This is a genomic window from Vibrio mediterranei (assembly GCF_013364395.1).
In the GTDB taxonomy this organism is placed as follows: Bacteria; Pseudomonadota; Gammaproteobacteria; order Enterobacterales; family Vibrionaceae; genus Vibrio; species Vibrio mediterranei.
This window is the reverse complement of the sequence record NZ_JABXGK010000001.1, coordinates 342565-400235: the sequence shown is the minus strand read 5'-3', so window position 1 is coordinate 400235 and position 57671 is coordinate 342565. Positions and strand designations below refer to the sequence as shown.

The 57671-nt window shown below is 44.8% G+C and carries 49 protein-coding genes and 1 pseudogene (2 of these 50 only partly in view); 17 read left to right on the top strand and 33 right to left on the bottom strand.

From position 1 onward, the window contains the following. From HOP38_RS02015 to HOP38_RS02000, 4 genes are all read right to left on the bottom strand, one after another. Positions 1–26, bottom strand: partial view of a phosphatase PAP2 family protein gene (locus HOP38_RS02015; protein ID WP_038229191.1) — the 5' portion only. It extends 508 nt beyond the left edge of the window; 26 of the gene's 534 nt are visible here — the first part of the coding sequence; it begins with the start codon at positions 24–26; the stop codon falls past the left edge of the window. Between the two features lie 160 nt (positions 27–186). Beyond that, positions 187–3288: an efflux RND transporter permease subunit gene (locus HOP38_RS02010; protein WP_124940640.1), complete on the bottom strand. Its 3102-nt coding sequence runs from the start codon at positions 3286–3288 to the stop codon at positions 187–189. Further along, a complete protein-coding gene (locus HOP38_RS02005; RefSeq protein ID WP_006074852.1) occupies positions 3285–4586 on the bottom strand; it encodes an efflux RND transporter periplasmic adaptor subunit in 1302 nt (433 codons plus the stop codon). Before HOP38_RS02005 ends, HOP38_RS02010 begins: the two co-directional genes overlap by 4 nt. Before the next feature lie 15 nt (positions 4587–4601). Next, complete coding sequence (locus HOP38_RS02000; RefSeq protein ID WP_198557320.1) at positions 4602–5258, bottom strand: TetR/AcrR family transcriptional regulator; 657 nt, start codon at positions 5256–5258, stop codon at positions 4602–4604. 404 nt (positions 5259–5662) lie between these two features. Between HOP38_RS02000 and leuA the strand changes: the two genes are divergently transcribed. From leuA to HOP38_RS01975, 5 genes are all read left to right on the top strand, one after another. Further along, positions 5663–7210: a 2-isopropylmalate synthase gene (leuA, locus tag HOP38_RS01995; protein ID WP_006074850.1), complete on the top strand. Its 1548-nt coding sequence runs from the start codon at positions 5663–5665 to the stop codon at positions 7208–7210. A gap of 120 nt (positions 7211–7330) precedes the next feature. Then, positions 7331–8419, top strand: coding sequence for a 3-isopropylmalate dehydrogenase (gene leuB, locus HOP38_RS01990; RefSeq protein WP_124940638.1), 1089 nt, complete (start codon positions 7331–7333; stop codon positions 8417–8419). 60 nt (positions 8420–8479) lie between these two features. Then, the gene (leuC, locus tag HOP38_RS01985) at positions 8480–9880 is read left to right on the top strand and encodes a 3-isopropylmalate dehydratase large subunit (protein WP_124940637.1); all 1401 of its coding nucleotides are present in this window, start codon (positions 8480–8482) and stop codon (positions 9878–9880) included. A gap of 13 nt (positions 9881–9893) precedes the next feature. Then, positions 9894–10496: a 3-isopropylmalate dehydratase small subunit gene (gene leuD, locus HOP38_RS01980; RefSeq protein ID WP_198557319.1), complete on the top strand. Its 603-nt coding sequence runs from the start codon at positions 9894–9896 to the stop codon at positions 10494–10496. 117 nt (positions 10497–10613) lie between these two features. Next, positions 10614–11405 carry a DUF547 domain-containing protein gene (locus HOP38_RS01975; RefSeq protein WP_198557318.1) on the top strand — a complete coding sequence of 264 codons (792 nt, stop codon included), beginning with the start codon at positions 10614–10616 and terminating at the stop codon, positions 11403–11405. A gap of 40 nt (positions 11406–11445) precedes the next feature. Here HOP38_RS01975 and HOP38_RS01970 read toward each other — a convergent pair whose 3' ends face one another. After that, positions 11446–11988, bottom strand: coding sequence for a DUF924 family protein (locus tag HOP38_RS01970; protein WP_198557317.1), 543 nt, complete (start codon positions 11986–11988; stop codon positions 11446–11448). Next, on the bottom strand, positions 11988–12836 hold the full coding sequence (gene djlA / locus HOP38_RS01965) for a co-chaperone DjlA (RefSeq protein ID WP_038229178.1): 849 nt from the start codon (positions 12834–12836) through the stop codon (positions 11988–11990). Before djlA ends, HOP38_RS01970 begins: the two co-directional genes overlap by 1 nt. A gap of 159 nt (positions 12837–12995) precedes the next feature. Between djlA and lptD the strand changes: the two genes are divergently transcribed. From lptD to HOP38_RS01935, 6 genes are all read left to right on the top strand, one after another. Then, on the top strand, positions 12996–15314 hold the full coding sequence (gene lptD / locus HOP38_RS01960) for an LPS assembly protein LptD (protein ID WP_198557316.1): 2319 nt from the start codon (positions 12996–12998) through the stop codon (positions 15312–15314). Positions 15315–15387: 73 nt separating this feature from the next. Further along, complete coding sequence (gene surA, locus HOP38_RS01955) at positions 15388–16692, top strand: peptidylprolyl isomerase SurA (RefSeq protein WP_038223090.1); 1305 nt, start codon at positions 15388–15390, stop codon at positions 16690–16692. Further along, positions 16682–17668: a 4-hydroxythreonine-4-phosphate dehydrogenase PdxA gene (gene pdxA / locus HOP38_RS01950; protein WP_198557315.1), complete on the top strand. Its 987-nt coding sequence runs from the start codon at positions 16682–16684 to the stop codon at positions 17666–17668. The genes surA and pdxA overlap by 11 nt, the downstream gene beginning before the upstream one ends. Further along, entirely contained in the window at positions 17665–18471 is an 807-nt protein-coding gene (gene rsmA, locus HOP38_RS01945) for a 16S rRNA (adenine(1518)-N(6)/adenine(1519)-N(6))-dimethyltransferase RsmA (protein WP_006074840.1), read from the top strand. Before pdxA ends, rsmA begins: the two co-directional genes overlap by 4 nt. Before the next feature lie 89 nt (positions 18472–18560). Beyond that, positions 18561–18941, top strand: coding sequence for a Co2+/Mg2+ efflux protein ApaG (gene apaG / locus HOP38_RS01940; RefSeq protein ID WP_006074838.1), 381 nt, complete (start codon positions 18561–18563; stop codon positions 18939–18941). An 8-nt stretch (positions 18942–18949) separates the two neighbouring features. Further along, positions 18950–19756: a symmetrical bis(5'-nucleosyl)-tetraphosphatase gene (locus HOP38_RS01935; protein ID WP_198557314.1), complete on the top strand. Its 807-nt coding sequence runs from the start codon at positions 18950–18952 to the stop codon at positions 19754–19756. Between the two features lie 46 nt (positions 19757–19802). Here HOP38_RS01935 and folA read toward each other — a convergent pair whose 3' ends face one another. From folA to rplU, 7 genes and pseudogenes are all read right to left on the bottom strand, one after another. Further along, positions 19803–20282 carry a type 3 dihydrofolate reductase gene (folA, locus tag HOP38_RS01930; protein ID WP_107306321.1) on the bottom strand — a complete coding sequence of 160 codons (480 nt, stop codon included), beginning with the start codon at positions 20280–20282 and terminating at the stop codon, positions 19803–19805. Positions 20283–20301: 19 nt separating this feature from the next. Further along, positions 20302–20774, bottom strand: a pseudogene (locus HOP38_RS01925) (threonine/serine exporter family protein). Then, positions 20774–21541, bottom strand: a complete 768-nt coding sequence (locus HOP38_RS01920; RefSeq protein WP_031493074.1) for a threonine/serine exporter family protein — start codon at positions 21539–21541, stop codon at positions 20774–20776. Before HOP38_RS01920 ends, HOP38_RS01925 begins: the two are co-directional and overlap by 1 nt. A gap of 109 nt (positions 21542–21650) precedes the next feature. After that, positions 21651–22706 carry an FUSC family protein gene (locus HOP38_RS01915; protein ID WP_006074833.1) on the bottom strand — a complete coding sequence of 352 codons (1056 nt, stop codon included), beginning with the start codon at positions 22704–22706 and terminating at the stop codon, positions 21651–21653. A 139-nt stretch (positions 22707–22845) separates the two neighbouring features. Continuing rightward, positions 22846–24012: an Obg family GTPase CgtA gene (cgtA, locus tag HOP38_RS01910; protein WP_038229165.1), complete on the bottom strand. Its 1167-nt coding sequence runs from the start codon at positions 24010–24012 to the stop codon at positions 22846–22848. A gap of 268 nt (positions 24013–24280) precedes the next feature. Then, positions 24281–24538, bottom strand: a complete 258-nt coding sequence (gene rpmA / locus HOP38_RS01905) for a 50S ribosomal protein L27 (protein WP_004409945.1) — start codon at positions 24536–24538, stop codon at positions 24281–24283. 21 nt (positions 24539–24559) lie between these two features. After that, positions 24560–24871 carry a 50S ribosomal protein L21 gene (gene rplU / locus HOP38_RS01900; protein WP_006074830.1) on the bottom strand — a complete coding sequence of 104 codons (312 nt, stop codon included), beginning with the start codon at positions 24869–24871 and terminating at the stop codon, positions 24560–24562. A gap of 272 nt (positions 24872–25143) precedes the next feature. Here rplU and ispB point away from each other — a divergent pair, with 272 nt between their 5' ends. Next, positions 25144–26115, top strand: a complete 972-nt coding sequence (gene ispB, locus HOP38_RS01895; RefSeq protein ID WP_031496914.1) for an octaprenyl diphosphate synthase — start codon at positions 25144–25146, stop codon at positions 26113–26115. A 55-nt stretch (positions 26116–26170) separates the two neighbouring features. Here the strand turns inward: ispB and HOP38_RS01890 are convergent, their stop codons facing one another. Together HOP38_RS01890 and mdh are read right to left on the bottom strand one after the other, a co-directional pair. After that, positions 26171–26362, bottom strand: coding sequence for a hypothetical protein (locus HOP38_RS01890; protein ID WP_031496916.1), 192 nt, complete (start codon positions 26360–26362; stop codon positions 26171–26173). Between the two features lie 105 nt (positions 26363–26467). Further along, on the bottom strand, positions 26468–27403 hold the full coding sequence (gene mdh, locus HOP38_RS01885) for a malate dehydrogenase (protein ID WP_038229161.1): 936 nt from the start codon (positions 27401–27403) through the stop codon (positions 26468–26470). A 338-nt stretch (positions 27404–27741) separates the two neighbouring features. Here mdh and argR point away from each other — a divergent pair, with 338 nt between their 5' ends. From argR to HOP38_RS01865, 4 genes are all read left to right on the top strand, one after another. Beyond that, the gene (argR, locus tag HOP38_RS01880; RefSeq protein ID WP_006072881.1) at positions 27742–28212 is read left to right on the top strand and encodes a transcriptional regulator ArgR; all 471 of its coding nucleotides are present in this window, start codon (positions 27742–27744) and stop codon (positions 28210–28212) included. A 334-nt stretch (positions 28213–28546) separates the two neighbouring features. Next, positions 28547–29515, top strand: a complete 969-nt coding sequence (locus HOP38_RS01875) for a TAXI family TRAP transporter solute-binding subunit (RefSeq protein WP_006072880.1) — start codon at positions 28547–28549, stop codon at positions 29513–29515. Positions 29516–29769: 254 nt separating this feature from the next. Beyond that, positions 29770–32349, top strand: a complete 2580-nt coding sequence (locus HOP38_RS01870) for a TRAP transporter permease (RefSeq protein WP_006072879.1) — start codon at positions 29770–29772, stop codon at positions 32347–32349. Between the two features lie 125 nt (positions 32350–32474). Then, positions 32475–32915 carry a universal stress protein gene (locus HOP38_RS01865; protein ID WP_006072878.1) on the top strand — a complete coding sequence of 147 codons (441 nt, stop codon included), beginning with the start codon at positions 32475–32477 and terminating at the stop codon, positions 32913–32915. A gap of 35 nt (positions 32916–32950) precedes the next feature. On the opposite strand, the gene HOP38_RS01860 is transcribed toward HOP38_RS01865, so the two are convergent. From HOP38_RS01860 to rapA, 3 genes are read right to left on the bottom strand one after another with little or no spacing between them, the layout of a single operon-like run. Then, positions 32951–33913 carry a D-2-hydroxyacid dehydrogenase gene (locus HOP38_RS01860; RefSeq protein WP_198557313.1) on the bottom strand — a complete coding sequence of 321 codons (963 nt, stop codon included), beginning with the start codon at positions 33911–33913 and terminating at the stop codon, positions 32951–32953. A gap of 32 nt (positions 33914–33945) precedes the next feature. Then, entirely contained in the window at positions 33946–34683 is a 738-nt protein-coding gene (gene rluA, locus HOP38_RS01855) for a bifunctional tRNA pseudouridine(32) synthase/23S rRNA pseudouridine(746) synthase RluA (RefSeq protein ID WP_038229155.1), read from the bottom strand. A gap of 59 nt (positions 34684–34742) precedes the next feature. Continuing rightward, a complete protein-coding gene (rapA, locus tag HOP38_RS01850) occupies positions 34743–37652 on the bottom strand; it encodes an RNA polymerase-associated protein RapA (RefSeq protein ID WP_198557312.1) in 2910 nt (969 codons plus the stop codon). Positions 37653–38143: 491 nt separating this feature from the next. Here rapA and HOP38_RS01845 point away from each other — a divergent pair, with 491 nt between their 5' ends. Further along, positions 38144–39520, top strand: a complete 1377-nt coding sequence (locus tag HOP38_RS01845; protein ID WP_198557311.1) for a PhoH family protein — start codon at positions 38144–38146, stop codon at positions 39518–39520. A gap of 64 nt (positions 39521–39584) precedes the next feature. Here the strand turns inward: HOP38_RS01845 and tldD are convergent, their stop codons facing one another. From tldD to HOP38_RS01770, 15 genes are all read right to left on the bottom strand, one after another. Then, positions 39585–41024 carry a metalloprotease TldD gene (gene tldD, locus HOP38_RS01840; RefSeq protein ID WP_006071021.1) on the bottom strand — a complete coding sequence of 480 codons (1440 nt, stop codon included), beginning with the start codon at positions 41022–41024 and terminating at the stop codon, positions 39585–39587. 26 nt (positions 41025–41050) lie between these two features. After that, entirely contained in the window at positions 41051–41875 is an 825-nt protein-coding gene (locus tag HOP38_RS01835) for a carbon-nitrogen hydrolase family protein (protein ID WP_006071019.1), read from the bottom strand. Between the two features lie 4 nt (positions 41876–41879). Next, positions 41880–45773 (bottom strand): YhdP family protein, encoded by a 3894-nt coding sequence (locus HOP38_RS01830; RefSeq protein WP_198557310.1) that lies wholly within the window; start codon positions 45771–45773, stop codon positions 41880–41882. A gap of 10 nt (positions 45774–45783) precedes the next feature. Continuing rightward, positions 45784–47253 (bottom strand): ribonuclease G, encoded by a 1470-nt coding sequence (rng, locus tag HOP38_RS01825; protein WP_006071014.1) that lies wholly within the window; start codon positions 47251–47253, stop codon positions 45784–45786. Positions 47254–47271: 18 nt separating this feature from the next. Then, complete coding sequence (locus HOP38_RS01820; RefSeq protein WP_031493050.1) at positions 47272–47841, bottom strand: Maf family protein; 570 nt, start codon at positions 47839–47841, stop codon at positions 47272–47274. A gap of 4 nt (positions 47842–47845) precedes the next feature. After that, positions 47846–48334 carry a rod shape-determining protein MreD gene (gene mreD / locus HOP38_RS01815; protein WP_006071011.1) on the bottom strand — a complete coding sequence of 163 codons (489 nt, stop codon included), beginning with the start codon at positions 48332–48334 and terminating at the stop codon, positions 47846–47848. A gap of 17 nt (positions 48335–48351) precedes the next feature. Further along, positions 48352–49215 carry a rod shape-determining protein MreC gene (gene mreC / locus HOP38_RS01810; protein WP_006071010.1) on the bottom strand — a complete coding sequence of 288 codons (864 nt, stop codon included), beginning with the start codon at positions 49213–49215 and terminating at the stop codon, positions 48352–48354. 61 nt (positions 49216–49276) lie between these two features. Then, positions 49277–50320 carry a rod shape-determining protein gene (locus HOP38_RS01805; RefSeq protein WP_006071009.1) on the bottom strand — a complete coding sequence of 348 codons (1044 nt, stop codon included), beginning with the start codon at positions 50318–50320 and terminating at the stop codon, positions 49277–49279. Between the two features lie 151 nt (positions 50321–50471). Further along, positions 50472–54446, bottom strand: coding sequence for a DUF6701 domain-containing protein (locus HOP38_RS01800; RefSeq protein ID WP_198557309.1), 3975 nt, complete (start codon positions 54444–54446; stop codon positions 50472–50474). Continuing rightward, positions 54443–54916, bottom strand: coding sequence for a hypothetical protein (locus HOP38_RS01795; protein ID WP_198557308.1), 474 nt, complete (start codon positions 54914–54916; stop codon positions 54443–54445). The genes HOP38_RS01800 and HOP38_RS01795 overlap by 4 nt, the downstream gene beginning before the upstream one ends. Next, positions 54906–55634, bottom strand: a complete 729-nt coding sequence (locus tag HOP38_RS01790) for a PulJ/GspJ family protein (RefSeq protein ID WP_006071005.1) — start codon at positions 55632–55634, stop codon at positions 54906–54908. Before HOP38_RS01790 ends, HOP38_RS01795 begins: the two co-directional genes overlap by 11 nt. After that, positions 55634–56212, bottom strand: a complete 579-nt coding sequence (locus HOP38_RS01785; protein ID WP_006071004.1) for a type IV pilus modification PilV family protein — start codon at positions 56210–56212, stop codon at positions 55634–55636. The genes HOP38_RS01790 and HOP38_RS01785 overlap by 1 nt, the downstream gene beginning before the upstream one ends. Continuing rightward, positions 56202–56675, bottom strand: a complete 474-nt coding sequence (locus HOP38_RS26125) for a prepilin-type N-terminal cleavage/methylation domain-containing protein (RefSeq protein ID WP_198557307.1) — start codon at positions 56673–56675, stop codon at positions 56202–56204. The genes HOP38_RS01785 and HOP38_RS26125 overlap by 11 nt, the downstream gene beginning before the upstream one ends. 147 nt (positions 56676–56822) lie before the next feature. Beyond that, positions 56823–57299: a type II secretion system protein gene (locus tag HOP38_RS01775; protein ID WP_006071001.1), complete on the bottom strand. Its 477-nt coding sequence runs from the start codon at positions 57297–57299 to the stop codon at positions 56823–56825. A 17-nt stretch (positions 57300–57316) separates the two neighbouring features. Continuing rightward, positions 57317–57671 carry the 3' portion of a prepilin-type N-terminal cleavage/methylation domain-containing protein gene (locus HOP38_RS01770; RefSeq protein ID WP_423250085.1) on the bottom strand. Its footprint extends 182 nt past the window's final position, so the window shows 355 of its 537 coding nt (coding positions 183–537); the start codon falls outside the window, past its right edge; its stop codon occupies positions 57317–57319.

Genomic DNA, 57671 nt, shown 5'->3' with positions numbered 1-57671 from the left:
CGCGCAATTGGCTCAATGGTTCTCATAACTCACTCCTTGTGATAACGAGTAACTCATGATCAAAAAGTAGTCAGCAACAATGACAATTAGGTGACGATTTATTGGAGAAATGATGAAAGTTAGTGGCTGAGGAACTCAGCTCACTAACTTGTAGAATGGAAGTAAGGAATATTATGTTTACGCGAATTAGATTTCTTCGTGTTTGTGGACCAATCCCCAGTCAGCCAATATGGCGTACGCCGATGGAATCATAAATAACACCAAGGCTGTCGAAGCAAAAATACCAAACACAATCGAAATAACGAGCGGCTGAATAACCTGAGCTTGCAAGCTGGTCTCGGTAAGTAGAGGCAATAAACCTGCCGCCGTAGTCATTGAGGTTAAGAACACCGCACGAAAACGTTCACGGCTCGCTTTAACCACAGAGTCATGCACTGAATCGCCTTCATCCACATGGTGACGTATGTACTGCACCAAGAGAATCGAGTCATTCACTACAATACCGGCTAGCGACACAAATCCCATAATACTTGGCATACTCATTGAGTGTCCTAACAACAAGTGTCCCCATACCACACCAATAAAGGCTAAAGGAATCGCCAACATAACTACAAAAGGTTCAAGGTAACTTCTGAACTGATAACTCAGAATGGTGAATACGCCAAACAATCCTAATAGGAACCCCTTGGCCATTGACGCCCCAGTTTCTGCACTGTCTTTGGTTTCCCCTTCGAAGTCGAATCTCAATCCTGGGTATTCCTGCTGTAGTTTGCTGACTTCTTCAGCGCGGAACTGGCTGATAATATCGGTCGAGCTAGCTTTAGATGCGTCAACGTCACCAAATACGCTCACGGTTCTCAAACCATCAACGCGTTGGATACGCACATAGTTACGCTGAAAGTCTAACGTCGCGACAGAAGCCAGAGGAACTTGTGAACCGTCCGCCAGGAAAATCGGGAAATTAGCCAGCTGCTGGATATCCCCAATATCTTGCTTGTTGAGTTTCACCTCAATTTTAATGTTCTCCACCCCTACCTGAATTTCATCGGCAGTTTGACCAAAAAACGCGGCTCGAAGCTGGCTAGCAATCAGCTGACCATTAACACCAAAGCTCTCGGCACCTGGGCGTAATTTGACCAGAATTTCTTCTTTACCTAAACGCATATCGTCCAAGACACCACTGACACCATCAAACTCATTCAAGTATTGCTGTATCTCAACGGACGCCGCTTTTAGCATGTCTAGGTCATCATGCTTAATGCGAATTTCCAATGCACGGCCACCCGGCCCCATTGTCGGTTGCTTGAAAACTAATGAGATCGGATCAGCAAGCTCTCCCACATCTTCTCTCCAAGCCGCAATAAAATCATCGATCAAGGTATTTCGCTGCTCAGCACTGAGCAAATCCAGTCTCACAGTAGCAATATGTGGCCCTGATTCGTTAGCATCACGGTTGGTATTGAACTGACTAGTAATTTGTTTTACCAGTGGTTCGCCACCTTCCATTTCGTCGCTCCACTGCTTATTGAGTTTTTCAGCCGACGCTACAATTTTATCAACAACACGCTCTGTTTGAGACAAGGAAGCTCCTGGTGGCAGGATGATCCTCGCTTCAGCAATATCGCCATCTAATGAAGGGAATGGGTGGAACTTCACTACTCCACCAGCGATTAAGCTCACCGAGATAAGTAACATCGCAAAGACACTGCCCATAAAGGCATAGCGGTAGGAAACAACTTTGTCGACCGCATTCACTAATGTTGTATTGCGAAAATGCTCAAAGCGCTCGAGTAATACGCGTTTGAACTTTACGGGAGGCTTATCTTTATTATGTTTATGCAACGAGTGAGACAAGTGATTCGGCAAAATCAAAAATGCTTCAACCAGACTAAGCGACAACACCAAAATCAACACTTGTGGCACAGCACGCAGCACCGCCCCCATTTCTCCTTGCAGGAAGAGCAAGCTGCCGAAAATACACACGGTAGTCAAAAACGAGGAGATAACACCGGGTAGGACTTTCTTCACTCCATTGATGACCGCATCATCGATACTCTGTCCTCGATCAAGGTGAGATTGAATCGACTCTGCGATAACGATAGCATCATCCATCATGATACCGATGGCCATTAATAGCCCAACTAGCGACATGATATTGATCGACAGCCCGAGGTTAGCCATCAAGAAAAGACCACCAAGAAATGCCACCGGTAAGCCAGCGGCAACCCAAAACGAATAACGGAAACTAAAGAATAACCACATCGTCGCAAAGACTAATAAGATCCCCTGCCAGCCATTTTTGACCATCATGGTCAGACGATCCCAAAGTACCGATGACATATCGTTGGTCATTTCTAACGTCACGCCTTCTGGTGCGATAAGTCGCTGTGCATCCACAAATTTGGTGACCTGCTCTTTTACACGCAGTGCATCATCTTCTTTGTTTTTACTGATCTTCAGCACTGCAGAAGGCTTACCGTTGAACAGTACCTTTTGCTCATCAAGCTCAAAGCGGTCGGTAATGGTCGCTACATCTTTCAGGCGAATAAGTGCACCGCTGGGACTTGAACCGACAACAATAGACTCCAACTCTTGCGGGGTTACTCGTCGTTCATCAAAACGAATTAAGAAATTTTTGTCTTCAGTTTCAACATTACCACTCGGTAACTTGATGTTCTGATTACCAATTTGTACCGCGATATCACTGATACTGAGCCCCATTTGGCGCATGATTTGAGTGTTCAACTCCACACGATATTGGTGATCCGAGAAACCGCTCACATCAACAAGTGACACACCATAATCCAGCTTTAGAGTGCGCTTAAGCTGCTCGGCGTATGCCTTTAACTCTGGCCAACTGGTGTCCGCTGTAATAGCAACGTCTACCACAGGCTCATTCCAATCCAGCTCTTGAACTACTGGAGATTCAATCTCGTCAGGAAAATCGTTGATAGCATTAATTTGAGTTTGCACATCCACCAGCATACGGCCGATGTCTGCTCGCTCATTGAGTTTAAGCGTTAAACGCGCAGAACCTTCAATCGCTTCACATTTGGTTTCTTCAATATTTGATAGGCCATCGACGGCATCTTCCATTCGTACGCAGAGACTCTCTTCCACTTCCTGTGGCGATGCCCCCGGATAAGTGATAGCTGCCATAATATAAGGCGGATCAAACTCCGGGAAGGTTTCACGTTTTATGGTCGACAACGACGAGATACCCAATATCAACAATGCTAACATCAGCAAATTGGCAGCAGTTGGGTGCTTAGAGAAAAATCGAATCATTGGCTTGCCTCGTCGATGCTCTCTCTGACTAACATTCCTTCAATAGCGGGCAAAATATCGTTCAGAATCACTTTTTCACCTTGCTGTAGGTCACCAGTGATGATCACTTGATTATCCCTACGGTAAGAGACTTGTACCGAACGCATTTCAAGGCGATTTTCATCGTTCATCAAATAGATTTTATCGCCGTGCAAAGCGCGTTCAGGCACGAGCCAAGATGGCTGTTTCTGTCCTTCAATGGTTGCTTTTACAAACATCCCATTGACCAGCACTGGCGTACCCGCAAGGCCGTTGTTGCTTGGTAATTGAGAAACTTCCAGAATCACACCTGCTGTCGCTTGGTTGGCATCAACGGTTTCGCTGACACGTGCCACTTTAGCTGGCCACGTTGCCGTAAGGTTTCCGCTACTCAATTCCACAGTGGCTTGCAGCTTATCTAATTCAACATTACCACTTTGGCTCTCATCCCAATTCAGGGTATTCGACAACAGCTGCAAATCGTGAATCGACAACTGCGCTTCTACTTCCATCACATCGTTTAGGTGTGCTGTAACCATGGTTTGCTGCAAGTTCACTACTTGGTTTAACTCAGCATCCACTTCAGAAACACGCATCGTAACGGGCAAAACAATACGAGTCTTTTCCAATGAGCGCTTCGCTTCATCTACTTTCGCTTGGTTCACTTTCACCAAAGCTTGGGAGACACCTCTTTCATCCGGCATCAACGCCAATTGGTTTTCAATATCTTGAACCAACTTTTTCTGCGACAGCATATTTTGTTTTTGAGTATCGACATCAGACTGAGACGTTAAGCCACGCTTATTGAGGTCCACACGACGCTGGTATTCGTTTTCCGCGAGTTGTAAGCGGTTTATCTCAATAGATAGCGTTTGTTTCAGGTTCGCCTCTTCTTGGTCTAAACGAGCCAATTGAGTTTCGCTTGATTTAAGGTCGGCAATCGCCTGTGATAATTTGAGTTCGTAATCTAAAGGGTCAATACGAAGAATTTCCGTTCCCGCCGCTACCACGGTGCCTTTTTCTAAATTTGGATGCTTGTAAACAACCGCTCCTGTCACCTCAGCGATGGCCTTCCACTCAACTTTCGGTTCAGCTCGACCAAAGCCAATTGCGATAGGCGCTGACATCTGCGGTGCTAGAGTCATGGTATCCACGACTCTTGAACGATCTCCAGCGGGTTTCGTTGGCACATCGGGTCTCAGGTTTATTGCTGCAATGAGCGCAATTACACCAACTGCAAAGGCAGGAAAAAACAACAGCTTTTTATTTTTAGACGTCATAAGGTCACATTCTGATTAGTCGTTAGTAGGGTCGCGTAACAGCGCACGTGATAGCAATGAGATGTTGTGTTCGAGCAACTCATCTAGAAAGACTTCATTCAGTTCGATTCCGTGTAGTTGCAACATGGCAGGTGGCGCGACAAACGGAAACACCATGAGTGATATGAACGATACTTTACAAAGCTTCGGATCAATATCATCACGTAAATATCCTGCCTGTTGCAGTCGACCAAACATCAGGTCATGGTCTGGGCGAGCAAGATCAACAAACACTTTTTCAAACAGTCGTCTCTGTGTCGCCGAGGGAGGCATATGCATGATTTGAGCGACTAAACGCGGGAACTGTGGAACTTTGTTCATTTCGTGATAATAAATACGCATAAAATCAAACAAGTTACGATGATCGCCTTTCATAAAAACTTCATCCATTTTGTTTTTCATCGGGGCGATGGTCTCACGAACCATGGTTTCGAAGAGCCCCTCTTTGTTGCCAAAGTAGTAACGAATCATCGCAATATTGACGCCCGCTCGTTGCGCAATCAGGCGAGTCGATACCTTATCGTATGGCATGACAACAAACAGTTCACGAGCATGCTCTAGCAGCTTTTGTCGCGCGTCAGTTTGCTTTCTAGGGCGGCCTACCTTTCTCTTCTCTTGTTCCACAGGCTGCATAATTTAACCTTAATTATTAATCACAAGATTAATTATAGGACTGATACCTTTGCTTTATGCAGAACAATAATTCATCACAATTTAATCATTTGATTAATTTACTATTGAAAACGCTGAGACTGCAGTGCTCACTGATCCGATATCCAAGAAAAATCAGATTAACCCTTGACGCATGAGCTTGAGTGCGGTACTAATCTTGTAACTTAATTTTGTGGAATGCATAACAGTGTCATTACGTTTTTCTCTACTCCTGAACCTCCTCCTTATCGTGAAAACATCGCGCGGGTAGGTTGTGGACGAAAAACACCACTAAGAATTCTAAAAAAACCCGCTTAGACAAGCGGGTTTTTTTATATCGATTGAACTGGACGTAAACGATTAACCTGTACAAAGAGGAAGCAACTATGAAAGATCAGGTGATAATATTCGACACCACATTGCGTGACGGCGAGCAAGCACTTTCAGCAAGTCTGACAGTTAAAGAGAAACTGCAAATTGCTTATGCGCTCGAGCGTCTAGGTGTTGATGTTATTGAAGCTGGCTTCCCTATCTCCTCTCCAGGTGACTTTGAGTCAGTACAAACCATCGCTAAACACATCAAAAACAGTCGAGTTTGTGCATTGTCGCGCGCAGTGGCTAAAGATATTGATGCCGCCGCTGAAGCGTTAAAAGTCGCAGAAGCATTCCGTATTCACACGTTCATCTCTACCTCAACGGTTCACGTTCAAGATAAATTGCGTCGTAGTTATGACGATGTAGTCGAGATGGGCGTAAAAGCGGTGAAACATGCACGTAACTATACCGACGACGTTGAGTTCTCTTGTGAAGATGCAGGACGCACACCAATCGACAATCTTTGCCGTATGGTCGAAGCCGCTATTGACGCTGGCGCAAGTACTATCAATATTCCAGACACGGTAGGCTACACGGTTCCAAACGAATTCGGTGGTATCATCCAAACCCTTTTCAATCGCGTTCCTAACATCGACAAAGCGATTATTTCGGTGCACTGCCATGATGACTTAGGCATGTCTGTGGCGAACTCTATCGCAGCAGTCCAAGCAGGTGCTCGCCAAATTGAAGGCACCATCAATGGTATCGGTGAGCGCGCAGGTAACTGCTCTCTAGAAGAAATTGCGATGATTATTAAAACGCGCCAAGAGCTTCTAGGTGTTCATACTGGCCTGCAACATCAAGAAATCCATCGCACCAGTAAACTGGTTTCCCAGCTATGCAACATGCCAATTCAAGACAACAAAGCCATTGTTGGTGCGAATGCATTTAGCCACTCTTCAGGCATTCACCAAGACGGTATGTTGAAGAACAAAAATACCTACGAGATCATGACACCGGAATCCATTGGCCTAAAAGACAAAGCATTGAACCTAACGAGTCGTTCTGGTCGAGCTGCTGTTAAGAGTCATATGGATGCGATGGGTTACAACGAGAATGAATACAATCTAGACACGCTATATGAGGATTTCTTGAAGCTAGCGGATCGTAAAGGTCAGGTCTTTGATTACGATTTAGAAGCATTAATGCACTTTGCGAACTTGCGTGCCGAAGACGACTTCTTTAAGTTGAACTATCTAAGCGTTCAATCTGGTAGCATCATGGCAACGACAAGCATCAAGATTCAATGTGGTGATGAAGAGAAATGCGAGGCGGCCGTCGGTAACGGCCCAGTTGATGCGCTTTATCAATGTATCTATCGCGTGACGGGTTACGACATTGTTCTAGATAAGTTTGATTTGACTGCAAAAGGTGAAGGCGAAGATGGTTTGGGCCAAGCCGATATTATTGCTAACTACAAGGGTCGCAAATATCACGGGACTGGTGTCTCAACGGATATCGTTGAAGCTTCTGGTCAAGCCCTACTTCATGTTATCAATAGTATTCATCGCGCTGATCAGATTGAAGAGATGAAGCAGAAAAAAGTAGAGGCGGTCTAAGGTAAGCGTTCATTCCCAAGACCACAGGAAAATTTAGCCCCTTGCTGTTGTTGTCCAGACAATAGTTTTCAAGGGGCTTAAGAAATATAAGCAAATACAACATTTAAGGAAATTAGCCCCATGGCAGGTACTTACAAGATTGCAGTTCTACCAGGTGATGGTATTGGCCCAGAAGTTATGGCTCAAGCACATAAAGTGTTGGATGCGATTTCAGAGAAGCACAGCATTACACTAGAACGTGAAGAATACGATGTAGGTGGTATCGCCATCGATAATCACGGTTGCCCTCTTCCAGAGAGCACAGTGAAAGGCTGTGAAGAATCAAACGCAATCCTATTCGGTTCAGTTGGAGGTCCCAAGTGGGAGCACCTTCCACCCAATGACCAGCCAGAACGTGGCGCCCTTCTACCACTTCGCAAACACTTCCAACTATTCTGTAATTTACGTCCAGCGCAAATTCACGCTGGTCTAGAAGACTTTTCACCTCTTCGTGCTGATATTTCAGCAAAAGGCTTCGATATTGTAGTGGTTCGTGAGTTAACAGGTGGCATCTACTTTGGTCAGCCAAAAGGTCGTGAAGGTGAAGGCCCGACAGAAAAAGCGTTTGATACTGAGGTCTACCACCGTTTTGAAATTGAACGCATTGCCAAGATTGCCTTTGAGTCCGCACGTCTTCGCAACAAAAACGTTTACTCCATCGATAAAGCGAATGTTTTACAAAGCTCTATCCTATGGCGTGAAGTCGTTGAAGAAGTAGCAAAAGAGTACCCAGATGTCACTCTAAACCACATGTACATCGATAACGCAACCATGCAATTAATCAAAGATCCGGCTCAGTTTGACATCATGCTTTGCTCTAACATCTTTGGTGACATCATTTCTGATGAGTGTGCGATGATCACAGGTTCTATGGGCATGTTGCCATCAGCAAGTCTTAATGAAAGTCAATTCGGTCTCTACGAGCCAGCTGGCGGCAGTGCACCAGACATCGCTGGTAAAAACATTGCTAACCCAGTAGCACAAATTCTTTCTGCTGCGCTAATGCTTCGTTACAGCTTAGGTGAAGAGGCCGCAGCGCAAGACATCGAAGCCGCAGTTAGTAAGGCACTATCTGCAGGCGAGTTAACGGCGGATCTAGCAGGCGATAAGCCAGCACTTAGCACCTCTGAGATGGGTGACAAGATCGCAAGTTACGTATTGAACTCATAATTACAACATCGCCTTCGCTGCGCCTATAGGGGCGTGGCGGAAGAAGCAAGGAATTTAGCAATGTCAAAAACACTATACGAAAAAGTCTACGATGCACACGTCGCCGTAGAAGCGGAGGGTGAAAACCCAATCCTATATATCGATCGTCACTTGGTTCATGAAGTAACATCTCCTCAAGCATTTGATGGTCTGCGCGAAAAAGGTCGCCAAGTGCGCCAAGTAGGTAAGACTTTCGCGACGATGGACCACAACGTTTCGACAACGACCAAAGACATCAACGCCTCTGGTGAAATGGCACGTATCCAGATGGAAACGCTATCCAAGAACTGCGAAGAATTCGGGGTGACACTTTACGATATCAATCATAAATACCAAGGTATTGTTCATGTTATGGGCCCAGAGCTTGGTATTACGCTACCAGCGATGACCATTGTTTGTGGTGATTCGCATACGGCTACTCACGGTGCATTTGGTTCATTGGCATTTGGCATTGGTACCTCAGAAGTAGAACACGTCCTAGCGACTCAGACACTAAAACAATCTCGCGCTAAAGCGATGAAGATTGAAGTCAAAGGTAAAGTGGCTCCCGGTGTAACGGCAAAAGATATCGTCCTAGCCATTATCGGTGAAACTACAGCAGCAGGTGGTACGGGTTACGTCGTTGAGTTCTGTGGTGAAGCGATTACTGACCTTTCTATGGAAGGTCGTATGACGGTATGTAACATGGCTATCGAACTCGGTGCGAAAGCAGGTCTTATCGCTCCTGATGAGACGACGTTTGAGTATCTAAAAGGCCGTAAGTTCGCTCCTCAAGGCGCTGACTGGGATGCTGCCGTTGAATACTGGAAAACCTTTAAAACCGATGACGATGCTAAGTTTGACGCTGTCGTTACACTAAACGGTGCCGATATTAAACCTCAGGTTACTTGGGGCACCAACCCTGGCCAAGTTATTGCCGTTGACCAACCTATTCCATCACCGGAAAGCTTTGCTGATCCAGTAGAAAAAGCATCTGCAGAAAAAGCGCTGGCTTATATGGGTCTAGAAGCGGGTAAATCACTTAAAGACTACCCAGTAGACAAAGTATTTGTAGGTTCTTGTACTAACTCTCGTATCGAAGATATGCGTGCTGCAGCCGCTGTTGCTAAAGGTCGTAAAGTCGCAGATCATGTGCAAGCTTTGATTGTCCCTGGCTCAGAGCAGGTAAAAGCTCAGGCTGAAGCGGAAGGCTTAGACTCTATCTTTAAAGAAGCGGGCTTTGAATGGCGCTTGCCAGGCTGCTCAATGTGTCTGGCGATGAACAATGACCGCCTAGGCCCACAGGAGCGCTGTGCCTCTACCAGTAACCGTAACTTTGAAGGTCGTCAAGGCCGTGACGGTCGCACACACCTAGTGAGTCCTGCAATGGCAGCCGCAGCGGCTATCGCAGGTCATTTTGTTGATATCAGAGAGCTAGACTAAGAAGGAAACCCACATGTCAGGATTTAAACAACACACCGGCTTAGTCGTGCCTTTAGATGCAGCGAATGTCGATACCGACGCCATCATCCCTAAGCAGTTTTTACAGAAAGTAACTCGCACTGGTTTTGGTAAACACCTATTCCACGACTGGCGCTTCTTGGACGACGCAGGCGAGCAAGACAATCCAGAGTTTGTTATGAATGCTCCTCGCTATCAAGGCGCTAGCATCTTACTTGCTCGTGAAAACTTTGGCTGTGGCTCTTCGCGTGAACACGCTCCCTGGGCACTGGCTGATTACGGCATCCAAGTTATGATCGCTCCAAGCTTTGCTGATATCTTCTATGGCAACTCTATCAACAACCAAATGGTACCAGTTCGGTTAACGGAGCAAGAGGTGGATGAACTGTTCCAATACGTCGAAGCAAACGAAGGTGCCGAGATAACTGTCGACCTAGAAGCAATGAGAGTAACTGCTAACGGTAAGTCTTACAGCTTTGAGATTGACGAATTCCGTCGCCACTGCCTATTAAACGGTCTAGACAACATTGGTCTAACGTTGCAGCACGAAGACAAAATTGCAGCGTATGAAGCCAACATTCCTAGCTTCCTAAAATAAGAGTCAAAACGAATTGATAAATCCCAGCCAAGTGCTGGGATTTTTTTCACTCAATTGAAATAACTTGGCATCTTTACAGGTCTGATGGATTAGCCTTACATAAAATGGATCGTTGCTATGGTCAAAACACTGCTTAAAGCACTCACGGCTTCTCTCTTATTGTTTAGTTTTACTGCGTTTTCCGCGCCGAAATCTGAGCTTTGGACTTACTGGAATTCAAGTAATGAAGCAAACCTTCAAAACGTGTCACACCAAAGTTGGCAAGCCTTTCTTGATAAGTATTTGGTAGTAGAAGGTGATAACACCTTGGTACGTTACGTTCGAGTTTCTCCAAACGATAAGCAGCAATTAAAAAGTTATTTGTCGGAACTCGCAGCCATCGACCCAAGAACACTGAATAAAGCGGAGCAATACGCTTACTGGGTGAACCTCTACAATGCGATTACCGTTGACCTAATTTTGGATAATTACCCAGTAAAATCGATTACAAAGCTGGGTGGTTTATTTAGCTTTGGACCTTGGGGAGATGATGTCATTACAATTACAGGTCAGACACTGACGCTTAATGATATTGAGCATAGAATCCTTCGTCCTATTTGGAATGACCCAAGAACCCATTACGCCGTTAACTGCGCCAGTTTAGGGTGTCCAAACCTGCAACCTCAAGCATTCACATCAAGCAATACAGAAGCGTTACTGGAACAGGCGGCAAGCACTTTTATCAACTCAAATAAAGGCGTAAACATCAAAGGTGACAAGGCAACACTTTCGTCGATTTACGACTGGTTTGCTGAGGACTTCAAAGCTCAAGGTGGCGTCATTGCTCATATGGCAAAATACAGCCCTAAGCTAACAGGGTTTGCGGGTAAAATTGACTACGATTACGATTGGGCTTTAAACAAAAAATAGTATTAGGGTCCAGGCTTGCTTGCCTAGACCTTACTACACTTCAAAAACTAGAGCCGGGCTGGGTAAGAAATTCCAGCTCTTCCTCACTAGATTGTCGCCCTAAAATCTTATTCCGATGTGGGTAGCGGCCAAATCGCTCGATAATCACTTTGTGGCGATATTCAAAATCCAGGTTATTTTCAAGACCGCTTTGTTTAAACAAGCGCACAGCCTCTTCATGAACAACCAAAGATTCGCTATGCATATAAGGCATGTATAAGAAGCTACGTTGCTCTTCACTTAGCTTCATATCTTCGCCTAATGCTACCGCTTCTTGGGCGAGTACCAACGCCATTGGGTCGGACAAAAATGACTGAGGCTTACCACGATATAAATTCCGAGAAAACTGGTCTAATACTATGATTTCAGCTAGGCGTCCTTGTGGGCTTTGACGCCACGTATACAGTTCACCGAGCGCGGCTTTATTATGCAGCGCCAAAAAGCGCTGCTCTATAAGGCTATCTAGTGCCTCATCGCCTGAGAACCAATCTGCAGGCGTTAATTCACCAAACCAAAAGTCCAGTACATCCTTGTCTGTCTGCATTATTTAAATCCCTTCACCTTCTTAATTAAATCATAGGCATTTTGAATCTCTTGAGATTTTTCTTTTGCCATATTCATCATTTCAGGTGGCAAACCTTTAGCCATCAGTTTATCTGGATGATGCTCATTCATCAGTTTACGATAAGCTCGTTTGAGTGTTTTCGCATCGGCATCTTCAGACACACCAAGCACATCATACGCATCAGAAAGCTGCGACGCACTGCTCGCTTGCTGCCAACTTCCTGATTGTTGACCACCTTGATAGTGACCACCACCGAAATTACCACCTTGTTGGAATCGGAACGCCGCTTCTTGCATTCGTAATCGCTGCTCTAACTGCTGAGCTGAAAAGCCAAGTCCTTGTGCAATCCGGTGCAACACTTCTCGTTCAGCAGGGTGAACACTTCCGTCAGCAAAGGCTGCTGAAATTTGCAATTCCAAAAAGAACTGAAGCAGATCATGACGACCGCCCGACGAAATACGGACCTTATCAAGAATACGTTCTAACGGAAAATCCGCCGACTTCCCTTCGCGGAACGCTTCTTGAGCTGCTCTTTTTTGCTCACTATTAAGGTTCATACGATCCATCATAATGGTCGCTAGTTGAATCTCTTCTTTAGTGACTTGTCCTTTCGCTTTGGCAACATGCCCCATCACAGCATAGGCAGAGGTGAGAAATTCTTCTTGTCGTTTAGCTTGATCTGCACCGCCAAATCCACCTCGTGCAAAACCACCTTGATTTAATCGTCTCGCTTTATCGAACTGGTGCCCAATGAATAAACCGAACAGCGCACCTAACGGTCCGCCAAATAACATGCCGAAAAATACGCCTAAAATTTTACCTATCATGTGATTTATGTGCTCTTTATTTATGAATTTTTGCGCTGATTCGCAGTCTACTAGTGTCGTTAAGGTCAATTTCCTTTATGATAGAGACCGTCTTATAAACGATTCAATATCAATCGAATTCAACTGAATGAATCAAGTTAAACAGGATAGTACAACTCGATGTCACGTTTTTCCCGCACATATCTAGCGGCCTCAATAGGTGCTGCGCTGCTAGCGTCTTACGCACATGCCGAAGAAACATCGAAAAATAGTGGGCAAACTATGCCACCAGCAGAGCAGTGCTCTGTTGATACTGCACAAAGTTCCGATTCCAATCAAGAGCCAATCAATATAGAAGCGGACTCTTTGGAAGCGATCAGTGGACAACGCGCGACATATAAAGGCGATGTAGTGGTAGTTCAAGGCAATAAAACCATCACCGCAGATAATGTCACACTTCATCAAAAAGAAAATATCGTTGTCGCTGAAGGTAACGTGGTAATGAATGATGGTGAGATCCGAGCAGTCTCTGACAAAGCCACAAACAACCTCAATAAAGATGAAATTACTCTTGAGAACACGCAATATCAATTTTTGTGTACCCCAGGCCGTGGCGATGCAGTATTTGTTTCCAAGACTGGTAAAAAGCTATATGAGATTGAAGATGGCTCGATTACTTCATGCCCAGAAGGAGACAACTCATGGCGTTTCTTAGCTTCTGGTATTGATATTGATCCAGACGAGGAAGTCGCAACACTTTATAATTCAAGAGTTGAAGTTCAGAACGTCCCTATCTTTTATTTGCCATATATGCAGATGCCTATTGGTGACAGACGCAAAACCGGCGTGTTACGACCATCTGCATCACTTGGTTCTAAGAATGGTTTTGAGTTTGCACTACCTGTTTACTGGAACCTAGCTGAAAACTACGATTTGCTTACTACTTTCAATTATATGCAAAACCGTGGGTTACAACTTAAAGGTGATTTTAGATACTTAACTTCAAATAGTACTGGTCGACTGCAAGCTGAAGTTTTAGGTAAAGATAAGAAGTTCGAGGATAAGGGCGCTCGCTGGGCGAGTCAATTCACGAACAATACTACATTCAACTCCAATTGGGGGCTGAAGGTCGATTACTCTCAAGTCAGTGACATCGATTATTTTACAGACATGGACTCGAGTCTAGGTAATCGCTCAGATGGTCAACTATTACAAGAAGGTGACGTTACCTATCGAAATGCCAATTGGGATACTGCTCTTAGAGTTCGAGATTTCCAAATTTTGGTTGAAAATAGCCAACCTTACCAACTAGCGCCTCAATTTGAAGCTAACTATTACCTACCTAATTTCTATAAGGGATTAGACTTTGACGTGGTTAGTCATATTTCACATTTCACAATAAATGATGAAAACAAGCCGGAAGCCACCCGTGTTCATATTGAGCCTGGACTAACTCTGCCTCTCGCCACGACGTGGGGGACATGGACAACAGAAGCTCGCTATTTATCTACCTATTACGATCAAGACATACGTAAACCGGTTCTTGATAATAATGGCAACGTCAGGCCTTTAGAAGAAACGGTTTTTCGTAATATTCCACAATTTAGAACACATGCAGGCTTGGTTTTAGAGCGAGATACATCCTTCATTAGTGGTTACACTCAAACCTTGGAGCCTCAAGCTCAGTACCTCTATGTACCACAAGTCGATCAAAGTGGCATTTACGAATATGACACGACACTATTGCAAACTGACTACTATGGTCTGTTCCGTTCGAGAAAATACAGTGGTGTGGATAAAATAGCCGCCGCTAATCAAGTAAGTTATGGCGCAACTAGCCGCTTTTTTGATTCGGGAAATAGAGAGCGACTGGCAGTATCGTTTGGTCAAATTTACTATTTAGACTCTGAAACAAAACAATCAAATTCACCATCTGATGATACCTCATCAAACTACTCCGCTTGGGCTATCGAAACGGATTTCAACTACAATGATCGTGTGTTCTATCGTGGCGGTATTCAATACGACATTGATAGTTCTCAAGTTTCATTGGGCAATAGTGCAATTGAATATCGTGTCGGTGGAGACTTTATTCAAGCCAACTATCGATATGTGACCAAAGAGTACATAGAGAATACGGTTAGTCTGAATGATATTGACTCAATAACTAAAAAAGGCATCTCTCAGATTGGCTTATTAGGCGGCTATCGTGTAAACCAGAATTGGGTACTCCAAGGACAGTATTTTTACGATACGACCGAAAATACCTCAATGGAATGGCTGGCTCAAATTCAATATGAGTCTGATTGTTGGTATCTCGGATTTGATCTAAGTAAACAACTTAGATCGTGGGAAAATGGTATAGGTAATGATCCCGTATTTGAGCAAAATATACGAGTCAACTTTGGGATCACAGGCTTAGGCGGAAGCACTGCGCCACCACCATCACCTACAGGAAACGCGCTAGGATACAGCCGACCATTTACCCTGAATAACTGATCGTTAGACTGAAATTAGGAACTTTATCAACTTCACAGACTCTTAGTCTGTGAAGTTTTCACTAGGAATATCGATGAAATTTATAAGCAAACTCCTTTCAACATGTCTTTTGTCGGTTATGGCTTTACATGCCATTGCCGAGCCCGTTGAGCTTGATCGCGTTCGTGTTATCGTCAACGATGGCGTTATCCTACAAAGTGATATTGATTCTGCCACTAAGACTCTTACTGCCAACGCTCGTAAGAATGACCAAGAGCTACCTTCTGCAGATATTATCCAAGAGCAAATCCTCGATAAACTGATCTTAGAAAAGCTGCAATTACAAGAAGCTGATCGCATTGGTGTTCGTATCGATGATAACCGACTAGAAAGCACGCTTAACGATATTGCTAAAAACAACAATCAAACCATCGAGCAACTTCGCCAAACCGTACGTGAAGAAGGACTAACGTGGGAAGCATTTCGTGAACAAATTCGTGATGAAATCGCCGCCAGTGAAGCTCGTAACGCTATGGTAAGACAACGAATCAACATTCTACCAGCTGAAGTCGATAACCTCGCAGAGCTGCTTGCTAAAGAAAGCGACGCCACTGTGACCTATAAGATTCGTCACATTCAATTGCGCTTTAATGATGGCGAAGATAAAAGCGTTCAAGAGCAGCAAGCGAAGGATCTAGTTGCACGCCTAAAATCGGGTGAAGATTTTGCCACTATGGCATATACCTACTCAAAAGGTCCGAAAGCGCTAGAAGGCGGTGATTGGGGCTGGATGCGTAAAGAAGAGATGCCAACCATCTTTGCTGACCAAATTAAGATGCAAACTAAAGGCACTATTATTGGTCCATTCCGCAGCGGTGTTGGTTTTCACATCTTAAAAATTGAAGACGTTAAAGGCTTAGAGACGGTGTCTGTTACTGAAGTAAACGCACGACACATTCTTATCAAACCTACGGTTATTTTAAGTGATGAAGGGGTTCAAAGAGAGCTCAACAATATCATCGCTAAAGTTCAATCTGGTGAATCTACCTTTGCTGAAATGGCCGAGCAATATAGCCAAGACCCTGGCTCAGCCGTCCAAGGCGGCGAACTGGGTTACCAAACACCAGAACTATACGTTCCGGAGTTCAAGCATCAGGTTGAAACCTTACCTATTGGCCAAATCAGTAAACCATTTAAAACCGTACACGGTTGGCACATCGTCGAAGTTCTAGATCGTAGAGATGTCGACAAGACAGGCTCAGCCATGCAGAACCGCGCATACCGCATCTTGTTCAATCGTAAGTTCAATGAAGAAGCTTCGGCCTGGATTCAAGAACTTCGCGCCAGTGCATTCGTAGAAATGGTGAACGATGATGAGGAAGATAACAATGCCAACTAAGCGTATTGTTGTTACCGCCGGAGAGCCTGCAGGTATAGGCCCCGATCTCGCGGTTGCTCTCTCACAGCGAGACTGGCCACATCAAGTTGTTGTCTGTGCTGATAAGACCTTAATTGCCGAGCGTGCACAGCAGCTTGGCATTGAGATCGACCTACTCGATTATGATCCGACGGTTTATGATTCACATTGCAAAGGCCGCTTGGTTATTTTACATGAGCCGTTGCAAGTCCCTGCCAAAGCAGGAAAGTTAGACGAAGCGAATGGACAATACGTGTTAAATACCCTGGAAAAAGCAGCAAAAGGCTGTATGAAAGGTGAATTTGATGCTATTGTCACCGGCCCTGTGCATAAAGGGGTGATCAATCGAGCAGGAGTCAGCTTTAGTGGCCATACTGAGTTCTTTGCAGAAGTATCAAATACACCACTTGTGGTCATGATGCTGGCAACGGAAGGATTAAGAACCGCACTTGTCACGACTCACCTTCCATTATCGGAAGTACCTGCAGCCATCACCGAAGATCGTGTTACACGCATTGTTGATATATTGCATCACGACTTGGTCACCAAGTTTGGTATTACCAAACCCAATATCTATGTCTGTGGCCTCAACCCTCACGCAGGTGAAGATGGCTGCTTAGGTATGGAAGAGATAGAAACTATCACTCCTACCCTAGAGAAACTTCGCACAGAAAAAGATTATCAACTTATCGGCCCATTACCCGCCGATACGATATTTAATGACAAATATTTACGCGATGCGGATGCTGTCTTAGGCATGTATCACGATCAAGTTCTCCCTGTACTTAAATACAAGGGCTTCGGTCGTTCAGTAAACATCACTCTTGGTCTACCCTTTATAAGGACATCGGTCGATCATGGCACTGCATTGGATCTTGCTGGCACTGGTCAAGCAGATTTTGGCAGCTTTGAGACAGCACTGGCGTACGCAATAGATTTAGTAGAGAGCAGACAATGAGAAATGATGTCCACCTAGGGCACAAAGCAAGAAAGCGTTTTGGTCAAAACTTCCTAAATGATCCTTACGTTATCGACGGGATTGTATCAGCAATTAATCCGCGTCCAGGTCAAAACTTAGTTGAGATTGGCCCAGGTCTTGGTGCGATTACTGAACCAGTAGGCAAAGAAGTCGACAAGTTTACAGTTATTGAATTAGACCGAGATCTTGCGGAGCGTCTACGCAATCACCCAGATTTGGGAGATAAGCTCACCATTCACGAAGGTGACGCTATGCGTTTTGACTTTACTCAACTTGTTAATCCAAATAACAAGCTGCGTATCTTCGGTAACCTGCCGTACAACATCTCTACACCTTTGATGTTCCACTTATTTGAGTTCCATAAAGACATCCAAGATATGCACTTTATGCTACAAAAAGAAGTGGTGAATCGCCTTGCCGCCGGTCCAGGCACAAAAGCTTACGGCCGTCTGACTGTCATGGCTCAGTATTACTGCAAAGTGGTTCCAGTACTTGAAGTACCACCAACAGCATTTGTTCCACCACCGAAAGTAGATTCAGCGGTAGTAAGATTGGTTCCTTATGAAGAACTACCTTATCCTGCGACTAGTTTGAAATGGCTAGATAGAGTCTGTCGTGATGGCTTTAACCAGCGTCGTAAAACCGTTCGTAATTGCTACAAGTCTCTTATGTCGGCAGAAACGCTGGAAGAACTGGGCGTAAACCCTTCTATGCGACCAGAGAATCTAACATTACAACAGTTCGTAGCCATGGCTAACTGGTTAGATGAAAATCATAACTAATTCATTAAAAAACGCTCACTAGCTTGCTAATGGGCGTTTTTTTTTGTCATAGTGAATAGGTAGCCCTTTCAACAGCATAGGAGAGTCATATGGATACAACTTCGCCATGCGTGAAATGCCAAGTACATACCAAATACGTTGAAGAGCAATCTGACCCAGACAATAAGCGCTTTGTCTTTGCTTACGTCATCACGATAAAAAACCTAAGTCAGCAAACTGTGCAATTAATGAGTCGACGTTGGCTGATTACTGATGCTAACGGAAAACAGATCAGTGTCGAGGGTGAAGGTGTGATCGGCCAACAACCAATAATCGAAAAAAGTGATGAGTACACGTATACCAGTGGCACGGCTATTGAGACACCTGTTGGCGTGATGCAAGGTCATTACATAATGATCGATGCCAACGGCAAAGAATTCATTACCGAAATAGAGCCATTCCGCTTAGCTATTCCCAATATTCTAAATTAAGGTTTTTTGTGGCAAATTACATTGTTGGTGACATTCAAGGTTGCTTGGATGAATTGGAACTACTGTTGTCGAAAAGTCATTTCGACAAACAAAAAGATACCCTTTGGATTGCCGGAGATCTCGTCGCTAGAGGCCCTAAATCACTGGAAACACTCCGCTTCGTCAAAGCCATGGGAGAGGCTGCAAAAGCCTGTCTGGGCAATCATGATCTTCACTTATTAGCCGTATCGCTTGGCGTACACAAAGCGAAACCCAAAGACAAAACACTTCCGATTTTAGAAGCTCTAGACAAGACAGATTTATTAGACTGGCTCAGACACCAGCCTTTGCTCTTAGAACATGATGAATTTGTCGTTTGTCATGCAGGTATTTCTCCTCAGTGGACTTTAGAACAGGCGAGAGTCAATGCTCGAGAAGTTGAGCAACAACTACAAAGTGATGATTGGCAAGCACTCATCCATAATATGTACAGCAATGACCCCGACTTCTGGCAATCAGGACTCACCGGTTTCGAACGTTGGCGTTACATCATTAATGCCTACACCCGAATGCGCTTTTGTTATCCAGATGGGCGCTTAGATATGGCCTGTAAGCTACCTCCTAGCGACGTAAATCCTCTAGAATATGTTCCGTGGTTCCAATTAAAAAATCGAGTCCCGCTTAATAAAACCGTAATTTTTGGGCATTGGGCAGCACTAGGAGGCTACATCAGTGAACAGGTTATAGGATTGGATACCGGGTGTGTTTGGGGAGGTAGCCTTACTATGATTCGTTGGGATGATAAGGCCGTTTTTGAACAACCAGCCTTAGGTTAAATATTCAATAAAAGACGCCTAAGAAACCTCTCTTAGGCGGCGAATATTAGCGCTCAAGAATGACGAACTGCATGTCGTACGCGTTTTTCTCATCCGCTTGATATTGCTCACTATGCACTTGTTTCCAGCCTTCTCCCCAATCAGGAAATTGAGTATCGCCATCAACATTTGCATCGATATAGGTTAGATAAAGCTTGTTTGCCATCGGCATACAGTGCTCGTAAAAGCTACCACCACCAATGATCATCGCTTCTTCCACATCATTCACTAAGCTCAAAGCTTGTTCCAATGAAGTTACCGTCTCCACTCCATCTATGCGAAGCTCAGAATTTCGACTAACGACAATGTTTTGACGACCAGGTAACGGGCGCCCTATAGATTCATAGGTTTTTCTACCCATAATAACGGGTTTTCCCATGGTGCACTTTTTGAACCAGATAAAGTCGGCAGGTAAGTGCCAAGGCATTTGGTTATCTTTGCCTATGACTCGATTGTCTGCCATAGCGGCAATCATGCTAATAATCATTGAGGTACTGTATTCCTAATTAAACGACGGGTCGGCTGCGATAGAATAACAGCCCGGGCATGGCTAGACCAATAGCCAAACCAGCAATTATGAACATCGCCTTTAGGAAGTTCTCCATTAGAGTCGCCAGAAGCTCAGGGGTATAACCAAGATGATTGATTTCCACCATCGCAATCATAGCTTTATAGGCAAACACCCCTGGAACCATCGGTATTAGCGCGGCCACCGTAAACACTTTAGGATGAGCTAGAAACTTATGCGACCAATGAACGCCAATCATACCGACAATCGTTGCGGCAAAAAAGTAGCCCATTCAATCGGAACACCATAATTCATCATCAAAAAGCGAGAGCCATGGCCAACTGCCCCACCAATCGCGCAATAAGCTAACGCATTTTGAGGAACATTAAATACCAACGCAAACCCTACTGCTGGAATAGCGGCAAAGAACATGTCGTTAAGCAGAGCAAATAATAATTCCACTATTGTCATTACTGAGCCCACCCTAGAACATCCGTCAGACTCATGGCACCAATTATCCCCAAGCAGGTTGCTAGGGTTAATAAACTGGCAAACACAAAACGAGCGATCCCCATGTTGACATAACCTTTGACCATATCAGCAACAGAGTTAATTAGTGGAAAGCCGGGGACTAACATGAGCACTGATGACGCCATCACTAGCTGAGGCTGCGCTCCGATGCTATAGATAACTGCTTGGGCAGAAATAAGTGTGGTAACAAACGCCGTGACGGAGAAGTTTAAGAGTGGGTTAAAATGGCGATGGCCGATTTCTTGACGTACCGTCATACCAACGGCTGAAGCTAGAAAAGTCATTGCAAACACTGACCAGTCACCGCCAGCGAGACGACTAAAAGCAGCGCATGATAGCCCTATCATCACCACGACTAGCCAACGATTATAGCGTTCAGGACTGATCTTATTCAGTTTTTTCTGAGCTAGTTGATAGTCAAGAATGCCTTTCTCCATCATGATACAGATACGTTGAACCTGAGTCACAACACGCATATTAAGCCCACGATCTGGGCTTCGTCTTGCCGTCGTAACACAATGTTCTTTGTAAACCGTGGTAATCACTAATGAACTTGCTGACAGTGATACTTCTACTTCGTCCATAGAAGCAGCAATACCCATTCTTCGAGTAATATCGCCAACTAACGTACTTTCTGCGCCATGAGCAAGTAACATTTGCCCTGCTTGCGCAATCAGCCGAGAGACGGCTCGTTGCTTAGAATCCATTCCAGTTTTTTCGTGGTCATTCAGTATTGAATCCATTTTAGGGGCATTTTCATTGTTGATGAACTAAAAACTGGGGCACGATTGACAGAAAACAACAAATTTGTGAAAACTACTCTTGAGACAGATTCAGCGAATAAACTAACAGTCGTTTTAGGCTTACAAGGTCTTCCATTAGCTTCAAATTAAGCCATAAGTAGCCATTGATGCTCGTCTCCTCACCATCAATCTTTGGCAAACTGTTTTTTAAGGTCTCTCTTGCTGTCGCAATTTCTTTACCTGAAAGCTCGGTCTCTAATTTCCCGGTCATTATTAATGTTGCAAGTGCTTCGAACTCTTTCTCAATGATTTTCTGGCAATCATTAAGGGGTTTGGACCAAAGCATATTCAAATGACTGTGCCTGTCGCTCCAATAAGAGGTGTTCAAAAGTTCAATGGAGTAAAGCATGTTGCGAAGCTGTACTTGGATCGCTTCTAATAATTGTGCACTTAGCTTTGACTCTTTAACTGAAGGAGAAATGAGACTTCTCAAGGTTACCATCTCCTTCATTAGCGTTTGCTGGTAGCGCTCAAGGTTCGGCTGTTCAAGCATGTTCAATGATGTGGATATTTGATAGACCTTAGCAAACCGGTCCAGCGTGGCGCCTAGACGCATGCGCCAATGAATAAACGCTCTTTGCGGATAAATAATGCAAAACAACACCGCTAATACACAGCCAATCGTTACATCAAGACCACGCCACAACGCAACTTCAATATCGTGATTACCTGCTCCAATAGTGACCGCTAGGGTAATACCAATCAGCAAACCCACATAAGGGCGTTTACCTAGCGCAAAATAGGCACTACAAAACATCACAGCGCCGCACCAAGCATACATAGCCAACATTGACCATTGTCCAAGTAAAATGGCGGTAATCCCTGACAATGCTCCAATAATCGTTCCCATAGTGCGATGCCAAGCTCGTGGTAAAACATTACCTAAATACGAGATAGGGCCAATCACTACTACTAACGTAATGAGTATCCAGGTGCTTTCGGGAATCTGAAAATAACTGGTTAAAGCTAGAGTTAAAACGAATGCCACGGAAATCCGAATGCCATGTACAACACGGTAGTGTTTAAATATCAGAGCATCCACATCCGAAATTCGCCGATTTAAATCCATTTAAAAGGCTTCCTTTAGCATAAAGGGGGAGAAAAGAGAGTTTGTATCAGTTTGCCTTAGTACAAGCCACACTGAAATAATTTGAGTACAAAAAAGCTGCAAAGTAACTTTGCAGCTTTTTAAATCATTGAGGTAACAATCAGTCACGGACGTAGACAACGTGGCCGTCATCTTCTTCGTCGTCCCAATCATCCCAATCGTCTTCAGTAATCACGTCTTTACCAGACATTGCATCTTTGTGGTAATCGTCCCACATAAAGTCGACTTTCTCTTCCTCAGAAATCTCTTCTTCAGCGCGTGGCAGTGTTTCCATAAAGTCAGCAAGCTTATAGCAAAGCTCTTTAGTTCCTTGCTTATTCACTGCAGATATCTTGAAGTACTCATCTTCCCAACCAAGTGCGTCGAGGATCTCTTGGATCACTTCATTCGCTTCTTCTTCTGGCATAAGATCGACTTTATTGAATACTAGCCAGCGCGGTTTATCCGCTAGCTTTTCGCTGTACTGCTCTAGCTCATCGATAATCGTCAGTGCGTTCTCGATAGGGTTACTTTGATCGATAGGCATAATATCGATCATGTGCAGCAATACTCGACAGCGCTCTAAGTGTTTAAGGAAACGAATACCTAAGCCAGCACCGTCTGCGGCACCTTCAATCAGACCAGGGATATCCGCCACAACAAAGCTTTTCTCAGGAACAACGCTAACCACACCTAAACTAGGGATCAGTGTAGTAAATGGATAGTCGGCTACTTTTGGCTTAGCCGCCGAAACTGCACGGATAAATGTTGATTTACCCGCATTTGGCAAACCAAGCATACCCACGTCAGCAAGTAGCAACAGCTCTAAACGCAATTCACGAATTTCGCCTTTAGTACCCAGTGTTTTCTGGCGAGGAGCTCGGTTAACCGATGACTTAAATCGAGTATTACCTAGACCGTGCCAACCCCCCTTTGCAACCATCACTTTTTTGCCATGTTCAGCAACTTCAGCAACGATTTCATTAGTGTGAATATCTACAGCTCGAGTACCGACAGGCACTTTAAGTACCTTATCTTTACCACGCTTACCAGTACAGTTACCACCGCGACCATTTTCGCCACGCTCAGCTTCGTAAAAGCGTTGGAAGCGATAGTCAATGAGCGTATTTAGGTTCTCATCTGCTTCGATATAGATGTCGCCACCGTCGCCGCCATCGCCACCGTCAGGACCACCTTTCGCTACGAATTTTTCACGCCAAAAACTAACGACACCGCTACCGCCATCGCCCGCTTGGACTTTTACTACCGCTTCATCAACGAACTTCATCTCTTACTCCGACTACTTCTTCGCTACCCACCACCAAAGCCATCCTGCCGAAAAGACATAAGATCACTTTGTGGGCTCAATCAATTATCACTACATTTTAGCAGATGACAGAGACGATTCCCCATGGTACAGAGCTTGTTGTTTCAACATAGCTATGCCTAGAGACTCGTCTCTATCGACTGCCCATATAAATAAAAAACCCCGCCGACTCGGCAGGGCTTTTGAATTCAGCTAGAAAGCTTATTCGTAATTTAGCTTAGCGCTAAAATCACTCAGCTTCGATGCTAACGAATTTACGGTTCTTAGGACCTTTAACTTCGAATTTCACTTTACCTTCAGTAAGAGCGAAAAGAGTATGGTCTTTACCGATACCAACGTTAGTACCAGCGTGGAACTTAGTACCACGTTGACGTACGATGATGTTACCTGCAAGAACAGACTCACCACCGAAACGCTTAACACCTAGACGTTTGCTTTCTGAATCGCGGCCGTTACGAGTAGAACCACCAGCTTTTTTGTGTGCCATTGTTAAACTCTCCTAATCGAATTAAGCGTTGATGCCAGTGATTTTCACTTCCGTGAACCACTGACGGTGACCTTGTTGCTTACGAGAGTGCTTACGACGACGGAACTTAACGATTTTTACTTTATCGCCACGACCGTGTTGTACCACTTCAGCAACTACCTTGCCGCCCTCAACAAGAGGAGCGCCAACTTGAATGTCTTCACCGTTAGCAACAAGAAGAACTTTATCAAATTCAACAGTTGCACCAGTTTCAACGTCTAATTTCTCTAAACGAAGAGTTTGACCTTCGCTTACACGGTGTTGTTTACCACCAGATTGGAAAACAGCGTACATATTTTACTCCGCTTTTTCCGCACAGCCTTTTGATTGTTATTTCAACAAATAGGGTGTGCGCTAAACTAATCATCAATAGGGCGCAGATTCTACGCGAATGATTACCCTATGACAAGCCATATTTTGAAAAAATTGGCGAAACACTAATCGCCAATGAAAAGTGCGGCAATAATGCCCTTTCACCATGTATTAATCAACGTTTTTTAGTGTATTATTCACAGATTATAACCAACGACTAAGCCTTATTGGCTCTAAGCTCAACCGGGTACGTAATGGATTTTAAAGCTATCCAAGCACTGACTGCCGATGATATGGCAAAAGTGAATGAAACAATACAAGCACAATTAAACTCAGAAGTTAGTCTAATCAATCAACTTGGTTTCTATATTGTAAGTAGTGGCGGCAAGCGCTTAAGACCGCTACTCGCGTTGCTTTCAGCGAAAGCTTTAGGATATCAAGGTAACGCACATACAACGGCTGCTGCGTTTATTGAGTTCATCCATACTGCGACGTTATTGCACGACGACGTAGTAGATGAGTCTGATATGCGACGAGGTAAAGCAACAGCAAACGCTGCTTTTGGTAACGCTGCGAGTGTTCTAGTAGGTGACTACATCTATACTCGTTCTTTCCAAATGATGACGGGTCTTGGCTCATTGCGCATTTTAGAGCTTATGAGTGATGCCGTGAATGTCATCGCAGAAGGTGAAGTTCAGCAACTAATGAACTGCAATGACCCTAATACTTCTGAAGAAAGCTACATGCAAGTCATCTACTCGAAGACGGCACGTTTGTTTGAAGCCGCGACTCAAGTTGGAGCTATCCTCAACGATGCCTCTCCAGAAGTCGAACTTGCACTACAGAATTACGGTAAGTACCTTGGAACCGCGTTCCAGCTTATTGATGACGTCATGGATTACACCTCTACGGGTGAAGACATGGGTAAAAATGTCGGTGACGACCTAGCTGAAGGTAAACCAACATTACCGCTTATCCACGCCATGCAGCACGGTGAAGAACACGAAAGTGCGATGATTCGCGAAGCAATTGAAAAAGGTAATGGGATTGATAAGCTCGATACCATTATGGCAACAATGAATCGTGTGGGCTCATTAAAGTACACTGAAGACATGGCTTTTAAAGAAGCTGATAAGGCCATTGAAGCACTTTCTATCGTGCCTGACAGTGAATATAAAGAAGCCTTAATCGCGCTTGCCTACATGGCAGTGAAAAGAACGGCATAAGGTCAAGGGGCAGTGATTGTGCATCACTGCCCTTTTCCGTTTCTGAGACCAAGCTTTAGTAGTATTTATCACAACCGTTATGAAGCTGCAGCTCTTCTTCGACTTCGTCAACAGATAGTGCCCATTGCTCCTCGCTTCCTATTGGTTCGACCAAAACGGACTGTGACTGCTCGTCGACAACAAGCACTCTGCCAGCGCCATGTTGTGAATCCACCCACATACCTTTTACTACATCTTTCATTTCCATGACCCTTCCTCCCCGCTCCGATTTATTACGGAGTCTTATAGGGTATAGATCAAAAAAGCCGATCTTAAAAAGACCGGCTTTTGCTATTTAAATTAATGTAGGAGTTTACTTAGCGAACTCTACACCAATTTCAATATCTTTATTAAGCGTCTCTAGCATGCCATCTAGTGCTGCTTTCTCGTAATCACTGAGTTCACCGTAGCTAAGGATAGCTTCTGCGCCGTCTTTACCTAGCTTAACTGGTTGTGCGAAGAATGGAGCGTGCTCACCATCACCTTCCACATAAGCACACTCAATAACGTTCTCTTCGCCTTGAAGGCCTTTAACAAGAGCTAAACCAAAGCGACATGCTGCCTGACCCATAGACAAGGTCGCAGAGCCGCCACCCGCCTTCGCTTCAACCACTTCAGTACCAGCGTTTTGAATACGCTTAGTTAACGCTTCTACTTCTTCCGCAGTAAACTCAACACCTTCAACTTGAGAAAGTAGCGGTAAAATAGTCACACCAGAGTGACCACCAATAACTGGTACGCGAATATCACCTGGATCTTTCGCTTTCAGATCAGCTACAAATGTTTCAGAGCGAATAACGTCAAGCGTCGTCACACCGAACAGTCTACGCTTGTCATACACACCTGCTTTCTTAAGGACTTCAGCTGCGATAGGCACTGTGGTGTTAACAGGGTTAGTGATGATACCAACACAAGCAGTAGGACACACGACCGCGATTTTCTCGGCCAATGACTTAACGATACCTGCATTGACATTGAATAGGTCTGAGCGATCCATACCTGGCTTACGCGCAACACCCGCAGAAATTAGAACCACATCAGCACCTTCAAGTGCTGGTGTAGGATCTTCACCCGCATAGCCTTTAATAGAAACAGGCGTTGGGATGTGGCTTAGATCAGCTGCAACACCTGGAGTGACGGGAGCAATATCATACAGGGCTAGATCAGAACCAGCAGGAAGACGGTTTTTTAGCAATAGGGCTAGGGCTTGGCCGATGCCACCTGCGGCACCAATAACAGCTACTTTCATGGGAGTTCTCCTTGAGATTTATATCTCTTATTAATAGTCTTGTAGGGTAATTTTTCGTCGATTAGCTAAAAAGTTATAGTAATCACTAATCGATTACAATCAATTAACCTCAGCTTTGCGAGCTCGCGCAACTCACTGATTACGTGCTACTACGCTATCATGACAAGAGGGTGATGAGAACCCATTTTTCCCCTTGCTAATTATAAGGTTATCATCGCTAACTTCAGCATTGATAATAGTGATACCGTTGGCATAAACCATGGATTATTTGGTCAAGATCGAGGTTCTGTGCCACAATAGCCGGATCACTGCTAGTTGAACAAAAATAAGAGGCGTTTATGCGCAATAATGACAAACAAGACAACCTGGTTCGCGCGTTTAAAGCGTTACTAAAAGAAGAGCGTTTTGGTTCTCAGGGCGAGATTGTCGACGCATTAAAACTTGAAGGGTTTGAGAACATCAACCAATCAAAAGTGTCACGCATGTTGACTAAGTTTGGCGCAGTGAGGACCCGCAACGCAAAAATGGAAATGGTGTACTGCCTACCAGCAGAGCTTGGCGTTCCAACTGTCTCTAGCTCTCTACGTGAATTGGTTCTTGATATAGATTACAACAACGCTATCGTCGTTATTCACACTGGCCCAGGTGCTGCACAATTGATTGCTCGATTGCTCGATTCTCTGGGTAAAGCAGAAGGGATTCTAGGGGTCGTTGCAGGCGACGATACCATCTTCATCACACCAACCTTGAGTGTGTCTACCCAGCAATTGTTTGAATCGGTATGCGATCTTTTTGATTACGCTGGCTAAGTTTTAAACATTAACATTTAGAATAAAGTATCACGGAACATGATTGTTCCGTGATTTATATCACATCTTGATAAATCGAAAAATAAGCCACAAAAAACGCCTAATTACCTGTTTTTATTGAACTACACCTTAGTAACCCCTATCCTTCCAAATCCTCTAGCACAGACAATTCCCCTATATTCATTAACAATTCAGTAATTTTCTGCCAATTTTTTTGGTATGATTGCGCCACTTTTTCAACATATGGATTGAAAAAGATGCCGTTTCCACATAGGAAACCTCTGAAGACATCTATAGTTATTCAGGGCTAATAATGAATAAGGAAGGGAAATTCATGGCATTTAAGAAACTTGTTAAAATTGGTGCTATTGCCGCTGCCGTTATGGGCACTGGCGCTGTTAACGCTCAAGAGTTCATCACAATTGGTACAGGTTCGGTAACAGGTGTTTATTACCCAACTGGTGGTGCAATCTGTAAGCTTGTGAATAAAGGCCGTAAGGAACACAATATTCGTTGTTCAGTAGAGTCCACTGGTGGTTCTATCTACAATGTCAACACAATGCGTGCTGGTGAGTTAGATTTCGGTATCGTTCAATCTGACTGGCAATATCACGGCTACAACGGCACAAGCAAATTTGAAGAGCAAGGCCCTTACAAAAAGCTTCGTGCAATGTTCTCTCTGCACACAGAACCATTCAACATTATCGCTCGCACTGATGCTGGTATCGAAAACGTAACTGACCTTAAAGGTAAGCGCGTGAACATCGGTAACCCAGGCTCAGGTGACCGTGCGACAATGGGCGTTGTTATGGATGCAATGGGTTGGACCAACGCAGACTTTAAACTTGCATCAGAGCTTAAAGGTTCAGAGCGTTCTCAAGCACTTTGTGACAATAAAATCGACGCATTCGTTTATGTGGTTGGTCATCCAAACGGATCAATCAAAGAAGCAACAACATCTTGTGATGCTAAGCTAGTTCCAGCAACAGGCGCACAAATCGATGAGATCGTAGCGGCAAACCCATACTACGCGTACAGCAATGTACCAGCAGGTATGTACCGTGGCACGGATCAAGATGTGAAGAGCTTTGGTGTAGCAGCAACAATGGTAACCACATCAGATGTTTCTGATGAAGTGGCTTACAACGTTGCAAAAGCAGTGTTTGAAAACTTTGACACGTTCAAACGTCTGCACCCTGCATTTGCTAACCTGAAGAAGGAAGACATGGTACAAGCAGGCCTATCTATTCCTCTTCACCCAGGTGCAGAGAAGTACTACAAAGAAGTTGGTCTTCTTAAGTAAGACGACTCCGTAGGGGAAGGCTCCCTTCCCCTATCACTTTTCTAATATGAGTATCACTCAAAACAATCAACACCAATTAACCCAATTGGTGTGGCTATTTGGGCTCTCTTTCCAAGCCCGTCATTTTTAGAGCCTTAAGAAACACAACTAAAACCACACGTTTGCATCCATTGACTACAATGTTAAATGCGAAATATGGTTCGTTCATTTTGTTTGAAAAACACTGGACCATAAAATAATAAAGGAAAAAGTACATGACGCAGACAACACAACCGTCGCAAGATGTGCAAGAAATGGTCGCACAAGCTGACACTGGAGCAAGAAGCCCGAAAGGGATTCCCGCAAAAATACTTTGGTTTGTTCCACTATGTTGGTCGCTATTTCAACTTTGGTACGCATCCCCACTGCCGTTCATTTTTAACTTTGGCGTACTAAACGACACAGAAGCACGTTCAATTCACTTAACGTTTGCTATTTTTCTAGCGTTTACCGCTTATCCTGCAATGAAGGGGTCACCGCGCGATCGAATCCCTGCCATCGACTGGATTTTAGCACTGGCAGGTAGTTTATCTGCTGCCTACATTTACCTCTTTTACACTCAATTAGCAGGCCGCTCGGGCGCACCAACGACAATGGACATTGTCGTTGCCTGTACAGGTATGGTTCTACTACTTGAAGCAACACGTCGTGCTTTAGGTCCGCCGCTAATGGTCGTCGCTGCAGTATTCTTGTTGTATACCTTTGGCGGTCCATACATGCCGGATGTTATCGCTCACAAAGGCGCAAGCTTAAACAAAGCGATGTCACACCTGTGGCTAACGACAGAAGGTGTATTTGGTGTTGCTCTTGGTGTTTCAACGTCATTTGTATTCTTATTCGTTTTGTTCGGAGCCATGTTGGAGCGAGCTGGAGCAGGTGCTTACTTTATTAAAGTCGCATTTTCTCTATTAGGTCACATGCGTGGTGGTCCCGCAAAAGCGGCCGTTGTGGCATCAGGTCTGTCAGGCTTGGTTTCTGGTTCTTCCATCGCCAACGTAGTAACTACAGGTACCTTTACCATACCTCTAATGAAGCGCGTTGGCTTTCCGGGGACGAAAGCGGGGGCTGTGGAAGTTGCTGCATCAACCAACGGTCAGCTAACGCCACCGATCATGGGCGCTGCGGCATTCCTGATGGTTGAGTATGTGGGGATTTCATACGTTGAAGTAATCAAAGCGGCGCTACTACCTGCGCTGATTTCTTATATCGCTTTGATTTACATTGTTCACCTTGAAGCTTGCAAAGCGGGTATGACTGGCCTACCGCGCCGCCATAACCCGACGCTTGTTCAAAGTCTCTTATCATTTACCGGCACCATTCTTGGTCTTTGTGTCATTAGTGCTGTGGTGTACTACGGCATTGGCTGGACCAAAGACGTGTTTGGTGACGCTGCGACCCCAATCGTAGGTGTTGCTCTCTTGATATCTTATATCGCGTTACTGCGTGTCTCAGCTAAGTACGCGAAAGAAGGTGGTATTGAAATTGATGCAGAACTTACTGAAGTGCCAGATCCAGGTCCAACCATCAAGTCTGGTTTACATTTCCTACTGCCAATCGTGGTTTTAGTGTGGTGTTTGACTGTTGAGCGCTTTTCTCCGGGTCTCTCAGCATTCTGGGCAACGGTCTTTATGATCTTCATTCTGATTACCCAGCGTCCACTGATCGCAATCATGTCGAAAACCAGTGATGTCAATGCAGAGATCAAAGCTGGTTTTGTCGATTTGGCAGAAAGCCTAGTGTCTGGTGCACGCAACATGATTGGTATCGGTGTGGCGACGGCTGCTGCGGGTACCGTAGTGGGTGTGGTTACACTAACGGGTATTGGCCTTGTAATGACCGACTTCGTTGAGTTTATCTCAGGTGGTAGCATTATCTTGATGCTGCTATTTACCGCCGTCATCTCTCTCATCCTCGGGATGGGTCTACCAACAACAGCAAACTACATTGTTGTTTCAACTCTCATGGCGCCTGTTATCGTCACATTGGGTGCAGCACACGGTTTGATCATCCCACTGATTGCCGTTCACCTATTTGTGTTCTACTTCGGCATCTTAGCCGATGACACACCACCAGTTGGTCTTGCTGCTTTTGCCGCAGCTGCAATTGCTAAGTCCGATCCAATTCGCACCGGTATTCAAGGCTTCACCTACGATATTCGAACTGCAATTTTGCCTTTCATGTTCATCTTTAACACTCAATTATTGATGATGGGAATTGACTCGTGGTGGCACCTTGCTCTGACGGTTATCTCTGCGGTTATTGCGATGCTTATTTTCTCAGCGGCCACTCAAGGTTGGTGGTTTACTAAGAACAAGTGGTGGGAGACTGTATTGCTACTTGTATTAACGTTTACCTTCTTCAGACCAGGTTTTTGGTGGGATATGGCTTTCCCTGCGAAAGTTCTTTCGCCAGGTGTTGAGATAGCTCAAGTTGTTGAGAAGCTAAATGTTGGACAATCCATCGAGTTACGTGTTGCAGGTGAAACCCTCGAAGGTAAGTACGTTGAAAAAACCGTTCGACTACCTTTTGATGATAGCGCTGTCACCGCAGAAGAGCGTATCGCTTCGATGGGACTAATGCTCGACAAAGATGCTGATAAAATGATCATCGATATGGTTGAGTTTGGAAGCCCAGCAGAAGCATCCGGTCTAGACTTTGACTGGGAAATTAAATCTATTGTGCAGGATGCCGATAGACCAATGAAAGAGTGGGTATTTGTACCTGCGTTGCTCTTGCTTCTCGCGATGGCGATGAACCAAAAGCGTCGTGCTCGTCGTGAAAACTTGAGCGCATAAAGGTATCAGGCTCTGGACTCGCTTTTGAACCCAGAGCCTAAAAACCTTAATACGGAACGGATAAAACTAGCCAAGCGTATGCTTTACCCTATGCTAGTAGGGTACAAACCAAAAAGAGAAAACACATGTACAAGCAAATCCTTGTTCCTGTCGATTTAAACGATAAAGGCTTTTCAGACAAAGCTGTAGAAATCGCGGTCTGGCATGCTAAGCACTCTAATGCCGAAGTGCATTTATTAAATGTTCTGCCGGGTATCCATATGTCTATGGTGGCTACGTATTTCCCTAAAGATGCCGCCTCGCAAATGAAAAATGATGTCAAAGCGCAACTTAAATCATTTGCTGATCAGCACATCCCTGATGAAGTCGTCTATAAAGTTCATGTTGCTGAGGGTAAACCTTATGCAACTATACTTGATTATGCGGAGCGCTTAGGCGCAGACTTAATTGTTATGCCAAGTCACAAACGCTCTAAGATCGACAAGGTAGTTCTTGGCTCTGTTGCAAGTAAAGTGGTTCAGAACTCACCCATCAATGTACTGGTCGTTAAACCACAAGCAGATTAATTTCCTCGCCCCACTTTACGTGGGGCGAGTTATTTCTAGACCACTCTATTTTGCGTTTTGCCTTGTTCTACCGCTTCAATATTACTCACTAATATTTCACAAAGCTTCTCTATGGAAGAGCGGCTTCCCCATGCGACATGCGGCGTTAAAATGAGATTGGGCAAATCCATATTCTCGACTAGAGGATTGGTTTGAGGCGCTGGCTCTTCTGTAAAAACATCCACTCCTGCTCCAGCAATGTGATTCTCCTTTAAAGCACAAACCAAAGCCGCTTCGTTAACCAAGCCACCGCGTCCAGTATTAATCAATACTGCCGTAGACTTCATATTCGACAACGCTTCACTATCGATAAGATTGGTCGTTTCCTCGGTCAAAGGACACAAAAGGGCAATGGCATCGCTCGTTTTCAAAAATCGTTCAAAAGGCACATAGCCCTCGCGGCATTGTGTTACACCTTTGCGTTCGGAGAACTGCACATTCATACCAATTGCTCTAGCAAGCGCCGCTGTCGCCTGCCCTAGGGCTCCGCTACCAATAATACCTAAGGTAGAGTGAGCAATATCTTGAATAGGATGAGTGAAGAAACAAAACTTATTCTGACGTTGCCACTCACCATTGCGGATATCGTTGTGGTAAGCAGGAATATTTCGCATCAAAGTAAATAGCAATGCAATCACATGTTCAGGCACCGATTGAGTCGCATAACCTTGGACATTGGTAACGGTAATACCGCGTTGCGCGCAGTAATCGAGCTCAACGTTATTAACCCCAGTGGCAGCCACCGCAATATGTTTTACTTGCTTGGCCTGTTCAAGAATGTCTGAACCTAAATAGACTTTATTGCTAATGACGACATCTGCATCATAAATGCGTTCTAACACTTGTTCAGGCGAGGTTGACTGATATTCGACCCATTGATGTACGAAATTTGGAGTGGGAATCGCGATGGATGCTGGAATGGTATCACGATCTAAAAAGACAATTTTCTTGGTGGCCATGACTTCTCCTTGATGTCGTACGGCCACACACTTTATGACCGAGGCAAGGTCTTATAATCCGGTAAATCTGTCGCGGGGTCAAAGTGTTGCACCACTAATGGCTCAGACACTTGATGAAAATCGCATGGAACGAAAATGGATTGTAGCTTTTCAGTTTCAGGATGGTAGAAACACAGCTCTGCCGCATGCAGCTCTAATCTATCTGAGAAACTCATCGCTTCTTCATGGGCGTAGAATTCATCACCAACGATAGGATGCCCCAGTTCCAATAAATGCACTCTTAGTTGATGTGAACGTCCGGTAATGGGGAATAAGCGCACAATACTTGTCTGTTGCTCCTGCTTTACCACCTGATAGTATGTTTGCGACGGCTTGCCATGTTCGTAGCACACTTTTTGCCTTGGACGGTTCGGCCAATCACAAATAAGCGGTAAATCGATTAACCCTTCCGATTCATCAGGTGTTCCCCAAACTCGCGCATAGTAGACTTTATGAGTAAGCCGATACTGAAACTGTTTCTTTAAAGAACGTTCTGCTTCTTTGTTTTTCGCTAGTAACATCAGCCCAGAGGTCGACATGTCTAAACGATGCACTACTTGAATCTCGGGATACACCTCAACAAGACGGCTCCACATACTGTCATAATGCTCGGGCGCTTTCCCTGGTACAGATAACAAGCCTGAAGGTTTGTTTACCGCGAGAATATGTTCATCTTCAAATACAGTATCTATCCAAGGATCTGTAGGAGGTGTGTAGCTAAGCATGGCCATAATAATTTACCGCATCACAATGAAATAGGACGCAGATATCTGCGCCCTATTTTGTGTTATTAGTTGTGGCTGACAACGATCAGACGTAGTGAATCCAGTTGGACTTGAGCTTTCGCAATATAACCATCAAGCTCTTTGATTTGAGCTTCAATCGCTTCGATTTCCTCGTCACGAATATTTGGGTTTACCGCTTTTAGCGCCTGTAAGCGTTCTAGTTCACCATTCAAGCTCGCATACATCGCTTTATGCGCTTGCTCGCGAACCGCCACGACTTTCTCTTCTACCGCCTCATTACCCGATTCAATCAATCGATGAACATCGGCTTGAACAGACGTCACCAACTTACTGCCCAAATGGCGATTCACAGGGCTGAGCTGACGATTGAAGCCTTCAAACTCTACTTGTGAAGAGAGATCATTACCGCGAGCATCCATCATCAAGCGAATCGGTGTTGGTGGTAAGAAGCGGCTAATACCACTCTGTTTTGGTGCTTGCGCATCCACAACATACACCAACTCCAATAAGATAGTACCGACTGGCAGTGCTTTGTTTTTCAGAAGCGAAACGGCGCACGTCCCTACGCCTTCACTCATCACGAGATCGATACCGCCCTGAATCATTGGATGTTCCCAACTAATAAAGTTCATATCTTCACGAGAAAGCGCCGTATCACGGTCAAACGTAATGGTTGCTCCTTCATACGGTAGGCCTGGATAGCTCGGTACCATCATATGCTCAGAAGGCGTCACCACCAGAGCGTTTTCACCTTTGTCATCTTGGTTTAAACCAATGGTGTCAAACAAACTCAGTGCGAATGTGACTAAGTTAGTATCGCCATCGGTCGCTGCAATCTTTTCGACAATCTCTTGCGCTGCTTCACCACCATTAGAATGCATCTCAAGTAAACGGTCACGGCCTTGCTCAAGTTCATGCTTAAGCTCTTGGTTGTAATGTCTTGAGCCTTCAATCACCTCATCCAGCTCGGTCGTATCGCCACTGGCAAGCATGTTGATAATGCTCTCTTCATAGCGGTCATACACCATACGTCCCGTTGGACACGTCTCAGCAAATGCATTGAGTCCTTCATCGAACCAACGTGCTAGTATCGCTTGAGAGGTGTTCTCTAAATAGGGAACGTGCACGTCAATATCACGCTTCTGACCAATACGGTCCAAACGGCCAATACGCTGTTCTAGCAAGTCTGGGTTGAATGGTAAATCAAACATCACCAGTTGGTTCGCAAACTGGAAGTTACGACCTTCAGAACCAATTTCACTACAGATCAAGACCTGAGCACCACCTTCTTCTTGAGCGAAGTAGGCTGCTGCTTTATCACGTTCAAGAATCGACATACCTTCATGGAACACAGTTGCACGGATACCTTCACGTTCACGCAACGCTTGCTCAAGCTGAAGAGCGGTACTTGCACGTGATGCAATCACCAACACTTTCTCGCTGCGCTTTGCTGTGATCTTTTCAATCAGCCAGTTAACACGAGAATCGAACTGCCACCAGCTAGAGTCTTCGCCTTCAAACTCTTGGAAAATCTCTTCAGGGTAAAGCATTTTCATCGCGCGTGCTTCTGGTGCCATCTTGCCACCAATCATGCCTGATACGCGCATAGAGGTGGTGTATTGCTGTGGAATCGGCATCGGCACAAGGTTTACGTTACGCTTTGGAAAGCCTTTAATCGCGGCACGCGTATTTCGGAACAGCACTCGTCCAGTACCGTGGCGATCCATTAGGTTGTCGATAAGCTCTTGACGTGCCGTGGCTTTTTCTTCATCACTGGCATTGCTATCTAGAACGTTGAACAATGGCTCAACGTCTTGCTCAGACAATAGCTCAGTAATTTGGTTTTTCGCCTCATTGCTCAGCGCTTCCCCTGAGAACAGAGCTGTTACTGCATCGGCAACTGGCGCATATTGCTCTTCTTCTTTAACGAAAGATTCATAATCAAAGAAACGGTCTGAATCGAGAAGGCGCAATCGTGCAAAGTGGCTTTCGCGTCCCAACTGCTCTGGTGTTGCTGTTAGCAAAAGGACACCCGGTGTCTTTTCGGCCAACGCTTCAATGACTTGGTACTGACGACTTGGATTGTCTTGACTCCACTCAAGGTGGTGCGCTTCATCCACGACCAGCAGATCCCATTCGCCTTCCAATGCTTGTTCAAAACGTTTACGACTCTTACGTAAAAAGTCCAAAGAGCATAGGACAAACTGTTGAGTATCAAACGGGTTATCCGCCTCTGCGCATGCCTCAATGCAGCGTTCTTCATCAAAAATAGAGAAATGCAGATTGAAACGACGCATCATTTCTACCAACCATTGATGCTGTAGTGTCTCTGGTACCACAATCAAAACACGTTGAGCACGGCCAGACAGCACTTGCTGGTGAATGATCATACCTGCTTCAATGGTTTTTCCGAGACCAACTTCATCAGCCAGTAATACACGTGGCGCATAACGACGCCCCACTTCATGAGCAATAAAGAGCTGATGAGGAATCAAGCCTGCACGCATGCCACAAAGACCGCGCATTGGACTTTTGTGTTGTTCGTATTGATTGCTTAGTGCACGATAGCGCAGTACAAAGTTATCCATTCGGTCGATTTGACCTGCAAACAATTTGTCTTGCGGCTTGTTAAAACGAATTTGGTGGCTCAAGAAGATCTCGCGTAATGCAACGCCCTGCTCTTCTGTATCTTGACGTATACCGACATACGTTAATACGCCTTGGTCTTCGAGCACTTCTTCAACTAGAAGCGTCCAACCTTCTTGGCTATCTATGACATCGCCAACATTAAAGATAACTCTGGTGACTGGCGCATCACTGCGTGCGTACACACGGTTTTCTTCTGATGCAGCAAACATAAGAGACACTGTTCTCGCATCCAATGCGACGACCGTACCTAAACCTAAATCACTTTCCGTATCGCTAATCCAGCGCTGCCCTAAAGCAAATGTCATAGAGAGACTACCTCAACTCGTATCGATATCTTTTGGTCATTCAAACGGTAACTCAGTCGAAAACTAAGCTCAAAACCCCGCCCAAATAATAGTAGGTGATAGAGCAAATATTGCTCATTTTCACCCTAGGGTGAAAGGTCGCTAATCTTACTTGAAGGCGTGATGCAGGTCACGCCAATTACAAGGAAATCCTAAGTTTTTTTTGTATTGTCGTGGCTGACATCAAACTGCAAAAAAATAGTGGCAAATGTAAAGACCAAAGTGAGTTTTTTCACTTATACTCAAATTGTAAACGTTAATAACATGTTACCAAAGAACCATGTTTTAATTGGATACAAGGGTATCAGGTTCAATCAGACTAACCATCGATTGAACATAGCAAGGTTGACTCACTAAGATAGGAAATCCGAGCCAGCATTGATCCCAGTCTGACTCGTTCCCAATCCGAGTTAACCGCAAAGGACAAGCGCCAGTTGCGGCAAGGAGACTCTATGGGCGATACCGACCGTAAATTTTTCGTTCTCGACACCAACATCCTTCTCCACGAACCCCACGCCATTTTTTCGTTCAAAGAACACGACGTCGTCATACCCATGACCGTACTTGAAGAACTCGATCGCATTAAGGACAGCAAACGCGATGTTGCTCGTGATGCACGCGTCGCAATTAGAGCTCTTGAAGATATCTTTAAAGAAGCGACGCCTGATGAAATTTCTGAAGGGATTCCCTTCTCTCACCAAATGGAAGCAACAGGAACCATTTCAATATTAGCAGACTATGTGCTGCAAGAAACAGTCAAAGCCTTCGCCGACAAGGAAGGCGACAACCGGATTCTCAATGCGGTGCTCTACTTGCAAAATAAACGCTCTCCTCGAGAAGTCGTTTTAGTCACTAAAGACATCAACATGCGCTTAAGAGCTAAAGGAGCTGGTGTTCGCTTTGTTGAAGACTACCGTACTGATCAACTAATCGATGATGTTCAGTACCTCACAAAAGGTTTTCAAAAATCTGCAGGGGCGTTTTGGGAACATATTGACGAGGTGGAAACCAAAACCCTCGCCAACAAGACATATCACACTTTCGACAGAGCCGCGATTGACCCAACGTTTATCAATCAATACTTGATCGATGACAGTAGTGATTTTGCTGGACGAGTAGCCGACATTGATAGTGATAAAGTGACAATTCGAGATCTGAGCCAAGAACGCCTATTGTGTCGACAAGCATGGGACATTCGCCCTAAGAATATCTACCAAGGCATGGCCATGGATGCTTTACTCGACCCTGATATCGATTTAGTGATTCTCACAGGTGCCGCTGGTAGTGGTAAGACGCTACTCGCTATGGCTGCAGCGCTAGAGATGACGATAGAGAGAGGTATGTTCGATAAGATCATCGTCACCCGAAATACACCAGATATTGGCGAGTCCATCGGTTTTCTTCCGGGTACTGAGGAAGAAAAAATGATGCCTTGGTTGGCTGCCATTACCGATACACTCGAAGCGTTACACAAGAACGATCACTGCACTGAGGGCTCACTGAAATACATCTGTGATAAAGCCAACATTCAGTTCAAATCTATTAACTTCATGCGCGGACGTTCAATCCAAAATGCGTTTGTTTTACTCGACGAGTGCCAGAACTTAACAGCCTCTCAGATTAAAACCATCATTACTCGCTGCGGTGAGGGGACTAAGATTGTCTGCTCGGGTAACTTAGCACAAATTGATTCCCCGTACTTAACGCCAGTAACATCAGGGTTAACGTATATGGTTGAGCGATTTAAGAACTTCGGAGGCAGTGCCAACATTCACTTAAATGGTGTGGTAAGAAGTAGATTGGCCGAATTTGCAGAGGAAAATTTGTAAGTGGCTGAGACGTCATCCCCTTGAAAAAGGGGATGACGGTAGTTTTTGCTTTATACTTGTGAACTTAGTCAGTACCGCCTACAGTTAGTGCATCTAACTTCAAGCTTGGCTGACCAACACCAACTGGCACACTTTGCCCAGCCTTACCACAGACGCCAACACCGCGGTCGATACTCAGGTCATTACCCACCATAGAGACTTGCTGCATCGCTTCGATACCAGAGCCAATTAGCGTCGCACCTTTCACTGGCGCAGTAATCTTACCGTCTTCGATGAGATACGCTTCTGATGCTGAGAACACAAACTTGCCAGAGGTAATATCAACCTGACCACCACCAAAGTTTGGTGCATAAAGACCTTTCTTCACGGTAGAGATAATTTCTTCTGGAGAATGCTCACCCGGCAACATATAAGTGTTGGTCATACGAGGCATAGGTAAGTGGGCATAGGATTCACGACGGGCGTTACCTGTAGGGTTTACTCCCATTAGACGTGCATTAAGCTTGTCTTGCATGTAACCTTTCAGAGTGCCATTTTCAATCAACGTATTGTACTGTCCATGAACACCCTCATCGTCCACGTTAAGCGAACCACGAAGGTCTTGCAATGTTCCATCATCAACAATCGTACACAGGTTTGATGTGACTTGCTGACCTACCTTGCCAGAGAATACTGATGACTCTTTACGGTTAAAATCACCCTCTAGGCCATGACCTACGGCTTCGTGTAACAGTACTCCCGGCCAACCAGAACCTAGTACAACTGGCATAGTACCAGCAGGTGCGTCAATCGCTTCCAGATTGACTAGCGCTTGGCGAATGGCTTCATCGGCATAGTTGTAAGCGACTTGTTGACCTTCTTCTGTTGAGAGGAAGAAATCGTAACCATAGCGGCCACCACCACCGGCACTACCACGCTCACGACGGTCGCCTTTCTGTGCTAATACACTGATAGATAAGCGCACCAATGGGCGCACATCTCCAGCAAAGGTTCCATCGGTTGCCGCCACTAGCATTTGCTCATAGACGCCACTTAAGCTGACAGAGACTTCTTTAACTAAAGGCTCTTTAGTACGAATGTAGGCATCAAGCTGCTTTAGCAGTTCAGTTTTTTGTTGTTTTTCCCAACTTTCTAATGGGTTAACCGCTGCATAGTAAGCTTGATTATCGCGACGAGTAAGCGCGTTAACTTGCGCGCTTTGACCTTGCTGTGCAATGCCTCTTGCCGCTACTGCACTTTGCTTCAGACCATCCAGTGTGATTTGGTCTGAGTATGCAAAACCCGTTTTTTCGCCAGCAACCGCTCTAACACCAACACCGCGGTCGATATTAAATGAACCGTCCTTGATGATGCTGTCTTCGAGCACTAGAGATTCGTGCCAGCTGGATTGAAAATAGATATCCGCATAGTCAATCTGGCGAGTTGCAATGCTCGCAAGCGTAGCTTCAATATCTTGCTCAGACAGACCTGTAGGCCCTAATAGCGCGTCTTCTATGCGTTCCATATGATTACTCTTTATAGTAAATATAATTAGTGTAAGTGCTGTTCAAATCGAATGTGTTTAGCGACAGGCATACTCTGTCTCACTTCTTCAACAACATCAAAATTCAGTTCGGCGGTTATTGTACCTGTCTGCTGCTCAAGCTGTCCTTGAACCTCTCCCCAAGGCGATATCACCATAGAGTGTCCCCAGGTTTCTCTTCCACACGGGTGGGTGCCACATTGATTAGCTGCGACTATCCAACATTGGTTTTCAATCGCCCTAGCACGCAACAGGACTTCCCAATGTGCCTTTCCAGTCACCGCAGTAAATGCCGCAGGCACAACAATTACGCTCGCCCCTTGAGCCCTCAACGCACTGAATAGATGTGGGAAACGCAGGTCATAGCAGATGGTTAAGCCCACCGCACCAAAATCAGTCGGCACCATCGCAATGCTTGTACCCGCTTTAAACGTTTCTGATTCACGGTAATTTTTGTGACCATCATTGACGTCTACATCAAACATATGCAGCTTATCATAATGATTCATACGCTGCCCATTTACGTCAAAGACCAGCGTTGTTGTAGTCACTTCCGTTTCAGAAACCCGAATAGGAAAGCTGCCAATAATAAGGTGAATCTGATGGCGTCTTGCTAAGTCAGATAACTTGTCTTGATACTTGCCTTTTCCTAAAAATTCCGCGTGACGGTGATAATCGTCACGGGAACCAAAAACCAGCGAGTTCTCTGGGGTAAGAATCCACTTCATCCCCTTAGCAGAAAGAAACTCAACCTTATGTTCAATGAACTTGAAGTTCTCTTCTGGTTCAGGTCCTGATGTCATTTGTATGATGCCAAAGCGTTCCTTGCTCATGGTGTTACTTAATCTCCTTCTTGAGGTTTTCAGGTAACTTATACTCTCCCTGACTCCTCGAAATCTCACTTACCGTTGGTGAGTCCAGTGGACCTTTAACTGAGTAGTTAACTTGTGTCACGACCTCAACCACTGGTGATATCACTGTCGTCACGGCAAGCACAACCAATGCTGTCTGAGGCGTCACCGCAAAAGCCGTAATGATAGGGATCCCTGAAGTCATGTCAGGCGTAAAGTTTACTTCAGCGTCGACGGTTTGAGTCGAGAGGTCAGCCAATCCTTTAATCGTCATTTCACCAGCGACCGCATCCATCTTAATGTCATTGGTCACAAACACGCCATCTCTGATTTTGCCGCTACCTGTAATTGAGTTAAACGCCATCCCTTTATCAAATACATCGGTAAAATCGAGCTGCATCTTACGAATAATGGAATCCAAGCTAAACAAACCAAGCAAGCGTGCGGCACCGCTCACATCAGAGATAATACCTTTACCTAGCTTAGTACTGATTTCACCACTGACGGTATTTACTCGCATCGACCATGGTGCGCCATCCCACGTTAACTTTGAGTCGAGATCAAATGGTGCACGTTGGATACCAGAGGTAATACCAAATCGTTCCATAAGATCACTGTTGTTCTCACCACTGACTGCTAGGTTGACCTGTGTTTTATTTTGCTGACCAGCGACCATCCAGTTGCCGTCAATATGTACTTTGTTTGTCCCACTCGATAAGTCCAGTTTTTTCCAAACGAGCTTATTACCTTGTCGTTCAACATCCATATCCACTTTGCCGACTTTGTAACCTTGGAACCAGAAGTTATCAATCGTCAGTTGAGTATCCGGCATGATATCAAAGAAGGTTTTATCAAACTCAGTCACTAATGGTGCTTCAAGGTTTTCCTGAGTGATCAGCGACTCATCATCCTGTGCCTTCTTATCAAATTCTGGCACGTAGATATGCAGACGCTTCAACGCAACATACAACTCGTTGTTGTCGCTGTAACTCGCCTGCCCTTTTGCCTCTTGGCTATCAAGATCGAACTGCCAGCCACCTTTTTTGTATCTGGCATTGAAGTTCACATCGTGCCACTCAATACCACCTAACATCAGTTCTTTCGCTTCCACGTTTACCCGTTTAGGTAATGGAAGCTCCGGTTTATTCAGCTCATCTAGTAATGCTTTCTTTTCACTCGGCGGCTCTTTAAACAACTCGCTCCACTGGTCGACATTGAACTTATCGGACCGTACTTGGAAGTGATGGCCAACTATAGGGCTGATTTTGAACCCACCTTTCCCCAACACTAAGTTAGTCGCCTTAAGAACCGGAACCTCTCCTGTGATATCAATCTCGGTTTGGTATTTAACGGAGGGTAACTGCAATCTAGCGGTTATAGCTTGTTGGTTTCCGGAAGCTTGAAGCCTTGCTTTACCTGATTCACCAAACGCTTTTTTGAGTGGATAAGGATAGTCACTCGCAATGGTTGCAAGGTTAGCATTCAGGTCAAGCTGGTAAGTAAAGCCGACATCGTTAAGCTGAATATCCACGTCTAGGTTCCAAGGCGAATGCCCTGCCAGTCGACTGACCACCTTATCACCAACATAAGGCTCTAGAGGTGCGGTTTTCCAATCTCCAACCGCATCAATTCCAACCGAATAACCTTTGCCAGCATTCTGCCCTTGAAAATCAAGGAAAATCGGCTGGTTCAGCAAGTTTGCAGACAGCCCTGTCGCTTTCACCACATCATTGTCAAACTCAACTCTACCGGACACTTTTTCCAGCGTCATTGGGGGAGCATCAATTTCGACATGATTGTCTTTTAGCTCCGCATACCCCCAAGCTCTGGACGGAGTATCGTCGCCAGAAAACGGAATATACAACTGGAAGTCGGCATTCACATCGCCACTAACTTGAACCGCGGTTAACGCGGCACCAACCGAGTCCACCAGCGGCGAAGCGGTCATATAATCCCTGACGGCACTGCCTTGACCTGTTGCCTTCGCTTCTATTTCAAGGTGCCCATCACCACTGAGTACTGGAATTCGCCCCGTGATTCGCTGGCCTTTAACATTCATCAGTGTTGCAGAACGAGAGTCCAAATACATGGTCTCATTCTGGAACAACAAATCGAGTTGTAAGTCAGTCAGTGGTGGCCAATTGGTATCAAAACTAAATTTAGCATCGCGAAGTCCCACCCAAGCTTGGAACATGCCGTTGTGTTCTCGATATGGGAAGTCTGACAGTTTGCCATACCACAACAGCTTAGATGTATTGACTCGACCCGCTTGGATCGCTGCCGATAAGTAGTCCGTAAGACTTTGCCCCATAGCTAAAGTTGGCAGATAACGCCAAACCTCACCTGCGTTGTAAAGATCCGCTTCGGCATAGAATGACAAGAATGGGCTGTCATTCTTAGGGAAATCAAGTCTAAAAGCACCAAGCACTTGCAAGTCTGGCGTCGCAGCCGTCACTTTATCAGACCATAACGACCAACCTTGCTCGCCGTTATTTTGCCAATGAATATCAACCAAACCTTGCTTAATATTTAGTGGAGCTTGAAACACATCACCATAAGGGAAACGATCATCAATAACGTTAACGCGGGCATGAGCTTGCTTCATATTACCGCGCACCGATCCTGAGACATGAGAGAAGCCCGGCAAAAGTTCCCATTGCGACATCGACATATTCTCAAGGTGTGCCGAATATTTCAGGGAGTCAGTACCATTAGTTTGGGACAGTCGAATATCTTCAATCAGCCCACCCGGGTTGAGTTTAGTTAACCACTCTTCCACACTCGAGTCAGGACTTAGTGATGCCAATGGCTTTAACGCATTCACATCGAGCTGAGAAATATTCACTTGCCATTGCTGTTGGCGATTCCATTCTGCTGCAATATCCAGTTCAGGCCACGGAACATCATTAGTTCTGGCTTGAACTTCATGAACATTCAGCTGCCAACCAGCATCTGATGGCAATAAATGCATAACCGCAGACTCGACGAATAGATCGTGGTCTTTGCCATCTTTAGACCAACTAAGCTCAGATGGTAACACTTCAAGATAAGCTTCTTTTGCAGTGCTGTTATCCAATGTAATCCAGCTGCGTAAGCTTACTTCACCATCTTTAATACCAGTTTGCTGCTTTTGAGTTTCAGACAGCCACGGGGACAGTGACATTTGGTCCACGGCCACGTAAAAGTCGCCAGAGACATTCGACAGCGAACCTTTATCAATAAAGTCCGCTCTAACTTCTAGCGAGTTTAAGTTTGCATCGGCAATGGAGATGGTGCCCTGTGCTAAATGGCGTGCCTTTTGATTCCGCCATTGCAGATTCTCTATATCTAACTGACGTTCTTCACCAGATATAGATTGATACAACACAGTTGAATTAGCGACAGCAAAGCGATCTAACTGCCTTAATAACAAGTTATCTAGGCGGTTGACCAACTGCTCGCCACTCGCTGCGGGTTGCTTGGGCTGTTGAACCGTTTTTGGCTCGGTCGCTTTTAGTAAATCGACCGAACGAATGTCCAGCATCATGTCATTAATGACCATATCCGCTAAGACAGGCTGTCTTTGAATAATGGTTTGAATCAAGTCAAATTCGAGCTCTAAGTTCCCGACTTCGAATTTGGTTTCAGGACTTTCAGGAAGACCTACAACAACACCTTGAAGAGAAATAGAAGGGTGAGTGTTACGCCAAAAACCGCGCACATCTTTCAAAGAAATATTGAGACCTGTTCCTTGGTTTACCCAAGTCACAATTTCTGGTTGAATTTTGTTTAGCTGTGGCAAACCCACACGCAACACTGTGACCGCAGAGGCAAGTAATACCAATACGGTCAGTAGTAACCAGAGAAAAAAACGGACAATCCGATTAACGCGAGAACTCACAAATTACTCATTACATCATAACAACATCAAATTGTTCTTGAATATATAAAGGCTCAGCTTGAATTCGAACCTGTTTACCTATAAAGACTTCCAGTTCAGCCAATGCATGAGATTCATCGCCTTCAAGTGCTTCAGCAACAGCAGGAGACGCATAAGCCACGAATTTGTCGGCATCGTAAGCTCGATTAACACGCGTAATCTCGCGTAAAATCTCATAGCAAACTGTTTCGACAGTTTTAACCGAACCTCGGCCTTCACAAGTTGGACAACCACTACAAAGAACATGTTCAATACTTTCTCTAGTTCTTTTTCGTGTCATCTCAACCAACCCTAACTGGGTGAATCCATTGATATTCGTCTTCACTCGATCTTTAGAAAGTGCTCCTTCTAGAGAGTTCAACACACGTTGACGATGCTCTTCAAGACCCATATCGATAAAGTCGATGATGATGATACCGCCTAAGTTACGCAGTCTAAGCTGTCGAGCAATAGCTTGCGTTGCTTCGACATTGGTGTTGAAGATAGTCTCTTCTAAGTTGCGACGACCTACGAATGCACCGGTGTTAATATCAACTGTTGTCATCGCTTCAGTTTGATCAATAATCAAGTAACCGCCAGACTTTAAGTCGACTTTACGTTCAAGTGAACGTTGTATCTCATTCTCGGTATCGTACATATCGAAAATGGGCTTATCGCCTTCATAAAGTTCAAGCAAACTCTCCAGTTCAGGTACAAACTCGCTAGTAAACTCTTTTAAGCTCTCAAAAATCAGTCTTGAATCCACTTGAACACGAGTAATTTCCGTCCCAACGAAATCACGAAGAATACGATGCGCTAGACCCAGTTCACCATATAACGTTGAACGCGTTTTATATTTAGTACGACGTTCATTGATTTTGGTCCACAAACGCTTAAGGAATGCAGCATCTTGAGCCAGTTCTTTTTCATTCGCACCTTCTGCTGCAGTTCGAATAATAAAGCCACCGTTTTCATCGCAGTAGTCAGCAACCACATTCTTTAAACGGTTACGCTCTTCTTCGCTCTCGATACGTTGAGAAACACCGACATGGCTCGCGCCAGGCATAAAGACGAGGTAACGGGATGGGAGGGTGATATCCGTGGTTAAACGAGCACCTTTAGTTCCAAGCGGGTCTTTGACCACTTGCACTATGATGTCTTGACCTTGACGAACTAACTCAGAAATATCACGGACTTGAAACTGCTTCTTTTCATTTTCAGCCACACACTCAGTGTGCGGTACGATGTCGGAAGCATGCAGAAACGCCGCTTTTTCGAGGCCGATATCCACGAAAGCAGCCTGCATTCCAGGCAAGACTCGGCTCACTTTACCTTTATAGATGTTGCCAACAATTCCACGCTTTGCTTCGCGCTCAATGTGGACTTCTTGGAGAACCCCACCTTCAATCATGGCAACCCTTGTTTCACTAGGGGTTACGTTTATTAACAGCTCTGCACTCATGAGCGCACCTCAATATTTTTAATTATTTATAAATTCTTGCAAGAGCTGGTCAGTTTCATACAGTGGCAGTCCAACTACAGCGTAATAGCTGCCCTCGATTCGAGTGACGAAGCGTCCCCCTAATCCTTGGATTCCATAACTGCCAGCTTTATCTTGAGGTTCTCCACTTAACCAGTATTGTTCGATTTCTTTTTCGCTAAGTGTTTTGAACCATACATCCGTCGTTACCACGACCGATGACTGCTTATTCTTAGATACAACACTGACAGCAGTGAGCACCTGATGTTTTTCTCCCGACATCCCTTGAAGCATAGCTTTGGCATGTTCGAAATCATTGGGTTTTTCTAGTACATGTTCGTTTAAAACGACGACCGTATCAGAACCGACAACTACAGATCTGGAGTCGCTCAGCTCAAGCCCAGCCATCGCTTTCTCTAACGACAAGCGCTCAACGTACTGTTGAGCACTTTCTTGGGCTTGTTTCACTTCTTCAATATCAGGGCTCACCACTGAGAATTGGTATCCGAGCTGGCTTAACAGCTCTCTGCGTCTTGGTGAAGTTGACGCCAATACTATCTTTGTAGTCATTGATTTACCTGACATGCCAATGCCGTCTTACACGACGCAACAGTAAAAACATCCATGGCCAAAGTATACAGTTAATCAGACCACTCCACAGCGACATCGGATTAAAAGTGACGTCTTGGATCAAATACTCACCAAAAAAGATAAACACTTCTAGCAGCATAGATATCAAGGCCATGATCGTGGCTTGCTGCCAAAGTGCCATGTTTCTAAGTACCAAGAAATTAAGAGCCACGATATAGATGACAATCGACATCATCATCCCGCGAATACCCAAGGTAGATCCGACCAGTAGATCCCAAGTCAGACCAACAATCAATGCGGTACCCACATTTACTCGGTGCGGAAGTGCTAATACCCAGTACCCTAGAACCAAGAACAACCATGACGGTCTTACGAAGTCTAGCACGCCTGGCCAAGGTATGGTTTGCAATACAAGCGCCACTATCAGTGACACACTGATCACTAAGTGACTGCGAAATGAACTATTAGCCATAATAGTATGAGAATCCTTTATTGCGCGTTCAGCGTATCTTCAACCGCTTGTTGCTGTCTATCATTACTCGGCCAAATCAACAGTAAGTATCGCAGTCGATCAAAGTCGACCACGGGCTCCGCAATAATGCTGGCAAACTCTCGTCGATTGTCTCGTTGTACAGATTTAACATGAGCAACTGGATAGCCTTCGGGATAGATTCCACCCAGACCAGAGGTCACCAACAGGTCATCTTTCTGAATGTCAGTACTTGTTGGAATGTGCTCTAGTTGAATCTCATCGATAGACCCATTGCCTGATGCAATAACTCGAATATCGTTACGAATGACTTGCACTGGTATTGCGCTGTTAGAGTCCGTCAGCAGCATAATACGGCTGTTGTGAGCGCCAACGAAGGTCACTTGACCAACGATACCGTTTTCATTTATAACCGGCTGACCTTCATAAACACCGTCGATACGACCTTTATCAATCACCACTTGGTGACGATATGGTGACGTGTCCACAGCCATCACCTCTGTCACCATCTTCTTTTCATCTCGGACGAAAGATGAGCCTAAAAGCTCACGAAAACGCTGGTTCTCTTCACGGTATTGATCAAGCAAAATTAAGTCACTTTTAAGGCGCAACACTTCGCGCTTTAAGTTTACGTTTTGCTCGGCTAGACCTTGTCGAGTATTTAGCCTTTCATAGACGCCATCAAACATGGTACGAGGAAGGTTCGCGGCATACTGAATCGGTGCGACTGCACTGTTTAATAAGTAACGGAAATTTGAGAATGTATCTAAACGACTATCAGCCAGCATTAAGCCGGCTGATAAAGTAACAGCAAGAAATAACCGAAGTTGTAAAGAAGGACCTCGACCAAATATTGGTTTCATGTACTCATAATCCTGATGTGGACTCTAGTTTCAGTGCCACACCAAAACTAGAGTGAAACCATTATTCTTCTGTAAATAGATCGCCACCATGCATGTCGATCATTTCTAGAGCTTTACCACCACCACGAGCCACACATGTTAGTGGGTCTTCAGCGATAACAACAGGGATACCGGTTTCTTCAGTGAGTAATCGGTCTAGATCGCGTAGCAGTGCACCGCCACCTGTTAGTACCATACCGTTTTCAGAAATATCAGAAGCAAGTTCTGGCGGACATTGCTCAAGCGCAACCATCACTGCCGATACAATACCAGTTAATGGCTCTTGCAACGCTTCTAGAATTTCATTTGAGTTTAGGCTAAAGCTACGAGGCACACCTTCTGCAAGGTTACGACCACGTACTTCAATCTCTTCAACCGTATCACCTGGATACGCAGAACCGATTTCGTGCTTGATCTTCTCAGCAGTCGCTTCACCAATCAAGCTGCCGTAGTTTCGGCGCACATAATTGATAACCGCTTCGTCAAATCGGTCACCGCCGATACGTACTGAAGAAGAGTAAACCACACCGTTAAGTGAGATAACCGCAACTTCTGTTGTACCACCACCGATATCAACAACCATAGAACCTGTTGGCTCAGAGACGCGTAGACCTGCACCAATAGCAGCAGCCATAGGTTCATCGATCAAATACACTTCACGAGCACCTGCACCCAGTGCAGACTCACGGATAGCACGACGCTCTACTTGTGTTGAACCGCAAGGGACACAAACTAGAACACGTGGGCTTGGTTTAAGAACGCTGTTGTCGTGCACTTGTTTGATAAAGTGCTGAAGCATTTTTTCGGTCACATAGAAGTCAGCAATAACGCCATCTTTCATTGGACGAATCGCAGAAATATTACCAGGCGTTCGACCTAGCATCTGCTTCGCTGCATGGCCTACCGCCGCAACGCTTTTGGCTGAACCCGCACGATCTTGGCGGATTGCTACTACAGAAGGCTCGTCAAGGACGATACCCTGTCCTTTTACATAAATCAGTGTGTTGGCAGTACCTAGATCTATCGATAGGTCGTTAGAAAACATGCCACGCAGTTTTTTAAACATATTCTTCGCTCGTCCTGCAAGAATGAGAAGACAAAAATTGCACTAAATGTACCAATGCCTTGCCATCACAGCAAGGCATTGAAGCAGAAACATGGGGTGAAACCCGCATTTTCTTACAGTTTCCTTACTTAACGCAAAAAATTCACAGGATTTATTGTCCGATAAGGCGTGGCTCACCTCGATAAATGACTCTATCATTTCCTCTATGTGATCCGAAGGTCACTACGGCATGTGGATCTTCATCACCCACACCGCGCCAGTTATATCTCAACCAAGAACGACCCGCATTACTGTCAAAACACTTAACAGGACTATCATTTTGGTTCAGTTTAATTGGGGCACTTTGATCAAGCCTTAACCACAAATTAACTTGTTCGCGAATCCTATTGTTGCTTGCAAAGAGTTGGCTGCTGCTACCTTGGCTGATGGCAGCATCTTCTGTGGTTATAGTATTGCCATCTTTATTAAACAGCTTTGCATCTGTCTCTAACTGACCTGACCACAAGATCTGCCGGCAGTAGTGCTTACCATTGAATGCGGAACCACTGTCCTCTTTATTGAGCACAAACCCAGTCTCAGTCCAATATTCCGTTCTCAAAGGGATATTGATGTCCGTTGTCAAATCGCCACCAACGTTATCTATCACCATACGGCCATAACGAAACTCGGGTTGTATTGGGAACGCTTTCGCGTTGGTACCACTTACGGTTAAAGAAGGGCTTTCAAAATCTACACCGTCAACTAAATTAGACTGTACCCCAAAGTGCCCTTTAACAGGCAGTTCTTTTATCGAGGTAACACCATCCAGTTGATAACGTTTAGAGAAAACATAATCACCAAAGCTAGCCTCAAGTCGAGCTCGTGAAGTGCTGCATGACAAGTCAGTAGAATCGCACTTCCAAGCTTCACTATCCCAACTCGTTGCCGTCGCACTTATTCTCGGTAAGTAACTATCACCACTTTCATTGGCAGCAACATGATTTAAGGTCACCATCAAATTGGAGGCAAAATAACCATAGTTAGGGGTAGGTGATTTTTCTAGATTACGCGCCTCCACAACAAAGCTTGGTTTTATTGGTTGGCCCATATATGCAAACCCTGAATGCCCTGACTCATAGCCCCATTGATTGGAGACCATAGCAAGATGATGAGGATAGAAGCGGCCGATACTACGGCTACTTGGATTGATTACCATCCCCAAATAGTTCGATTGACTTTGAGTCTGTACTAGAAGACTTCCGACATCTTCCCAATAGAGAGCGTAAAATGGCAACACACCATTACTACCTCGATTACTACGAACAAATGTTGACCCGTCCTCACCATCCATTTTAATAGGGAATCTTTCGTCGACAGGTCTAACTGCAGGCGTGTTCTCAGTGGCAGTGAGTAAAACACTGGAGACAGGCGCATCATTATCGAAGTAATTTTTGGTGATAAATTGCGACTGGCAAAATGATGGCAATATCGGAATTTGACCTTGAGTCGCGCCATTTTTCTGCCATCGAATTGGAACGGCATCTAGGTTAAAGCGTTCCCCTGCTGCTTTATAGCCACTGCCTTGAGATGAAGTACCATCTAATGCTAATTGGTAGTTTGATGCATCACAGATCGCGAACGTCCACGGTCTTACTTTTAGCTCGTGAACTCCTTTATATGTGACGCATTGCTTCGCGGCGTCCGCACCTTGTTGGTCTAAAGGGTTATGCTCACTCTCATTGACACAACGCGTCTGAGATAACTCAAAAGAAACTCGCCCAGCTTCATCGTACTGAATATCCATCAAAGCACTGCGACCAGCATCAGGGGTGCTGCTGCCATGAGAAAAATCTAGTGCGAGATCCGTCACTGGAATTGGCACAAAATCATTACTCTGTGCAGCTTTGACTTTAACTGATGCCTGTACTGTTGGAGATTTGGGTTCTAGATAACGTGTCGCTGCAATATTAACGTTTTGCACTCCAGAATAGTTTTTTGCCGCTACAACTTGGGACAGACCTGAACGCGTTACATTACAGGTCACAGGGCGTACTTCGAGCGTTGCCGATTTTCCAGCAATCAAACTAGACGCTTGCGGCGTAAATTCAAACTTGTTTGCCGTAAACTCGTAGTTACCTGTCACAAGCGTATTGTTCGCACTCTCCACCAATTCACCGGACACGCTGAGCTGTTCGATATGTTGGCTACTCACATCAAATATAACCCGGCCATTAGTACTTGGGTTGTATAGCCCCTCGCTAATACGAATCCCTTCTATCAATTGCATTGTGGCAGAGGCAGGCGCTGTAATTCTGACGCCTTTGGTGTAGTCTTCAATAGGCTTACCGTACTTATCTACCACATTAAACGTGACTCGTTGGGTTTCACAACTCAATGCGATGCCTTTTAATGGCTCTAATTCCAAATAGTAGTCTTGACTTGGTGGTGGCGCTTTACATTGCGCAGGAATACGCGCAAACAACACATTACCTTCACCTTCAATATCATTATCATCTCTGTCTTTATGTCGTTTCCGATCATCATAGTCACGCTCACCAAGCGTCACATTTGGGGCAGCAACCCCACCAAAGATGTAGTTGTCTTCACCATTGACTAAGAAACCTCGCGTTCCGACAGTAGCAGCTGCAGGAGGGACATAAAAATAGGCTTTGATAACAGAGTCTTCACTCTCTATTTCAATGTCACTGCCCGCGCCATGCCCGACAAAAAGTAAATCTTCACTGTTTCCTAATGTATTGATTTTTAGCTCATCTTTGAAGTGAGGCGGATACAGCTCTCCGTTTGCTTTTATTCCTCGATAATTGATCTTAACTGGCCCATTGATCAGTTGTATCTCCGCATCTTCCAGATGTATATGCTCATTAACCCAATACTCGCCAGAGTCAATAATAAGCTTACTGTCATCTTTAACCTCTAACTTCTTGATCTTATTATTAGTCCATTTCAAATGACATACTTTGCCGTCTTTACACTTAAAATCGCTCGAATAGTCACCACTCGGAAAATCATCCAATTGCGGTGGATAGTTTTCAAAGCTCTTCGTGGGCTCCACTTGACAGTTTTGCCAACCAAAGCCACGTAAGCCAATGGATGAAGACGTATAAAAGCAGCCGCCATAAGTGCTGTTATTAGTAAAGCGAGAAAACGCGAGGCCAGTGTTATTGCGCGGTAAAACGATAGCGTTGACATCAAAATCATCAAACCATTCGTCTCTATCATTGTCATATTCACTATTCACATTCAGAAGCCCTTGTGGCGATCCAGATGTGTCATAAAGGGTAGTCTGCACTTCTTCTTTGAAATAAGGGCAAAGATCAAGCTTAAACTCAGGTGGGGGTGGTGTGTCATCGCACAACTTAGGTAAATTAAAGCTATTCTTCTTACCTGTGACCGACATGTGGTTGACCGTAATATTCATATTAAGATCGTTGTGCTCACCGCTTACCCTAAACCCCTTTTGAAAACTAGATGGATCTACGTATAGGGCAGCAGAGATCTTATTGTGATTCGTCAGATTGATAGCTGCGTTAGAGCCGTGTCCAATTAAAATAAGATCAGTTATTGCGCCATCTTTATTGATATGTGAATGACCACTTATGTAGAACTGGCGGTAGTGCAGGATTGTTGGCGCACTCACTTTGATTTTTGCTGCATGCTCCAAGGTCAACGAGCCAATCCAAATCTCCCCTCCTTCTAACGTAAGAGTCTTACCTTGCCTCATCGTTATAGATTGCACTTTACTACCACTTGGCAATGAGCAGTGCTTATCACTACAACTTGAGGGTTCAAGGTTCGTAGGAAAGACAGGTAAATCAACTGGTAAAGTGGGCGCATGACTAGTTGGGTTCACTGCACAACTATCAGTTGGAGCATTTGGATAGTAACAGTGGGCCGCTGTACCGCTATGAGCTGGACTGTTCGCTAGATAATTGAATGGCATTTTAAAACCATCCACATCAAAAATAAGCGTCTGGTCATGCCCCGAAAAGTCCACTTGAGAGACGTAAGGGTAACCATCTTGGCGATAGTTAGTTTGAACTGATTCTGGAAAGTAGTCGCAATATTCTATTGCATAACTATTTGCTACGACGAACAAGCTAATAAATAGAGCGATCAATTGCTTCATTCAGAGAATCCTTTTACCCAAGCTTCTTGCTGACGCTGAATATCAAACCCTTGTCCATCTCCGCATATTGCCGTGCTGGTAATTTTAAAATAGCTGAGCTGTTTTGGAATCAGTTCTAGGTCGCCACCATTAACCGTTTCACACTGAACTGAAAGGCTACGGCAGTTAATACCCACTTGAGAAATTAAATAAGACATTGCTACAGATGACGATGGTTGAAGCTGGTTACATCTGATTTCTAGATCTTCTGTTAGACTCGATTCATTTAATGGATAGAGCTGCGTCAACGCCCACTCAACACCAGAGTTCGCCAAAAACCAAGCTTTGGTACCAATCAACTCACGTGATAGCGTCTCGTTACTTGACCATTGAATTCTATTGAGATTCATTGCCAACATACCCATTACCACCACAACAAAAATGGCAACGATGTAGGCACTCCCTTGCTGTGAACGTTTTCTAGGGGACATTGAGCACCTGTACATCATGTTGGAAGTTAGACGCTTCTCCCGCTTGATTAAATACTAGATTTAGACGAACTAAAGCTGAGCGAAGTAGTGACGCTTCCAGGTGAGTAAAACTGCTTTTTACTGGTTCGATATTGGTGGCAACACGAATACCGTTTCGCTCTATCTGACCAGACGTGGTAATGCAATAATCGACCTTGTTTGCTGAATTGTAGATATACAAACGCTGCCCAACCGAGTTCTGTTCTGGTAGTTGATTTAACGTAAAATATTGTGCTTCGACCACAGAGCTGACCCCTGCCAAACTTATCGCTCGACGACCTTCAAGATCTTGCTGTCGACTTGGATTAATGATCAACCTTTCGGTATTGGCAAATTTATGGGGATATTGGTTAATGTTACCCACCACAAACTCAGTTTTTCCTAACTTCTCATCCAAATGATAAAAGCCGGAAAAGGTTATTGGATAAAATGAGACACATTGACCGTTCAAAGAGGTTTGAATGCTGTTGGGGACGGCGTGCCTAAGCTCACGGGACATTTTCTCAATAACAAGCTGTGCTTGGTTCTGGATTTTAGTGCGCGCTACTGAATCCACATAACCACGGGCACCAAACTCGACAAAACCAGCAATTCCTAAAAACAGAATTCCAACCACCACCATGGTGATGATCATTTCTAGTAAGGTAAAACCGCCTGATTGCTTAACGGAGAATGACATTAGTAATTCCCCTTATACGCAACAAACTCATATTCGGTGAAATTACTCGCTGACACACGGACAATGATCTTTTTGAACGAGCTTGTTTGATGCGGAGTTACTTGACCACCGAGTGCGTTATCGTAGTCGTAGCTAACCAGAATATTAACGACAAAATTGCGGTAGTCGTCTTGCTCATCACCACCGAGAAGTCTTGTAATAGATAAGCCTTGCTGGCACTGCTGCTGGGCGTTGGCACCGTACCAGCAGCCTATATAGTCATCGACATCATTATAGAAGGCAGGCTGCTCGTTCTTGTCCGGACCTAATGAAGCGGGTGATGTGCATTGCTTATCAAGTTCATCGCAACGCCATAGGCTACCGTTACGATCGCTCTGCTCATCAAAACTCACAGCTAATATCTGGTTCAACACCGCTTGTCCTAATGAAGCTGCTCGTACTTGGTAGTGCGGTAAAGCGCTTTTCTGCACACTAGGGAATAAGAAGCTCGTCAATGTAATCAAAGCGATAGCCAAGATCACTATGGCAAGTACGCTTTCGATCAGCGTCATCCCTTGACTCATTTTTCTAGCACGCATCGACAAAACCTTCTGAATTAATACAAATGGATGCCGATTCACTAAATTGAGTGAATTGAATCGTAATGGGGTAAGTACAAGATTCACATACTGGACGACCAAGTAAGTCAAAATTCAACAAGCTAGTGGGAGCAGAGACCTGAATGTTATCCAACGCTAAATAGTCCGATTGCTCTTCAGGGTTCGCAAGAGTGCAACTGTACCGAGAGCCAAAACAGCCATCTTTAATCGCCAGTTGGTAGCGGCTATTGAGCTCACCGATATCGCTGATATTGGATTGCATTCGCCCAAGCTGTATTTGCTGAGTAATCGCAATAGCTTGTTCTTGTGCTGCAATGAAAGAAAAGCCCGAACGGTTTAAAAATCGACTCGCAGCCACTACCGACACAATCGAAACTAAAACGATCACCACGATCAGTTCGATTAGCGTAAACCCTGATAACTTACGTTGTGGGATTAACATAGTAGTACCTGCGAAAATGATTGATAAATAGTATACAAAAGGACAGTACTAACTCACCTATCTATCATTAGAAATCGTTAAAAATCAGAATACCTATCACAACACAAAAAAGGCCAGCCGGAGCTGACCTTTTTGCGTCTTGGCTAATTAACAACCTGACGCTTCAACGGTTACTCTAGGTGCTGTACCCGCTTGAGTTGATTCGTCGTATCTTACAAAACAGTTAGATTGACGAATCGTACGGAAGTTAGCATTTGAACCATCATCAAAGGTAGCAATTAGCGCGTCACGACGAGTCGCAAACATCCAATCTTGTTGCAAGCCATCTACTGCACTTACAAGGCCAGCAGCATCAGCAGTTGGGTAACCAAATGCAACCGTTACTGCTTCATTAGTACCTGCATTAATGGTAGCCGTTGCTTGCTGTTCAACACCTTCTACTGCAGCTTTGCCGTAAACAATGCCATTTGCACCTGAAATCGCACCTTTTAAACCATTGAGAGATGATTCACGAGCATCACCTTGTAGATTTAAAAAACGAGGTGCTGCTGTTACTGCAAGAATACCCAAAATAACGATCACCACGACCATTTCAATTAGCGTGAAACCACTTTGTCTTTTCATTTTTATATTCCTACAACTTATTTAAGTTCAACAGTAACTTTACCGGTACGAATATCGTACTCGAAGTAATGACGGTTACTTTCGTTTTGTGTATAGCGACATTTAGTGCTGCTCACTGCCTGCGCTAAGTACTTAGTGCCTTTTGAAGGACTGTTTGTATACAGCTCAACCGCTGGAGAGTTTTGCAGTAAGTTCTCCATAAGGAATACGCACGCTTCGACATTTACGTTGTTGCTATTGTTAGCGTTAGTATTACTAGGGTAACCATCACGGAAGCCCGTTGTGCCATCTTCCGAGCGAGTCAACCAGAAACGAGTGCCATCGTAATCAACGTAGTTATTTACACCTGACTTAGTTCGGCCATTAGCTTCC

Excerpts from the sequence above, each read along its gene's own strand:
- HOP38_RS02010 (WP_124940640.1), bottom strand. The coding sequence starts at position 3,288 with ATGATTCGATTTTTCTCTAAGCACCCAACTGCTGCCAATTTGCTGATG.
- HOP38_RS02005 (WP_006074852.1), bottom strand. The coding sequence starts at position 4,586 with ATGACGTCTAAAAATAAAAAGCTGTTGTTTTTTCCTGCCTTTGCAGTT.
- HOP38_RS02000 (WP_198557320.1), bottom strand. The coding sequence starts at position 5,258 with ATGCAGCCTGTGGAACAAGAGAAGAGAAAGGTAGGCCGCCCTAGAAAG.
- leuA (WP_006074850.1), top strand. The coding sequence starts at position 5,663 with ATGAAAGATCAGGTGATAATATTCGACACCACATTGCGTGACGGCGAG.
- leuB (WP_124940638.1), top strand. The coding sequence starts at position 7,331 with ATGGCAGGTACTTACAAGATTGCAGTTCTACCAGGTGATGGTATTGGC.
- leuC (WP_124940637.1), top strand. The coding sequence starts at position 8,480 with ATGTCAAAAACACTATACGAAAAAGTCTACGATGCACACGTCGCCGTA.
- leuD (WP_198557319.1), top strand. The coding sequence starts at position 9,894 with ATGTCAGGATTTAAACAACACACCGGCTTAGTCGTGCCTTTAGATGCA.
- HOP38_RS01975 (WP_198557318.1), top strand. The coding sequence starts at position 10,614 with ATGGTCAAAACACTGCTTAAAGCACTCACGGCTTCTCTCTTATTGTTT.
- HOP38_RS01970 (WP_198557317.1), bottom strand. The coding sequence starts at position 11,988 with ATGCAGACAGACAAGGATGTACTGGACTTTTGGTTTGGTGAATTAACG.
- djlA (WP_038229178.1), bottom strand. The coding sequence starts at position 12,836 with ATGATAGGTAAAATTTTAGGCGTATTTTTCGGCATGTTATTTGGCGGA.
- lptD (WP_198557316.1), top strand. The coding sequence starts at position 12,996 with ATGTCACGTTTTTCCCGCACATATCTAGCGGCCTCAATAGGTGCTGCG.
- surA (WP_038223090.1), top strand. The coding sequence starts at position 15,388 with ATGAAATTTATAAGCAAACTCCTTTCAACATGTCTTTTGTCGGTTATG.
- pdxA (WP_198557315.1), top strand. The coding sequence starts at position 16,682 with ATGCCAACTAAGCGTATTGTTGTTACCGCCGGAGAGCCTGCAGGTATA.
- rsmA (WP_006074840.1), top strand. The coding sequence starts at position 17,665 with ATGAGAAATGATGTCCACCTAGGGCACAAAGCAAGAAAGCGTTTTGGT.
- apaG (WP_006074838.1), top strand. The coding sequence starts at position 18,561 with ATGGATACAACTTCGCCATGCGTGAAATGCCAAGTACATACCAAATAC.
- folA (WP_107306321.1), bottom strand. The coding sequence starts at position 20,282 with ATGATTATTAGCATGATTGCCGCTATGGCAGACAATCGAGTCATAGGC.
- HOP38_RS01920 (WP_031493074.1), bottom strand. The coding sequence starts at position 21,541 with ATGGATTCTAAGCAACGAGCCGTCTCTCGGCTGATTGCGCAAGCAGGG.
- HOP38_RS01915 (WP_006074833.1), bottom strand. The coding sequence starts at position 22,706 with ATGGATTTAAATCGGCGAATTTCGGATGTGGATGCTCTGATATTTAAA.
- cgtA (WP_038229165.1), bottom strand. The coding sequence starts at position 24,012 with ATGAAGTTCGTTGATGAAGCGGTAGTAAAAGTCCAAGCGGGCGATGGC.
- rpmA (WP_004409945.1), bottom strand. The coding sequence starts at position 24,538 with ATGGCACACAAAAAAGCTGGTGGTTCTACTCGTAACGGCCGCGATTCA.
- rplU (WP_006074830.1), bottom strand. The coding sequence starts at position 24,871 with ATGTACGCTGTTTTCCAATCTGGTGGTAAACAACACCGTGTAAGCGAA.
- ispB (WP_031496914.1), top strand. The coding sequence starts at position 25,144 with ATGGATTTTAAAGCTATCCAAGCACTGACTGCCGATGATATGGCAAAA.
- HOP38_RS01890 (WP_031496916.1), bottom strand. The coding sequence starts at position 26,362 with ATGGAAATGAAAGATGTAGTAAAAGGTATGTGGGTGGATTCACAACAT.
- mdh (WP_038229161.1), bottom strand. The coding sequence starts at position 27,403 with ATGAAAGTAGCTGTTATTGGTGCCGCAGGTGGCATCGGCCAAGCCCTA.
- argR (WP_006072881.1), top strand. The coding sequence starts at position 27,742 with ATGCGCAATAATGACAAACAAGACAACCTGGTTCGCGCGTTTAAAGCG.
- HOP38_RS01875 (WP_006072880.1), top strand. The coding sequence starts at position 28,547 with ATGGCATTTAAGAAACTTGTTAAAATTGGTGCTATTGCCGCTGCCGTT.
- HOP38_RS01870 (WP_006072879.1), top strand. The coding sequence starts at position 29,770 with ATGACGCAGACAACACAACCGTCGCAAGATGTGCAAGAAATGGTCGCA.
- HOP38_RS01865 (WP_006072878.1), top strand. The coding sequence starts at position 32,475 with ATGTACAAGCAAATCCTTGTTCCTGTCGATTTAAACGATAAAGGCTTT.
- HOP38_RS01860 (WP_198557313.1), bottom strand. The coding sequence starts at position 33,913 with ATGGCCACCAAGAAAATTGTCTTTTTAGATCGTGATACCATTCCAGCA.
- rluA (WP_038229155.1), bottom strand. The coding sequence starts at position 34,683 with ATGGCCATGCTTAGCTACACACCTCCTACAGATCCTTGGATAGATACT.
- rapA (WP_198557312.1), bottom strand. The coding sequence starts at position 37,652 with ATGACATTTGCTTTAGGGCAGCGCTGGATTAGCGATACGGAAAGTGAT.
- HOP38_RS01845 (WP_198557311.1), top strand. The coding sequence starts at position 38,144 with ATGGGCGATACCGACCGTAAATTTTTCGTTCTCGACACCAACATCCTT.
- tldD (WP_006071021.1), bottom strand. The coding sequence starts at position 41,024 with ATGGAACGCATAGAAGACGCGCTATTAGGGCCTACAGGTCTGTCTGAG.
- HOP38_RS01835 (WP_006071019.1), bottom strand. The coding sequence starts at position 41,875 with ATGAGCAAGGAACGCTTTGGCATCATACAAATGACATCAGGACCTGAA.
- rng (WP_006071014.1), bottom strand. The coding sequence starts at position 47,253 with ATGAGTGCAGAGCTGTTAATAAACGTAACCCCTAGTGAAACAAGGGTT.
- HOP38_RS01820 (WP_031493050.1), bottom strand. The coding sequence starts at position 47,841 with ATGACTACAAAGATAGTATTGGCGTCAACTTCACCAAGACGCAGAGAG.
- mreD (WP_006071011.1), bottom strand. The coding sequence starts at position 48,334 with ATGGCTAATAGTTCATTTCGCAGTCACTTAGTGATCAGTGTGTCACTG.
- mreC (WP_006071010.1), bottom strand. The coding sequence starts at position 49,215 with ATGAAACCAATATTTGGTCGAGGTCCTTCTTTACAACTTCGGTTATTT.
- HOP38_RS01805 (WP_006071009.1), bottom strand. The coding sequence starts at position 50,320 with ATGTTTAAAAAACTGCGTGGCATGTTTTCTAACGACCTATCGATAGAT.
- HOP38_RS01800 (WP_198557309.1), bottom strand. The coding sequence starts at position 54,446 with ATGAAGCAATTGATCGCTCTATTTATTAGCTTGTTCGTCGTAGCAAAT.
- HOP38_RS01795 (WP_198557308.1), bottom strand. The coding sequence starts at position 54,916 with ATGTCCCCTAGAAAACGTTCACAGCAAGGGAGTGCCTACATCGTTGCC.
- HOP38_RS01790 (WP_006071005.1), bottom strand. The coding sequence starts at position 55,634 with ATGTCATTCTCCGTTAAGCAATCAGGCGGTTTTACCTTACTAGAAATG.
- HOP38_RS01785 (WP_006071004.1), bottom strand. The coding sequence starts at position 56,212 with ATGCGTGCTAGAAAAATGAGTCAAGGGATGACGCTGATCGAAAGCGTA.
- HOP38_RS26125 (WP_198557307.1), bottom strand. The coding sequence starts at position 56,675 with ATGTTAATCCCACAACGTAAGTTATCAGGGTTTACGCTAATCGAACTG.
- HOP38_RS01775 (WP_006071001.1), bottom strand. The coding sequence starts at position 57,299 with ATGAAAAGACAAAGTGGTTTCACGCTAATTGAAATGGTCGTGGTGATC.